General features: G+C 49.3%; 54 protein-coding genes, 1 tRNA gene and 1 pseudogene (2 of these 56 running past the window's edge). 31 read left to right on the forward strand and 25 right to left on the reverse strand.

Annotated elements, in window-relative coordinates; all coding sequences use genetic code 11:
* The 3 genes from yagF to AAER43_RS02440 form a co-directional block, all read left to right on the forward strand.
* Positions 1-1190 carry the 3' portion of a xylonate dehydratase YagF gene (yagF, locus tag AAER43_RS02430; RefSeq protein WP_014882315.1) on the forward strand. 778 nt of this gene lie to the left of the window's left edge, so 1190 of the gene's 1968 nt are visible here — the last part of the coding sequence; its start codon lies beyond the left edge, outside the window; the stop codon is at positions 1188-1190.
* A gap of 224 nt (positions 1191-1414) precedes the next feature.
* Positions 1415-2797 (forward strand): MFS transporter, encoded by a 1383-nt coding sequence (locus AAER43_RS02435; RefSeq protein WP_050862206.1) that lies wholly within the window; start codon positions 1415-1417, stop codon positions 2795-2797.
* An 11-nt stretch (positions 2798-2808) separates the two neighbouring features.
* Positions 2809-4419, forward strand: a complete 1611-nt coding sequence (locus AAER43_RS02440; RefSeq protein ID WP_057057883.1) for a glycoside hydrolase family 43 protein — start codon at positions 2809-2811, stop codon at positions 4417-4419.
* Positions 4420-4423: 4 nt separating this feature from the next.
* Here the strand turns inward: AAER43_RS02440 and xynR are convergent, their stop codons facing one another.
* From xynR to AAER43_RS02455, 3 genes are all read right to left on the reverse strand, one after another.
* A complete protein-coding gene (gene xynR / locus AAER43_RS02445) occupies positions 4424-5182 on the reverse strand; it encodes a DNA-binding transcriptional repressor XynR (RefSeq protein ID WP_050862204.1) in 759 nt (252 codons plus the stop codon).
* A gap of 185 nt (positions 5183-5367) precedes the next feature.
* On the reverse strand, positions 5368-6372 hold the full coding sequence (gene argF, locus AAER43_RS02450; RefSeq protein WP_023331910.1) for an ornithine carbamoyltransferase: 1005 nt from the start codon (positions 6370-6372) through the stop codon (positions 5368-5370).
* Positions 6342-6437 carry a hypothetical protein gene (locus AAER43_RS02455; RefSeq protein ID WP_213014371.1) on the reverse strand — a complete coding sequence of 32 codons (96 nt, stop codon included), beginning with the start codon at positions 6435-6437 and terminating at the stop codon, positions 6342-6344. The genes argF and AAER43_RS02455 overlap by 31 nt, the downstream gene beginning before the upstream one ends.
* A 99-nt stretch (positions 6438-6536) precedes the next feature.
* On the opposite strand from AAER43_RS02455, the gene rraB reads away from it, so the two are divergent.
* From rraB to AAER43_RS02530, 15 genes are all read left to right on the forward strand, one after another.
* On the forward strand, positions 6537-6962 hold the full coding sequence (gene rraB / locus AAER43_RS02460) for a ribonuclease E inhibitor RraB (protein WP_014882320.1): 426 nt from the start codon (positions 6537-6539) through the stop codon (positions 6960-6962).
* Between the two features lie 46 nt (positions 6963-7008).
* Entirely contained in the window at positions 7009-7767 is a 759-nt protein-coding gene (gene miaE / locus AAER43_RS02465) for a tRNA isopentenyl-2-thiomethyl-A-37 hydroxylase MiaE (RefSeq protein WP_057058091.1), read from the forward strand.
* A gap of 30 nt (positions 7768-7797) precedes the next feature.
* The gene (locus AAER43_RS02470; RefSeq protein WP_050862202.1) at positions 7798-8520 is read left to right on the forward strand and encodes a hypothetical protein; all 723 of its coding nucleotides are present in this window, start codon (positions 7798-7800) and stop codon (positions 8518-8520) included.
* 106 nt (positions 8521-8626) lie between these two features.
* A tRNA-Leu gene (locus AAER43_RS02475) sits at positions 8627-8711 on the forward strand.
* Between the two features lie 189 nt (positions 8712-8900).
* The gene (locus tag AAER43_RS02480) at positions 8901-10151 is read left to right on the forward strand and encodes an integrase arm-type DNA-binding domain-containing protein (RefSeq protein WP_023316351.1); all 1251 of its coding nucleotides are present in this window, start codon (positions 8901-8903) and stop codon (positions 10149-10151) included.
* Between the two features lie 111 nt (positions 10152-10262).
* Positions 10263-11072 (forward strand): DUF6387 family protein, encoded by an 810-nt coding sequence (locus tag AAER43_RS02485; RefSeq protein WP_023316352.1) that lies wholly within the window; start codon positions 10263-10265, stop codon positions 11070-11072.
* A 166-nt stretch (positions 11073-11238) separates the two neighbouring features.
* The gene (locus AAER43_RS02490; RefSeq protein WP_023316353.1) at positions 11239-11445 is read left to right on the forward strand and encodes an AlpA family transcriptional regulator; all 207 of its coding nucleotides are present in this window, start codon (positions 11239-11241) and stop codon (positions 11443-11445) included.
* Between the two features lie 20 nt (positions 11446-11465).
* Positions 11466-11765 (forward strand): hypothetical protein, encoded by a 300-nt coding sequence (locus tag AAER43_RS02495; RefSeq protein ID WP_023316354.1) that lies wholly within the window; start codon positions 11466-11468, stop codon positions 11763-11765.
* A 295-nt stretch (positions 11766-12060) separates the two neighbouring features.
* Positions 12061-13263 (forward strand): tyrosine-type recombinase/integrase, encoded by a 1203-nt coding sequence (locus AAER43_RS02500; RefSeq protein ID WP_316534389.1) that lies wholly within the window; start codon positions 12061-12063, stop codon positions 13261-13263.
* A complete protein-coding gene (locus AAER43_RS02505; RefSeq protein ID WP_342701811.1) occupies positions 13256-14560 on the forward strand; it encodes a tyrosine-type recombinase/integrase in 1305 nt (434 codons plus the stop codon). The genes AAER43_RS02500 and AAER43_RS02505 overlap by 8 nt, the downstream gene beginning before the upstream one ends.
* The gene (locus tag AAER43_RS02510; RefSeq protein ID WP_316534385.1) at positions 14557-16431 is read left to right on the forward strand and encodes a DNA-binding protein; all 1875 of its coding nucleotides are present in this window, start codon (positions 14557-14559) and stop codon (positions 16429-16431) included. Before AAER43_RS02505 ends, AAER43_RS02510 begins: the two co-directional genes overlap by 4 nt.
* Before the next feature lie 14 nt (positions 16432-16445).
* Entirely contained in the window at positions 16446-16832 is a 387-nt protein-coding gene (locus tag AAER43_RS02515; RefSeq protein ID WP_001062149.1) for a hypothetical protein, read from the forward strand.
* 95 nt (positions 16833-16927) lie between these two features.
* Positions 16928-17356 (forward strand): hypothetical protein, encoded by a 429-nt coding sequence (locus tag AAER43_RS02520; RefSeq protein ID WP_001549555.1) that lies wholly within the window; start codon positions 16928-16930, stop codon positions 17354-17356.
* Between the two features lie 90 nt (positions 17357-17446).
* Positions 17447-18148 (forward strand): ankyrin repeat domain-containing protein, encoded by a 702-nt coding sequence (locus AAER43_RS02525; protein ID WP_001549554.1) that lies wholly within the window; start codon positions 17447-17449, stop codon positions 18146-18148.
* Between the two features lie 74 nt (positions 18149-18222).
* Positions 18223-18453: a hypothetical protein gene (locus tag AAER43_RS02530; RefSeq protein ID WP_001549553.1), complete on the forward strand. Its 231-nt coding sequence runs from the start codon at positions 18223-18225 to the stop codon at positions 18451-18453.
* 54 nt (positions 18454-18507) lie between these two features.
* Here AAER43_RS02530 and AAER43_RS02535 read toward each other — a convergent pair whose 3' ends face one another.
* The 8 genes from AAER43_RS02535 to AAER43_RS02570 all read right to left on the reverse strand — a co-directional run bounded on the left by AAER43_RS02535 (position 18508) and on the right by AAER43_RS02570 (position 25641).
* Entirely contained in the window at positions 18508-18825 is a 318-nt protein-coding gene (locus AAER43_RS02535) for a hypothetical protein (protein WP_001549552.1), read from the reverse strand.
* 19 nt (positions 18826-18844) lie between these two features.
* A complete protein-coding gene (locus tag AAER43_RS02540) occupies positions 18845-19231 on the reverse strand; it encodes a hypothetical protein (protein ID WP_001549551.1) in 387 nt (128 codons plus the stop codon).
* Positions 19232-19761: 530 nt separating this feature from the next.
* Positions 19762-20937 (reverse strand): relaxase/mobilization nuclease domain-containing protein, encoded by a 1176-nt coding sequence (locus AAER43_RS02545; RefSeq protein WP_248105060.1) that lies wholly within the window; start codon positions 20935-20937, stop codon positions 19762-19764.
* On the reverse strand, positions 20906-21343 hold the full coding sequence (locus AAER43_RS02550; RefSeq protein WP_049012890.1) for a hypothetical protein: 438 nt from the start codon (positions 21341-21343) through the stop codon (positions 20906-20908). The genes AAER43_RS02545 and AAER43_RS02550 overlap by 32 nt, the downstream gene beginning before the upstream one ends.
* A 184-nt stretch (positions 21344-21527) precedes the next feature.
* Positions 21528-22232 carry an ankyrin repeat domain-containing protein gene (locus tag AAER43_RS02555; RefSeq protein WP_049001628.1) on the reverse strand — a complete coding sequence of 235 codons (705 nt, stop codon included), beginning with the start codon at positions 22230-22232 and terminating at the stop codon, positions 21528-21530.
* A gap of 71 nt (positions 22233-22303) precedes the next feature.
* Entirely contained in the window at positions 22304-22903 is a 600-nt protein-coding gene (locus AAER43_RS02560) for a hypothetical protein (RefSeq protein WP_049001625.1), read from the reverse strand.
* Between the two features lie 147 nt (positions 22904-23050).
* A complete protein-coding gene (locus AAER43_RS02565; RefSeq protein ID WP_342701812.1) occupies positions 23051-24490 on the reverse strand; it encodes a hypothetical protein in 1440 nt (479 codons plus the stop codon).
* 30 nt (positions 24491-24520) lie between these two features.
* A protein-coding gene (locus tag AAER43_RS02570) for an IS3-like element ISSen4 family transposase (RefSeq protein WP_087451024.1) occupies positions 24521-25641 on the reverse strand; the annotation gives its coding sequence in 2 pieces (ribosomal slippage) (positions 24521-25383 and positions 25383-25641; 1122 coding nt in all).
* Positions 25642-25711: 70 nt separating this feature from the next.
* On the opposite strand from AAER43_RS02570, the pseudogene AAER43_RS02575 reads away from it, so the two are divergent.
* The 4 genes and pseudogenes from AAER43_RS02575 to AAER43_RS02590 form a co-directional block, all read left to right on the forward strand.
* Positions 25712-26998 (forward strand): annotated as a pseudogene (locus AAER43_RS02575) (N-6 DNA methylase); the annotation flags it as partial.
* Positions 26991-28151 (forward strand): restriction endonuclease subunit S, encoded by a 1161-nt coding sequence (locus tag AAER43_RS02580; RefSeq protein WP_342701813.1) that lies wholly within the window; start codon positions 26991-26993, stop codon positions 28149-28151. The pseudogene AAER43_RS02575 and the gene AAER43_RS02580, both read left to right, overlap by 8 nt.
* A gap of 4 nt (positions 28152-28155) precedes the next feature.
* Positions 28156-31218 (forward strand): HsdR family type I site-specific deoxyribonuclease, encoded by a 3063-nt coding sequence (locus AAER43_RS02585; protein WP_050863173.1) that lies wholly within the window; start codon positions 28156-28158, stop codon positions 31216-31218.
* A 345-nt stretch (positions 31219-31563) separates the two neighbouring features.
* Entirely contained in the window at positions 31564-32604 is a 1041-nt protein-coding gene (locus AAER43_RS02590; protein WP_050863174.1) for a DUF4917 family protein, read from the forward strand.
* 38 nt (positions 32605-32642) lie between these two features.
* On the opposite strand, the gene AAER43_RS02595 is transcribed toward AAER43_RS02590, so the two are convergent.
* Both AAER43_RS02595 and AAER43_RS02600 read right to left on the reverse strand, forming a co-directional pair.
* Positions 32643-33593 (reverse strand): HNH endonuclease, encoded by a 951-nt coding sequence (locus AAER43_RS02595; protein WP_050863175.1) that lies wholly within the window; start codon positions 33591-33593, stop codon positions 32643-32645.
* Positions 33594-33910: 317 nt separating this feature from the next.
* Positions 33911-35062 (reverse strand): IS30-like element IS30 family transposase, encoded by a 1152-nt coding sequence (locus tag AAER43_RS02600; RefSeq protein ID WP_001254932.1) that lies wholly within the window; start codon positions 35060-35062, stop codon positions 33911-33913.
* A gap of 122 nt (positions 35063-35184) precedes the next feature.
* Here AAER43_RS02600 and AAER43_RS02605 point away from each other — a divergent pair, with 122 nt between their 5' ends.
* Positions 35185-35592: a SymE family type I addiction module toxin gene (locus AAER43_RS02605; protein WP_342701814.1), complete on the forward strand. Its 408-nt coding sequence runs from the start codon at positions 35185-35187 to the stop codon at positions 35590-35592.
* 74 nt (positions 35593-35666) lie between these two features.
* Here AAER43_RS02605 and AAER43_RS02610 read toward each other — a convergent pair whose 3' ends face one another.
* The 5 genes from AAER43_RS02610 to trpS all read right to left on the reverse strand — a co-directional run bounded on the left by AAER43_RS02610 (position 35667) and on the right by trpS (position 38836).
* On the reverse strand, positions 35667-36038 hold the full coding sequence (locus AAER43_RS02610) for a hypothetical protein (protein WP_045348371.1): 372 nt from the start codon (positions 36036-36038) through the stop codon (positions 35667-35669).
* 115 nt (positions 36039-36153) lie between these two features.
* Entirely contained in the window at positions 36154-36633 is a 480-nt protein-coding gene (locus AAER43_RS02615) for a type VI secretion system tube protein Hcp (protein ID WP_039271858.1), read from the reverse strand.
* Between the two features lie 2 nt (positions 36634-36635).
* Positions 36636-36983 carry a hypothetical protein gene (locus tag AAER43_RS02620; protein ID WP_050863176.1) on the reverse strand — a complete coding sequence of 116 codons (348 nt, stop codon included), beginning with the start codon at positions 36981-36983 and terminating at the stop codon, positions 36636-36638.
* Positions 36976-37659, reverse strand: coding sequence for a hypothetical protein (locus AAER43_RS02625; protein WP_050863177.1), 684 nt, complete (start codon positions 37657-37659; stop codon positions 36976-36978). Before AAER43_RS02625 ends, AAER43_RS02620 begins: the two co-directional genes overlap by 8 nt.
* 172 nt (positions 37660-37831) lie before the next feature.
* Entirely contained in the window at positions 37832-38836 is a 1005-nt protein-coding gene (gene trpS, locus AAER43_RS02630; RefSeq protein ID WP_050863178.1) for a tryptophan--tRNA ligase, read from the reverse strand.
* Between the two features lie 199 nt (positions 38837-39035).
* Between trpS and fosA the strand changes: the two genes are divergently transcribed.
* The gene (gene fosA / locus AAER43_RS02635) at positions 39036-39461 is read left to right on the forward strand and encodes a FosA/FosA2 family fosfomycin resistance glutathione transferase (RefSeq protein WP_045134374.1); all 426 of its coding nucleotides are present in this window, start codon (positions 39036-39038) and stop codon (positions 39459-39461) included.
* On the opposite strand, the gene AAER43_RS02640 is transcribed toward fosA, so the two are convergent.
* A complete protein-coding gene (locus tag AAER43_RS02640) occupies positions 39447-40454 on the reverse strand; it encodes a LacI family DNA-binding transcriptional regulator (RefSeq protein WP_050863179.1) in 1008 nt (335 codons plus the stop codon). The genes fosA and AAER43_RS02640 overlap by 15 nt on opposite strands.
* A 185-nt stretch (positions 40455-40639) precedes the next feature.
* Here AAER43_RS02640 and AAER43_RS02645 point away from each other — a divergent pair, with 185 nt between their 5' ends.
* Both AAER43_RS02645 and AAER43_RS02650 read left to right on the forward strand, forming a co-directional pair.
* Positions 40640-41728 (forward strand): cellulase family glycosylhydrolase, encoded by a 1089-nt coding sequence (locus tag AAER43_RS02645; protein ID WP_050863180.1) that lies wholly within the window; start codon positions 40640-40642, stop codon positions 41726-41728.
* A 50-nt stretch (positions 41729-41778) separates the two neighbouring features.
* The gene (locus AAER43_RS02650) at positions 41779-43173 is read left to right on the forward strand and encodes an MFS transporter (RefSeq protein ID WP_050863181.1); all 1395 of its coding nucleotides are present in this window, start codon (positions 41779-41781) and stop codon (positions 43171-43173) included.
* 40 nt (positions 43174-43213) lie between these two features.
* Here the strand turns inward: AAER43_RS02650 and mcrC are convergent, their stop codons facing one another.
* The 6 genes from mcrC to AAER43_RS02680 all read right to left on the reverse strand — a co-directional run bounded on the left by mcrC (position 43214) and on the right by AAER43_RS02680 (position 51174).
* Entirely contained in the window at positions 43214-44347 is a 1134-nt protein-coding gene (gene mcrC / locus AAER43_RS02655; RefSeq protein WP_050863182.1) for a 5-methylcytosine-specific restriction endonuclease system specificity protein McrC, read from the reverse strand.
* On the reverse strand, positions 44344-46296 hold the full coding sequence (locus AAER43_RS02660) for an AAA family ATPase (protein ID WP_342701815.1): 1953 nt from the start codon (positions 46294-46296) through the stop codon (positions 44344-44346). The genes mcrC and AAER43_RS02660 overlap by 4 nt, the downstream gene beginning before the upstream one ends.
* A 131-nt stretch (positions 46297-46427) precedes the next feature.
* Positions 46428-47249 (reverse strand): alpha/beta hydrolase, encoded by an 822-nt coding sequence (locus tag AAER43_RS02665; RefSeq protein WP_342701816.1) that lies wholly within the window; start codon positions 47247-47249, stop codon positions 46428-46430.
* A gap of 30 nt (positions 47250-47279) precedes the next feature.
* Complete coding sequence (locus AAER43_RS02670; protein ID WP_023331926.1) at positions 47280-48899, reverse strand: MFS transporter; 1620 nt, start codon at positions 48897-48899, stop codon at positions 47280-47282.
* Positions 48896-49303: a DoxX family protein gene (locus AAER43_RS02675; RefSeq protein WP_014882379.1), complete on the reverse strand. Its 408-nt coding sequence runs from the start codon at positions 49301-49303 to the stop codon at positions 48896-48898. The genes AAER43_RS02670 and AAER43_RS02675 overlap by 4 nt, the downstream gene beginning before the upstream one ends.
* A complete protein-coding gene (locus tag AAER43_RS02680) occupies positions 49303-51174 on the reverse strand; it encodes an amidohydrolase (RefSeq protein WP_050863186.1) in 1872 nt (623 codons plus the stop codon). Before AAER43_RS02680 ends, AAER43_RS02675 begins: the two co-directional genes overlap by 1 nt.
* Positions 51175-51390: 216 nt before the next feature.
* On the opposite strand from AAER43_RS02680, the gene AAER43_RS02685 reads away from it, so the two are divergent.
* The 5 genes from AAER43_RS02685 to AAER43_RS02705 form a co-directional block, all read left to right on the forward strand.
* Entirely contained in the window at positions 51391-52077 is a 687-nt protein-coding gene (locus tag AAER43_RS02685) for a hydrolase (protein WP_023331928.1), read from the forward strand.
* A 61-nt stretch (positions 52078-52138) separates the two neighbouring features.
* Positions 52139-52354 carry a DUF1427 family protein gene (locus AAER43_RS02690; RefSeq protein ID WP_014882382.1) on the forward strand — a complete coding sequence of 72 codons (216 nt, stop codon included), beginning with the start codon at positions 52139-52141 and terminating at the stop codon, positions 52352-52354.
* A complete protein-coding gene (locus AAER43_RS02695; RefSeq protein ID WP_014882383.1) occupies positions 52351-52611 on the forward strand; it encodes a XapX domain-containing protein in 261 nt (86 codons plus the stop codon). Before AAER43_RS02690 ends, AAER43_RS02695 begins: the two co-directional genes overlap by 4 nt.
* 23 nt (positions 52612-52634) lie before the next feature.
* Positions 52635-53015 (forward strand): response regulator, encoded by a 381-nt coding sequence (locus AAER43_RS02700; protein ID WP_014882384.1) that lies wholly within the window; start codon positions 52635-52637, stop codon positions 53013-53015.
* 9 nt (positions 53016-53024) lie between these two features.
* Positions 53025-57671: the 5' portion of an ATP-binding protein gene (locus AAER43_RS02705; RefSeq protein ID WP_050863187.1), read on the forward strand. It continues 939 nt past the right edge of the window; 4647 of the gene's 5586 nt are visible here — the first part of the coding sequence; the start codon lies at positions 53025-53027; its stop codon lies off the right edge, out of view.

Consider the following 57671-nt stretch of genomic DNA (forward strand, 5'->3'; position numbering starts at 1 on the left):
CGTCCGGGCAGGCGGTGTGGCTGGAGATCGCTCGCCAGTCGGCGCGGGCGGTGAGCGAGCTGGATAACCGCGGCATCACCACGCGCGATATCCTCACCGATAAGGCCATCGAAAACGCCATGGTGCTCCACGCGGCGTTCGGCGGTTCCACCAATTTACTGCTGCACATACCGGCCATCGCCCACGCGGCGGGCTGCACCCTTCCTGACGTCGCGCACTGGACGCGCATCAACCGTAAAGTTCCGCGCCTGGTGAGCGTCCTGCCCAACGGCCCGGACTACCATCCGACCGTGCGCGCGTTCCTGGCAGGCGGCGTGCCGGAGGTGATGCTCCACCTGCGCGATCTCGGCCTGCTGCATCTGGATGCCATGACCGTGACCGGCCAGACGGTGGGCGAGAACCTCGACTGGTGGCAGGCCTCGGAACGTCGGGCGCGCTTCCGTCAGTGCCTGCGCGAGCAGGACGGCGTGGATCCGGATGACGTGATCCTGCCGCCCGAGAAGGCCAAAGCGAAAGGGCTGACCTCAACGGTCTGCTTCCCGACGGGCAACATTGCGCCGGAAGGATCGGTGATCAAGGCCACGGCGATCGACCCGTCGGTGGTCGGTGACGATGGCGTTTACCGCCACACCGGCCGGGCGCGGGTGTTTGTCTCAGAAGCGCAGGCGATTAAGGCCATCAAGCGGGAAGAGATTCAGCAGGGCGATATCATGGTGGTGATCGGCGGCGGGCCGTCCGGCACCGGCATGGAAGAGACCTACCAGCTCACCTCCGCGCTGAAGCATATTTCGTGGGGCAAGACGGTGTCGCTGATTACCGATGCGCGCTTCTCGGGCGTGTCGACGGGCGCCTGCTTCGGGCACGTGTCGCCGGAGGCGCTGGCGGGCGGGCCGATCGGCAAATTGCGCGATAACGACATCATTGAGATTGCCGTGGATCGTATGACCCTGACGGGCAGCGTGAACTTTATCGGCACGGCGGACACCCCGCTGACGCCGGAAGAGGGCGCGCGCGAGCTGGCACGGCGGCAGACGCATCCGGACCTGCACGCCCACGACTTTTTGCCGGACGATACCCGGCTATGGGCAGCATTGCAGTCGGTGAGCGGCGGCACCTGGAAAGGCTGTATTTATGACACCGATAAAATTATTGAGGTAATTAACGCCGGTAAAAAAGCGCTCGGTATTTAATTATTTCCAGGAAAAAACGTCTGCGGAAAATATTCCGCGGACGGCTTTTTCATTTCTGTAATTTATCAATTTAAACAATCAGTTGTGATATATCGTTGGCGTCACAAAAGCAAAATAACATAATTCAGAAATAAGATATGACCATTGCTGGTTAATTGAACAGCTCATTACACTCCATTAACACGATGTTGTTATTCAGCACACGACATAAGGGTGTAATTCTGATGACGCAATTAACCATGAAAGACAAAATTGGCTACGGGCTGGGTGACACCGCCTGCGGCTTCGTCTGGCAGGCCACGATGTTTCTGCTGGCCTATTTCTATACCGACGTCTTCGGCCTGTCGGCGGGCATTATGGGCACGCTGTTTTTGGTCTCCCGCGTGCTCGACGCCGTCACCGACCCGCTGATGGGGCTGCTGGTTGACCGTACCCGCACGCGGCACGGCCAGTTCCGCCCGTTCCTGCTGTGGGGCGCGATTCCGTTCGGCATCGTCTGCGTACTGACCTTCTACACGCCGGACTTCTCGGCGCAGGGCAAAATCATCTACGCCTGCGTGACCTACATTCTCCTGACTCTGGTCTACACCTTCGTTAACGTGCCGTACTGCGCCATGCCGGGCGTCATCACCGCTGACCCGAAAGAGCGTCACGCCCTGCAATCCTGGCGTTTCTTCCTGGCGGCGGCGGGGTCGCTCGCCATCAGCGGCATTGCCCTGCCGCTGGTGAGCATCATCGGCAAAGGGGACGAGCAGGTGGGCTATTTCGGCGCCATGTGCGTGCTGGGGCTGAGCGGCGTGGTGCTGCTCTACGTCTGCTTCTTTACCACCAAAGAGCGTTACACCTTTGAGGTGCAGCCGGGCTCGTCGGTGGCAAAAGATCTCAGGCTGCTGCTCGGCAACGGCCAGTGGCGCATTATGTGTGCCTTCAAGATGATGGCGACCTGTTCCAACGTGGTGCGCGGCGGGGCGACCCTCTACTTCGTCAAATACGTGATGGATCACCCGGAGCTGGCGACCCAGTTTTTACTCTATGGCAGCCTCGCCACCATGTTCGGCTCGCTCTGCTCCTCCCGCCTGCTGGGCCGCTTTGACCGCGTCACCGCCTTCAAGTGGATCATCGTCGCCTACTCGCTGATCAGCCTGCTGATTTTCGTCACCCCGGCGGAGCATATCGCCCTGATTTTCGCCCTCAACATTCTGTTCCTGTTCGTCTTTAACACCACCACGCCGCTCCAGTGGCTCATGGCCTCTGACGTGGTGGATTACGAGGAGAGCCGCAGCGGGCGCCGCCTCGACGGGCTGGTGTTCTCCACCTACCTGTTCAGCCTGAAGATTGGCCTGGCGATTGGCGGGGCGGTAGTGGGCTGGATCCTCGCGTACGTCAACTACTCCGCCAGCAGCAGCGTGCAGCCGGTTGAGGTGCTGACCACCATCAAAATTCTGTTCTGCGTGGTGCCGGTAGTGCTCTACGCGGGCATGTTCATCATGCTGTCGTTCTACAAACTCACCGACGCCCGCGTGGAGGCCATCAGCCAGCAGCTGATCAAGCACCGCGCGGCCCAGGGTGAAGCCGTTCCCGACGCCGCGACAGCCGCATCCCATTAACCGGAGGCACTATGGAAATCACTAACCCGATACTCACCGGCTTCAACCCGGACCCGTCCCTCTGCCGCCAGGGCGAGGACTACTACATCGCCACCTCGACCTTCGAGTGGTTCCCGGGCGTGCGCATCTACCACTCCTGCGACCTGAAAAACTGGTCGCTGGTCAGCACCCCGCTGGACCGCGTGTCGATGCTGGACATGAAGGGCAACCCGGACTCCGGCGGCATCTGGGCGCCGTGCCTGAGCTACGCCGACGGCAAATTCTGGCTGCTCTATACCGACGTGAAAATTGTCGACTCGCCGTGGAAAAACGGCCGCAATTTCCTCGTCACCGCGCCGTCCATTGAGGGGCCGTGGAGTGAGCCGATCCCGATGGGCAACGGCGGGTTCGACCCGTCCCTGTTTCACGACGACGATGGCCGCAAATATTACCTTTACCGCCCGTGGGGGCCGCGCCACCACAGCAACCCTCACAACACCATCGTGATGCAGGAGTTCGATCCGCAGACCGGCACCCTCTCGCCGGAGCGTAAGACGCTGTTTACCGGCACGCCGCTCTGCTACACCGAAGGCGCGCACCTCTATCGCCACGCAGGATGGTACTACCTGATGGTTGCCGAAGGCGGCACCAGCTACGAACACGCCGTCGTGGTGCTGCGTTCAAAAACGATCGACGGGCCGTACGAGCTGCACCCGGACGTGACGATGATGACCAGCTGGCACCTGCCGGAGAACCCGCTGCAGAAGAGCGGCCACGGTTCGCTGCTGCAGACCCACACGGGGGAATGGTATATGGCCTACCTCACCAGCCGCCCGCTGCGCCTGCCCGACGTGCCGCTGCTGGCCTCCGGCGGGCGCGGCTACTGCCCGCTGGGGCGCGAGACCGGCATCGCCCGTATTGAGTGGCGCGACGGCTGGCCGTATGTCGAAGGTGGTAAGCACGCGCAGCTGACCGTGAAAGGCCCGCAGGTGGCCGAGCAGCCTGCAGCCGTTCAGCACAGCTGGCGGGACGATTTCGACGCCAGTTCGCTTGACCCGGAGCTGCAGACCCTGCGCATTCCGTTCGACGACACCCTCGGCTCGCTCACCGCGCGCCCCGGCTATTTACGGCTCTACGGCAACGACTCGCTTAACTCGACCTTCACCCAGTCGACCGTGGCGCGCCGCTGGCAGCACTTTACCTTCCGGGCGGAGACGCGGATGCAGTTCTCGCCGATCCACTTCCAGCAGAGCGCGGGGCTGACCTGCTACTACAACAGCAAAAACTGGAGCTACTGCTTTGTGGACTACGAGGAAGGGCAGGGGAGAACGATCAAGGTGATCCAGCTCGACCACAACGTGCCGTCATGGCCGCTGCACGAGCAGCCGATTCCGGTGCCGGAGAGTGCGCAGAGCGTCTGGCTGCGCGTCGATGTGGATACGCTGGTCTATCGCTACAGCTACTCGTTCGACGGCGAGACGTGGCACACCGTGCCGGTAACCTATGAGGCGTGGAAGCTATCGGACGACTACATCGGCGGGCGCGGCTTCTTCACCGGCGCGTTTGTGGGGCTGCACTGCGAGGATATCAGCGGTGACGGCTGCCATGCGGACTTCGACTACTTCACCTACGAGCCGCTATAGCGGCTCAGGCCGGGTAGCCCAGCGCGCGTGAGAGCTGGAGCCCGGCCTGCTGAAGCTGCTCGCGGAAATTAGCCAGCTCGGCGTCGTCCACGCGCGAGGTCAGCGTCGACAGGCTCAGGGCGGCAATCACGCGTGACTCGTGGTTCCACACCGGCACCGCCACGCAGCGCACGCCCTGCTCGTTCTCTTCGATGTCCAGGGCGTAGCCTTGTTCGCGGGTTTTTTTCAGCGCATCCACCAACGCTTCGCGGGTGGCAAGAGTGGAAGGGGTAAAGGTAGTGTACTGATAGCCCTCCAGCAGGGCGTTCAGCTCCGCCTCGCCCAGCCAGGCAATCAACACCTTGCCGATGGCGGTGGCATGAACCGGCAGGCGACGGCCAATGCGCGAATAGGCGATGGCGGCCAGCTTGCCTTCAATCTTCTCGATATAGACCCCTTCACGCCCGTCCAGGATCCCCAGATGGGTGGTCTGCCCGGTCCGCCGGGAAAGATCCGTCAGCCAGCCTTTTGCCTTCTGACGAATATCCATTGAGCCCACGACGAAATGGCCGCGCTCGACCAGCTTCATGCCGAGGCGATATTTACCGTTCTCTGGGTTCTGATCGATATAGCCGTGAAGCTGAAGGGTTTTCAGCAGCGAATGGAGGGTACTTTTGCTCAGCCCCATCAGTTTGCTGATGTCGGTGATCTTAAGCTCGATGGCCTGCTCGTTGAACAGGTCGAGGATCTGCAACGCACGTTCAACAGACTGAATAATCGGCATAATGCTGGCATGTCCACGCTGGAATTAAGGCGAAAACGTACCTTTTTTGGGGTGAAAAATCAATTGAGCAGGCCTGATTTGCCCGGCGGCGCTTCGCTTGCACGGGCCTACGGGTTTTGTAGGCCGGGTAAGCGGAGCGACACCCGGCAAGAAGAGCGCACCGAATAAAAATGTGGGAGAGAGGATCACTCCCCAAGCGTCGCCACCATCACCGCCTTAATCGTATGCATCCGGTTTTCCGCCTGGTCGAAAACGATGCTCGCCGCCGACTCAAACACCTCGTCCGTCACCTCCATCCCGCCGTGCAGATCGAACTCCTTCGCCATCTGCTTGCCGAGCGTGGTCTGGTCGTCATGGAACGCCGGCAGACAGTGCAGGAACTTGACGTTCGGGTTGCCGGTCAGCGCCATCATCTGCGCGTTCACCTGATACCCGCGCAGCAGCGCAATCCGCTCCGCCCACTTCTCTTTGGCTTCGCCCATCGACACCCACACGTCGGTATAGATAAAGTCCGCGCCCTTCACGCCGGCCGCCACGTCTTCCGTCAGGGTGATTTTGCCGCCGTGCTTCTCTGCCAGCGCGCTGCACTCCGCTACCAGGCTCTCTTCCGGCCAGCAGGCTTTCGGGGCCACCAGACGCAGATCCAGCCCGGTCAGCGCCGCCGCTTCCAGCATCGAGTTGCCCATGTTGTTGCGCGCATCGCCCGCGTAGACCAGCGTCATCTCGTTAAACGCTTTGCCCGGCAGGTGCTCCTGCATGGTCAGCAGGTCCGCCAGCAGCTGCGTCGGGTGAAACTCGTTGGTCAGGCCGTTCCACACCGGCACGCCCGCATATTGTGCCAGCGTTTCGACCACGTCCTGGCCGTGGCCGCGATACTGAATGCCGTCGTACATCCGCCCGAGCACCCGTGCGGTGTCCTTAATTGACTCTTTATGCCCAATCTGGCTGCCGCTCGGCCCTAAATAAGTGACGCGTGCGCCCTGGTCAAATGCGGCAACTTCGAAAGAGCATCGTGTACGGGTCGAGTCTTTTTCGAAGATGAGCGCGATGTTTTTACCGGTAAGCTTTTGTACTTCCTTGCCCTTTTTTTTATCGGCTTTGAGCTGTGCGGCAAGAGTCAGCAGAGAAGTGAACTGTGCAGGGGTAAAGTCGAGCAATTTCAGAAAGTGTTTCTTGTACAAATCGGACATTTTATCCTCGCCTGGCGAACGCCACTTATTGAATTAAAATTCACTTTATATGTGTAATTATTCATTTGCAACCCCGTTTCACAATTCTTTCTTACAAAGGTGGAGGCAAACCCGTCCGTGTGTGAAAATAGAAGTATCTGCCGCACTTTAAAGAGGATTGAGCCATGGCAAACCCGGAACACCTGGAAGAGCAACGCGAAGAGACGCGTCTGATTATTGAAGAGCTGCTGGAAGACGGTAGCGATCCGGACGCGCTGTACACCATCGAGCACCATTTCTCTGCGGATGATTTCGACGCGCTGGAAAAAATGGCGGTGGAAGCCTTCAAGCTGGGTTACGAAGTGACCGAGCCGGAAGAGCTTGAAGTGGAAGAGGGCGACACCGTCATCTGCTGCGACATCCTGAGCGAAGGCGCGCTGAAGGCGGAGCTGATTGACGCGCAGGTAGAACAGCTGATGAACCTGGCCGAGAAGTTTGAGGTGGAGTACGACGGCTGGGGAACCTACTTCGAAGATCCGAACGGTGAAGACGGCGAAGAAGGCGACGACGAAGATTACGTCGACGAAGACGACGACGGCGTGCGTCACTAAGCGTTTCAGGCGGTGGCCCTCGCCACCGCTTGTTCAAGGCAGAACCATGGATTACCCGCAGATACTCGCCCCCGTACTCAACTTCCTCCCGTGCCCGACCCCGCAAGCATGGATTGATAAAGCCCGCGACCCGGCAAACCTGCCGCTGCTGCTCACCGACCACATGGTGTGCGAGCTCAAGGCCGCCCAGACCGCGCTATTACTGGTGCGTAAATACGTCGCCGACGAAAGCGGTGCCGACGCGCTGCTCGACTGGCTCAAACCCTACGAACAGTTCACCTTCCGCGAAGGCCCGGAGCCGGACTTCATCGCCCTGCACAAGCAGATTGGCAAAAGCGTGATGCCCAAAACCGACGACCGGTGGGGACAGGCGCTCATCGACAGCATGGTGCTGCTGATTAAAGAGGAGCTGCACCACTTCTGGCAGGTGCGCGAGGCGATGCTGGCCCGCGACATTCCGTACGTCAAAATCACCGCCAGCCGCTACGCCAAAGGGATGCTTAAAGAAGTGCTCACCCACGAACCGCTGACGCTGATCGACAAACTCATCTGCGGCGCCTACATCGAAGCCCGCTCCTGCGAACGCTTCGCCGCGCTGGCCCCGTTCCTCGAGGACGACCTGCAGAAGTTTTATCTCTCGCTGCTGCGCTCGGAAGCGCGCCACTATCAGGACTACCTGACGCTGGCCCAACAGGTGAGCGACGACGATATCTCACCGCGCATACAGCATTTTGGCGAAATTGAAGCCACACTTATCTCGACACCGGACAACGAGTTTCGCTTCCACAGCGGCGTGCCGGTGTAAACCGGCATAACGCAAGGATAAGGATGCGAGATGAATAAAACGTGGACCCGTATTGTGATTGTCGTCGTCGCGGCCGCCGCCGTGGCGTTCTGGGTGTTCTTCGACAGGCAGCGCGCGCCGGAACAGCAGATGGATGCTGCCCTTAACGCGATGCCCGCCTGGCAGGTGATTAAGGAGCAGGAGCCTGCGCTGCATCAGCGCATTCTCGACCAGATGGCCGCCCTGCAAAAAGCGGGCGAGCCGGAGCAGCAGATTATCGACACCATCCAGCCGCAGATCCTGCATCTGCAGATGTCGCGCCTGCAAAACGCCCCGGACGCCAACGTGGTGAACTACATGACCATCAACATGGAGCAGACCGCCGCCATCCAGAAGGTGAGCGACGACGCCTGCTTCCGCTTCCTCTACCCGGCGGTGAAGGGCGGCGTGAACCCGATGCGCATGCTGGATAAAGACCTGATGGCGCGGCGCATGCAGGCCGACGCCGACATGATGCGCGCGGCCTACGGCAAAAACCGCCACACCGTGACCAAGGCCGAACGCGAGGCGGCCGTCGAGGATGTGCGGCCGATTATGAAGCAACTTGCCGATAAGTACGGCGAGGACATCCAGCTGCTGCAGATGCCGGAGAAGGCGGCGGGCAAAGAGAAGCTCTCCTGCGATATGGTGCAGGAGATGTGGGCGAAGGTGCTGGCGCTGCCGGAGCAGAAGGCGGCAGGGGTGATTCGGCTGGCGGTGTCTGAGCTGGAATGACGAAGGGCGCTGGTTTTTTGGGCACTTAGCGCGGGTTTCGCGCGTCGTCGCTTGCATGGCGGCGCGCGACAGGTATAATCCACAACGTTTCCGCATCCCCTTCAGGGCCGAAGTGGCGAAATCGGTAGACGCAGTTGATTCAAAATCAACCGTAGAAATACGTGCCGGTTCGAGTCCGGCCTTCGGCACCATACAAAGCTTTTTTCAAGTCTATCAACGTCTATTTTAGTCCATAAAAACAGTAAGTTAAGCAGGTTTCTGGCTTTTCTTAGTCTGTCCACGTCTACTCAATTCCTTGAACATATACCAACTGATGATGGTATAACTGATGGTATTCCCGGTTCGATTGATTTTGGTACCAACACTGGAGGTATCAACTGATGGCTCTCACCGATATCAAAGTTAGGACTACCAAGCCCTCCGACAAACCCTTCAAACTCACCGATGGGCAGGGTATGCACCTGCTAATCAATCCCAATGGTTCAAAATACTGGCGACTCCAATACCGTTTCGATGGCAAACAGAAAGTTTTAGCATTGGGTGTTTATCCAATGGTCTCTCTTGGTGAAGCTCGCAGGAAGCGAGATGAAGCCAAAAAGTTGGTATCTGATGGTATCGATCCTTCCGAGAAGAAAAAAGCAGACAAAATCGAGCAGAGCGAAGCCCTGACATTCGAAGCTGTTGCAAGGGATTGGCATACTGCCTGTAAAAGGAAATGGTCAGAATCTCATAGTGAAAGGGTTTTAAAGAGCCTTGAAGATAACCTTTTCTCTTCCATAGGAAAGAGAAAAATAGCCGAGCTTAAAACCAAGGATCTTCTCGTTCCAGTCAAAATTGTTGAGACTTCTGGACGACTAGAAGTAGCTGCTCGTTTGCAACAACGAACCACAGCAATAATGCGATATGCTGTCCAGAACGGGCTGATAGATTACAACCCTGCCCAGGAGATGGCAGGAGCTATTGCGGTAGCTAAAAGAGTCCACAGGCCAGCCTTGCCATTCGAACGATTCTCAGAACTTTTAGAACGAATTGATAGTTTCAAGGGTAGAAAACTCACGAAGTTAGCCGTAAAGCTGACATTGCTCATTTTCATTCGTTCCAGTGAACTCAGATTTGCAAGATGGTCGGAAATCGATTTCGAGAATGCTATGTGGACTATTCCCGCTGAACGAGAACCATTACCAGGAGTGAAACATTCGCACCGTGGTTCGAAAATGCGAACTCCACACCTTGTTCCTTTGAGTTGTCAGGCATTGGCTGTGTTGACGGAAATTAAAGAGATCAGCGGTGATCATGAACTCGTGTTCATTGGCGACCATAATTTCAGAAAGCCTATGAGTGAAAATACGGTAAACAAGGCTTTGAGGTCTATGGGCTATGACACAACCGTGGAGGTCTGTGGACATGGATTCAGGGCTATGGCTTGTAGTGCCTTGATTGAATCCGGCTTGTGGTCGAAAGATGCTGTTGAACGGCAAATGAGCCATCAGGAGCGGAACTCAGTTCGTGCTGCCTACATACATAAAGCAGAGCACCTTGATGAGAGAAAGCTTATGTTGCAGTGGTGGGCCGATTACCTTGACCTCCTTAGAATACGACAAGTTTCACCATTTGATTTTAAAAAGACTTAACTATGAATAAGTAGTTAATTAATCGTTCTCCCTTATCAACCTTGTTAAGGGAGAAGTAATTCAAATAAGCAGTGTTAACTCATTCAAGCTTTGAATACAGTGGAGGGATTAATGAAAGTAGTAAGCCCTTATGAAGAATTAAAAAGCTGGTTTAGTCTCGAAAACTATGAGCAGTTAAAATCACTTACAATCAAAGAACTGCATACAGAGCTTGCCTTTAGAGAAGCGATTTTCGACAGTGTAAATTTTGGTTGGGAAGATGATAATCAAAATTTAAGGTCTATCCTTGAAGGTAATCCTATTTTAAGCATACAAGATAATAATCATGGTCATTTTGGCAAGGGCCAAAGACATGTTGCGCAGGTTAGCTTTGGTGATATAAAAAAATTAGAGAACAAGTTAATAATGTTTAGCATGGATTTTTTTGAAGAAAATGGCGATTTCAAAAAAGAGTTGAAAAAGAAACCAATAACAAAAACTATGAGAGACTTTTTTCTTAACCAAAATAGCAGCAAAATATATGTTTCATTTGATTTAGGAATGTCCAGCGATGAAGAAATTATAACAGCCTTACAAACGATGCTACCCATTCTCAGGAAAGAATATGAAATTGAGCCAGTAAAAACAGAAAAAATTGGACTGGCAAAGATAAGAAAACTTGTCGATTACAATATTATCCCAATGATGGATCTATTGATTTGGGCAAAATTTAAAAAAGTAAAAATCTCAAATATGGTCTTGTCTCGTGTCTTGTATCCCGACTTTACAAGTGAGATCAGAGGAGAAGATCACATTAAAGATACAGACAGGCCTGTTGCAGAGAAGTCATTGAATGGAGAAACAACCCGTAGTCTCGAATACTTTATCAGCAAAAACAGCCATCTCCTCAACATACCGATTTCTGAACTCGGCTCTTTCTAGTTGTAAATCATCATGTTAATTGTCAAGGGGAGGGCGTAAATATTTTCCTTCCCCGGAATTTCCTTTCATTCTTCCCTCATCTAACTTTTCAGTTATCAGCATTCCCTTCATAGATACAAATCTGTGTGGCTAATATCTTCGTAACGGAAGCGGAGGAGACAGCCAAATGACTACAACTAATCAAAGCTTAATTCGTTTACCAGAAGTCTTGAAACGAACTGGTTTCGGCAAAGCCTGGATCTATCGTCTGATCAAAGATGGTAAGTTTCCTGCCCCTGTCAAAATTGGAACTCGTGCCGTAGCTTTCGTCGAAAGTGAGATAGATGCCTGGATTCAGTCTGTTATCGAAACAAGTCGAAATAATGTTGCTTAATTGATTTGGGGAGACATTTTATGAATATCGAAGAATTTGTGAATGAAGATAACCATATGTGCAATTTATGCGGAGATCTTTTTTACAAGATCTTTGACCCAGAAGTGATTTACGACTTACCCAATAACGAGTTTAATAAACAAATCATTTACTGGCTCAGTCAGTACCTTGTAGGAAATTTGAGAGAACCCTTAGACTCGATCTCTGAGCTTAATGCTTCCAAACAGATATATGTTTACGAGACTTGGTTCTCGCTAATTAAATGTCCTGATGAAACGAAACTCCTAGCGAAGCAGATAATTTTATATCTATTGGACTAAGAGCTTTTTATGAAAATGTAAAGTTTGGCTCCATATTTTGGCTTAAAACCTTACAGAATAACTTACATTATTTTTATGACCGTTTATTTGTAAGGCAGTGAGATAGTTTTCGAAGTATTAGGTGTACATAATATAAACTAGATCTACCAGATGATAATTTGACAGGAATAATCGTCTATCTCACTGTTATAATTTAACTAAATGGCTTAATTGATTCAAATAAATTTGTAAATCTACGAAATGCTTATTATTAATATATTGGAATTATACTTTTTGTAAAGTTTAGGAGGAAAATATGCGTAGTATTTGTGTGGATTCTTTTATGTTAGAAAATGGTGAGAGATATTGTCATATTGTAAATAAAAATACTGGTGAACCATTGTATTATCCTAACTTGTATATAACAACACAGGTCAGGAATCGGTCAGAGTCTATATCAACAATGAAGGTTATTGCCGGTAGCATTTCATTGTTATATCGATTCTTTATGAGGAAAGAGATCAATATTGATGAAAGAATTCAGAAAAAGATATTTCTGGCTCCTCATGAAATTGAAGATTTGATTGAATTCACTTCATTCAATTTCCGAGATGGCGAGGATGATAACTTTAGAAGTTCAAATGTCAAAAAACCAACTAAGTACTTTCGGATTACAACCATAGCTAACTATCTGGAATGGCTGTGCAAAATACATCTTTCTCATACAGGACAGAAGGATACTCTCAAATATATTTTAGATTTCATTAACAACATAAAAAGAAAGAAACCGAGAAACAATGATAAATATAATATGGATATAGAAAAAAGCTTAGATAAAGAACAATTGGATTCTTTGTTTAGCACTCTTGCACCGGGTAGTAAATTAAATCCTTTTTCAGAAAAAGTGCAAAAAAGAAACAATCTAATATTCTTGCTATTATACTGCTTTGGCCTGAGAGCAGGTGAACTTTTGAATCTGCGAATTGGTGATATAGATTTTGCAGAATCGACAATTGCAATAAGAAGAAGAGCAAATGATAAAACAGATCCGCGAGTGTATCAGCCATTAGTTAAAACTTGTGAGAGGAAATTAATTGCTGATACAAAGCTCATGTTTGAAATTTCAGATTATATTATGAATGATCGAAGAAAGATAAAAAATTCTAACAAACATGACTTCCTGTTTATTACTTATAAGGAAGGAAAAACTCAAGGGCAACCTATTTCATTTTCTTCATATCACAAAGTGGTGAGTGTTGTTCGTCAATCCTCCTCACTTCTAGGGGGATTGACAGGCCACAAACTCAGACATACATGGAATTATGAGTTTTCGAAAGCAATAGACAAGAATCAGGACATATCCGATGAAAAAGAGCAACAAATCCGTTCTTATCTCATGGGATGGCGACCGGGTTCAGAAACTTCAATAATTTATAATCGCAGGCATATTTTTGAGCTATCGAAAAAAACTGCACTTGAGCAACAAGAGCAACTATTCAAAGGAGAATTTGATGAATAATTTAATTAAATACAACTCGGATAAAATGTCTTTGCATGAACATAAAATCGTCAGTTCGATTGAAAATAACGGAATCAATCTTACAAACTTAATATTTGCTATGAACGAAAATTTGGTTTGTGGGTTTGTATATACAGTACAATATTATTTTAATAGCAACAGCTATTTGTATGTGAAAAATATTGTTAGAAATATGGAGAGTCTTATCCGTAAACTATCTCCTACTCATATTGATGATAAGGTTCTAATTGAATATCAAAATAAGAAATTATCAAAAGCCCCAGCATCATTTCGCGTTTTACGACCATTTTTGATTAAATGGTTTGAGTTAGGATATACGGGAATAGATGAAAGTGCTGTAGAACTGTTAAAGCATTTGGACCTAAAAATAAAAAAATCTGGTCAGTCTGTGCTTCAAGATGATCCAACAGAGGGACCATTAAATAAAGAAGAACATACTTCTTTGATTAAGGCTATGAATCATGCATATAGAAAAGGTGAACTGTCACTGCCACATTATGCAATATCACTATTGATCAGTCTTACAGGTAGAAGACCTCAGCAGTTAGTTATGTTGAAATATAAAGACCTTCTTCAAAAGAACTTAGATAATGGCAAAGTAGAATATGTAATTTCAGTGCCACGAGTAAAACAACGGGGTAAAGAACTACGATATCGAGAACTTGCAATAATATCAGAGGTTGCATCAATTGTTCAATTGCAAGCTAATCAATCAGTGAAACTTGTTGAGCAAGCTCTTGGAAAAACTCTTGATGATTATTCTAAACGAGAAGTTCCTGTTTTCTTAAATGAGGAAAAACTCTCAGATTTATCCATAACAGGTTCAATTCTTCTGGAATATAATAAATTATATGCGAAGCCTATAATTGCTAATGTAGCATTGAAAAGTATTGTTAATAATGGGAATGTAATATCCAACCGTACCGGTTCGATACTAAATATTACTCCTCGTAGGCTTCGTTATACAATAGCAACTATGCTGGCTAAGAATGGGCATAATGTTAATACTATAGCTGAATTATTGGATCATTCATCTACTTCAAGTGCGGGGATTTATATTAAAAATCATGCTGACAGTGTTGAAAGGATTGATTCCGCTGTTTCAGAACAATTGTCATTTGTCGCTGATATTTTTATGAACGGAATCAAATCGAAAAAGAGTAGTCATTTCAAATTTTTTTCTTCAAGTAGATGCCAGAGTCAGAATTCAGGATTTCCTTGCAATCAATGTATGTTTTTTATTCCGATTGATCGCAGTGAGGTGAATCAACTATGAATAATATTATTTTGTTCAAATCAAAAAAACATATTCTTGTAGAAGAAAATTATAATGAGTTCATAAAATTTTGTCGCTATCAACTGTCCGGACTAAACCAAACTCAGGATTGGGAGAAGTATGCCTGGAAAGGATATGTCACATTTAGAAAAATAGGGATTGGAAATAAAATCTTTGATTCCATTGATGCAATGCACGAAGATTATATCAATTTTGCGAAAGCATATATCAGATATCAACACACATTGAAACCATTGAAAAATTATGGGGTTATTATGATGGCCTTGCGATGTCTCGAACAGGCCCTTTTGCAGGTTCAGAACACTGGTCTCATTTATAATGTTACAGCCGTTGTTTTCGATGAGGCAATGCAGATCGGGAGTAAATATTTTGAAGGTAACGTTTTGGCTAAATGTGGAATACAGCTTGAAAAAATATCAAAGTTTCTGTGTGAACATAATCTTGTGAAGTCAGGATATATCTCATGGAAAAACCATGTAAAACAGAAAGTCAAAAACAATTATCTTCCTGAGATTGAGGATTATCACCGAAGCGATAAGTTACCAGATGAAGAAGCATTGCTCGCTATTGCTGATATTTTTTCTCAAAATGATGAGTTACTGAGTCCAAGGGATAAGTTCACCAGTTCAGTATTTGCACTTCTACTTTGTTGTCCGAGCAGAATTTCTGAAATTTTAGCCTTACCTGCTGATTGTGAGATTACACAAATAGATGGCAAGGGTATCGAAAGATATGGTTTGAGATTTTATTCGGTAAAAGGGTATGGCCCTAATATCAAATGGATTCCACGGGTTATGATACCAGTTGCAAAGAAAGCGATTAGAAGATTACTTTCCTTATCACAAAATGCAAGAGCACTTGCTCACTGGTGCGAAAAGTACCCGGATAAATTTTACCGACATGAGCTTTGCCCAACAGTTGATGAAAAAGCTAAATTGACCGTTGTACAAGTTTGCCATGCACTGGGGTATAATTTATTTGATCATAAATCATGTGTTTTAAAAATTAAAAGAACGAGTTTGGATGGTGGGAAAAGTTTCTTAAACCACAATGATTACAACTATTCATTGAGTAATTTGTGGGAAATTATTAGTTCTAATTTTAGCAGAGATTTTCCATGGTATGATAAAGAAAAATCCATAAAATTTAGTAATGCTTTATGCTTGCTCAATACTGATCAATTTTCTTTATCAAGAATGACTTCAATTTTCACATTTTACAAACCTACTAAAAGTTTCTTTTTCAGTGACATACAAAGAAAAAAAAGCTATGAGATGAATTATAAAAATATATTTTCCCGATATGGGTATTATGATGATGAAGGTAAACCACTACTTATTCGCTCACACCAGCCACGGCACCTTTTAAACACAATAGCCCATTATGGTGAAATGTCTGAACTGGATATAGCTAAATGGTCTGGTCGTATCAATGCGAATCAGAACAGAGTTTATAACCATGTGTCAGAAGAAGATATGTTAGATAAAATCAAAGCTATTAAATTGAATAGGAGTAATTACTGTCAAAGGGAGTCAATACCCACAAATGAATTGACAATTGATTTTGATAACCTTAATCAAGGTGCAATACACTTAACTGAATTTGGTTACTGTGTACATAACTATTTAATCAAGCCTTGTACAAAAATTAATCATCTTATTGAATGTGATAATGAAACACCGGACATTAACTCAGTAGATAGAATTAGACTGCAATCTGTCCGAGAGAAAGTAATGCAATTAAAGAGAATAACTCAGATCGCTTATGAAAATGGTGATTATGGTGCAGACAAATGGTTGCAACACCATGAAAAAAATTTGGAAAGAATTAATAAGCTTTTGAATAATTAAAACAGGAGATACTTATGGCAAAACATTTGAACAGGAGTGAAATAAAAGCAATTAAACACATTATACTGACTTGGGACGGTAAAATCACATGGAGTGATTTATGTGAATCAGTGTATAAGAATCTAAACAGAACTATCACAAGGCAATCTTTAAGTGCTCATGATGAAGTTGTTGAAGCATATAGAATAAAGAAAAGTTTGTCCAATTTGAAAAAATCTGGTCTAAAGAAACCAGCTAACTTAACTATTGCGGCACAACAAATAATAAACCTTAAAGCCGAAAACGAAATGTTGAAAAAACAGAACAATAGATACAAAGAGCAATTTAGCTATTGGCAGTATAATGCTTACAGACATGGTCTCACTATGGAACAATTGAATAGACCATTTAATAAAAAATAATAGTTGATAGGTTACACCTATTGACAAGTTAAATAAATGAGATAAATATAAACATATGGTCAGGAAGACTATTTCATTATGCAAGGATGCATTTTATGGACAAAAACATCATCAATCTAGAGTTTACTCTAGAAGAGCAACTTATCATTATTGTCGATAAGTATATCTCAAAAAGATACCAGCCAGGCGATAAAAGTTTCTCATACCAGCTATACCTGCTTTTTGTTGGCTATCATTTAAAGTATTTCTACCCAAGACAGCTATACATTCGCTCTAATCGTAACATAGACAACATTATGACGATGTTCAGTTCTGTATACAAATGCCTTACAAGTACTTTGTTGCAGCGATTGAACAATAAGGAGGCTGTTATCAGAGAGCTAAACTCTCTCGTGAACTATATTGACAACAATCAAGAAAAAGCAGAAGAAATCTATACAATTTTTAAAGCTCAGTATGAAATGAGAGTTATAGAGAAAGAAATTACTCACGAAGTTGTAAAAGTTAGAAATTTGCGGCTTTAATTATTATAAATATAAATCTGTAATTTATTTGAATATTATCTTTTTTCGCGCTAAATAAAAGAAAACGATAATATTTTTGCAGGATTAATTATGATAAGAACAGAATGGTTAGAGTTAGAGCCAGAGGTTTTACCACTTTCTACACATAGGGGGATGCTTGACCAGACTCTTTTATTTGAAGCTACAAGCGTTGATGAAGTGAACTGGTTGATTAAAAATGGTGTTGATATCAACCACCGAAATTTCGTTGGTAAAACCGCACTGTGGAAATCGGGTTATTATGATTATGAAATTGAAATAATAGATCGATTGTTTGAAGCAGGTATTAATCCAGATCTTTTAAATTTTGAAGGTGAGCATGTTTTATCGGGAATGGGTTATTTTGGACATCCTGAAATATTTATGAAGCACAGGGGCAAAATAAAGTCTACTGACATTCATATCAGGGATATACATTTATCCCACATTGATAAAATGAAACGAGGTATTGAAATACTTCTGGGAAATGGCTTTCAGGTGCATTATCCCCGCTATATGAATATTGAGGACATTACTCTCTGGGATGAAGAGCAGGCATGGTATCGAACAGAGCAAGAGAATATTAACATGAAAATATACTATATGAAAAAACGAAATGATTACATCAAATTTTTAGAGTATCTGGACAAACAAAAAAGAGCTATAAGATTAGTTAGTGTCAGAGCGAATAGCAAGGACATTACTCTCTTTGATATTAAGGAAATGATTGAAAGACTTCGATTAATGAAACCAGAATTGTATATTGTTAAGTAATCTAATTTTTGTTTGATTTTCCCAACGGATAGCATCATACTTATAGCTCATTTGGTTTATAAGAGAACAACCTCATGGCTTATGGAAAAAATCCCTTCTCAAAATCACCACTCCCAACAGGTGATTTTAAAACCTCTCAAAAAAGACTTACCGCAGAGATAAAAGAAGTCGAAGGTAAAAAAGTCATTTTTATCTACTATGAAGGGACTAATGATGTTTATGATGGTCCAGAAGCGACTCAATACACTACACTTGAAGATGCACAAGGTTTCTGTAACAATTATAATAAACAGCTAAATATTTAATGAATATTCAAATAAAAGCCCCTACTATTAGGGGCTTTAAAGCAATATGGCTTTCTATTGTTGTATTTCTTTCCAGATACCATCAGCTTTCACAAGCTTAACAGGCTTTGTCTGTTTCATATTGCTAATCGAGGCATCGACAATGCAGTTATAAACATTGTTTGCTTCTTCTGTGCAACTTACTTTCTTCACATAATCGATTCTTAAAAGATCTTTTTCGGGAATACTTGAGTTCAGAGCTTTCATACTTGCATTTGACCTGTCTACAACACTTTTAAAAACATTAAATATATCTTTTTCAGAAGGTTCTGAATTACAGGCTGTTAATAGAAAAGTAGAAAGGATAACTGCGAGAATTGAGTATGTTTTCATTTTCTTGTCCAGGAAACGATTAATTAAGAATGCCAGATTTTGTATTGTTATTATCAGTAGAGAATGTCCATTTGCTTACGGTTTCTCCATTGAAGTCGATTTCGAGAGTTTTAGACTGAGTCTGGGAACCGCCAGTTAGCAAACCAACAACAGGGATAAAAGTCGAGGCATTGAACTGATTGTTATACATGAAATATCTCCATTGCTCGTTGCCATCGTCAAGAGTCGTTCTGGTATCAGGCTCACCAAGTTGAGCAACTAGCTCTGCCTTAGTTGTTTTGTTTTTAATTATTTTTGATTGTAGACTCTGTGCCGTTTCATTTTTGATTTTTTGGTTGCCGGATGTAGAACAGCCAGAAATTGAAAATATTGCAATAAAAAATGATGTAACAATAAATTTATTCATTTTATCTTCCTTATTATATTTGGACAGGGTTAGCTTTTATGTGTGAAAACGGCTCTGTGTGCAAATTTCTTACGTAAAAAAAATCTTAAAGAAATTGCTGACGCAAAATAGATAACGACAGTTAATATAAAATTTTGACTGATAGCGAATATAAGAAAAGCAATCGCTAACAGCACAATTCCTATTAGTAAAGCTAACCAGGCTGAAACGGCTCCATATCTAATAGTTGAATGACAGCCAGTGCAGACACGGACACCAAACGGACTCTCCTGAAAGCAGAACGGGCACTTAATTGTTTCGTTTTTCATAGCAACCCCAGGGTGGAAGATTTACTGCTGTTTGTAGGGATTCTCGATGACCGACTCGCTTTAGTAAAATTGCTTGTACCGATCGATGATTGTTACTTGATAGTTATTGTCTATCATAACTAGATTATCGATCTGTAATAACGATCAATATTTTCTTGACTAAACACAAATTTATTACTAAGCAATTGAGTTAGGTTACGAAAGGTGTTTACAACTAGCTGTCTATAAACGAATTTTTCTTGTAGGTTTCAGATGATGTGTTGAATAGACTTCTGAGAAGTTTGTAGGAACCTTGTGGAGGATGCTCTTTCCATATTTTCTGAGAAGCTCTATGAGCCGTTGTAAAAAGGGAATCCAGCCGGTGAGCCTGAGATGCTTTTGCTGTTTGGCTGCATTCTTTTGAAGGATCTTTTCTACGATTTCGTTCCGTTTGTCTTCTCTGAGCCGTAGTTCCAGTTCTGCAATTTTTTTACCGATACTTTCCTTTCTCTCAGCGGTTTTCAAAACTATTGCAGGAGCAGGAGCAGGAGCAGGAGCAGGAGCAGGAGCAGGAGCAGGAGCAGGAGCAGGAGCAGGGATAGCCTTCTTGGTCGCTCGTATAGCTTCTAAGTGGTCAGGATTGTAGTTAAGTTGCTTTTGAAGATTAGCCCAAGAGTAACCCTTACCTAACTGCGAAGCCTTGAAAGCTATATCGCGGTAAGAGAATGAGAACCCGTTCATTTTCCCGGTTGAAGCGACATTCGCCGTCCAGCCGACTTCTGCTTCTTCCAGTCGTTTTGTGAAAGTTAGAAGGTCCGGCTTATCAGATAAACTTTTATCAAGTATCTGCTGGAGAGCTTCCTTAGGGGAGGGAACACCAGTCCGGGCCGATAGCATTTGTTCGTTGCGAGAGATTCTTTTTCGCTTCGGTTGCTTTGGTGCAATCGCAGGAGCAGTCTTGGTAACTGTCAGGTTATGATCGATTTCAATTTCACTGATAATCCGGGTGCTGATGAGGTTTTCATTCCTACCTAAGTAAAGCTTCCCATCGGCCATGTCGATTCTGCTGGCGATAATGTGTATGTGCTGACCGTCGTCGTCATGTAAGACATAGCAACGGAGATGGGTATCACTGAACCCCATTCGTTCCATATAGTCATCTGCGATACTCGACCACTGTTCATTCGTTAGTGATTCACCGTTGGGTAAGCGAAGCGAGTTGTGCCAAACCGGTTTCTGAACATCTGGCCGAAGCTGTTTTGTGCCATTGAATTCGGAAATCAGTTCAAGAGCAAAGCCACTTAACATGTTCCCGCCAATAACGATTGGATCACTTTTATGATGTGAACCTGGCTTCAATGCATATTGGACCACACCAGCAAAGTTCTTACCCCTGCGAATTTTTCGCATACCCTTCATTCGGGAGGCTCCATATACTGTCACTTAAAAGATTCGTGCGAAGCTCTTCCAGTTGTCGCTTCACAGCGAAAAGCTCTGTATGAGTAAGGTGACTATCTTTACTCTTACCATCTATGTGGGCCGCAATGCGATTTAGTTTTTGTGATATTTCAGTTAAAGCTTTCCAGGCTTTGGTATTAATCGCTGGTATAGCCGGAGGTAACCTTTGAAGGGAAGCCATTCGAAGCCACTCTCCCTTTTTATAAGAGCCTCGCTTAATATTCAGGAGTTGCAGTTCTTCAACATTCAAACGGACACTGACACAATAGCTTCTTACTGATTCTGAAGGTAATTTACTTTTATCAAAACTACCACGGCGGGAAATTTTGGATAGATCTATATCATCTGTATAATTTATCTTATGCATATAAACTCCATTTTATATGATATTAATTGGTAAGCATAATCCATATGCTTTATATATCACTTATATAATGAATGAGTTTTTTGTCAATCTATAGGCTTGATTGTTTTGATTTTCTTTTATTGTCTGACTGAAAGGAAGCAAGAAAAGCAAGAGCTTTATAGAACGGTGCAACCGCTTCTATAAATTAGCTCTTGCTTATCTTCTTCTCTAATTGATGAAGTGTGTATAAATTACATATTTTATTTTCATCAGAGTAGAATGTAAACTTTGTATCTGGGGATGCTTCTATTTCTTTCAGTAAGCCAAGAGTTTTTTGAAATGGTACTGGATTTGAAAGAGGATCAAAATTGATATGAACTTTCTTGGAAAGAAAAAATTTGATTTCTTTTTCATTAAGTAGTTTTAAGCAATTATGCGTGTTGGTGAACACTTGGAAAATTTCTATATTTGTTTTTTCAGTAGATTTTAGCTGTGATGAAAATACATCTGGTATCGTATGAAACAACTCATGAGATAAAAAACAATGATTTTTGATATCAGTTAAATTTTTATTTATATCTAACTTCAACATCAACTCAACATTTTCAGGCTCATTAACATAAAACAATAGGTTCTTCCCCTCGTTATCCACATGATTAATATTAGCCCCAAAAAGTATAAGTAATCTGAATTGAATTTTATCCTTACAATAAAAAATAGGGGTTTTACCAAAGTTATCAGTGCTATTTATATTGAATCCGTTTTTTGTTAATGATTCTAAGTCACTCATATTCCATGTGTAATCTTTAAATATAAGATTTTGTCCTTTTTCATTTTTATTACTTGGGTTGCTATATTGTCTAATCAACTCTGAGAAAACGGATTGTATTGAATCGTAATGTGCGGCCACTATTGAAATCTCCTTTTTTATAAATTAATAAAACAAAAAAAGGAGAAGTCAATAGTAATTATAAATAAAAATTATGAACTTAGTTTTGATGGTTTTATCAATTTGATTGATTCATCATCTACTTCATTTTCTTGAATTAGAAATGGGAAATAATTAGCAAGTTCCTTTTCTTCAAATTTATCAGAAAGAGCATTTTTCAAAGTTTCAACAGTACTACCTTTAGCATATTTCCTTTCAATCAATGTAGAAAGAAATTGCTTGTGCAATATCTTGATATCTTCATTATCGAATATAACTGTAAAATTTTTATTTAGTAAAGTAGGCATAGTAGAGAATAATTTATATTTTTCAGTAAATAGAAATTCTTTTTCCTTATTTTCTTCTATGTAAAGCAGAGATGTGGTTATTTCCTCAATACATACTAATTCGTCAAGTTCTTTATTATTTTGCTTTTTAATTTCATCTGAAACTTGTACTATTTGTTGTTCAAGCTTAAAGTGTGAACTGTCTTCATAAATTTCTTCTAGATACCTTAAATAGATATTTATCAAACCATATGCTAAATCGATGTTATTGAAATATCCAAGGCAAGTATTAAATGAATCGAAAACAAAATAATGGTTACGATTTTTTTCATCGGTTTTTTCAAAAATATTGAATGTATATTCCATCTTTTTCCTCAGCATAATTATTAAAAAATATGATAAAGCTATGTGTTCATAATTTTAAATACACGGCATAACAGAAATTTATACTTTTGAAAAAAAAAGTGTTAGATGAATTGCCTAAACTTGTCATCTAACACAATTTTAATTTCACTATAAAACAAGCAAATCTTTAACTAGTTCTTTTGACGTCGGGTATGATTTAGCTCTGATAGATGAGTTCTTTTTATAAATTAAAGTACAACCATTTTTACTCTGAAGTTGGGGCCGATTATTGATACCAAGCATATATTCGCCTTCTAATACAAATCCAACCTTTAATCTCAATCTTTTATCATTGATATCTGATACAGCCATAAGCTTTAGAAAAATCGCATCATTAATTAAATGTGAACCTTTTGGATCTAAAGCCCATACTTGGTTTTTACCCCATAATAAAAAATCAGGAAAGAAATTAGAAGTCCCTTGACCAATTTCAGGAATAGGAATGTTATAACCTGTTTTTGATGGGTTTCTGCACCAATCAACTCCTAATGAATCAATAGATTCTGCAATTTCTAACTCAAATTTATTCAGGCCATTATATTCTGAATGCAAGGCATTTTTAAAGGAGTTAACTTTGTATCTGTTTCTTTTATTTAAGTCTTCATATTGATAGTCTGGTGAAACTAAATTAAATGATTTTACCGCATATATGTCATCGTATTCATATTCGAGATGAAACTCATTATTAAGCAGACGAATAATATTTGATAAATTATTGTTGATTTGCAACATTGCATCTGAGCCAAATTGCATTCGCTGTTTCATCTTAGGATCATTTTTTACAAAAGGAGTAAAACATGTCCCTGATTTTCGGGCTATACGGTTATCATAAGTTCCTAATCGTGAGACTAAATATTCCCACACAGAAATATCAGCATTGTCATCCTTTGTTTCTTCTTTATTAAGATCCAAATCTTCACAACTGTTAGCTAAATCTAAAACTCTTGTATGCATTTTTCCTTTTGAACGAAGGCTCTCATCAGAAAAAAGAGGCACATTTGAAAGTAGTATTTGGTCTAGTATTTCAAGGTCTTCACCGAAAGTTTCTGCGACTTTAGAAACAAACACTTCCTTTTTAACAGGCACTTCTCTCGACGTTTGTGGTCTCGGACTATTACTTTCTATTGAGACTATTTCATAGCCTGAATCACTTAGGTCATTTTGTGTAGTTTTAACAAGTTCTGAAAAATCTTTATCAGGAACATTAAAATAAAAGTATGCTGAATTTAAGTCTCCATCATCAAAAGGAGTAGCATTAGGTTGTCTCAAAAAACGACCAATTTTTTGTGAGATATCAGTAGTAGATTTACCTAACCCATCAAGGTAAGCTACATACGCCCATGGTTCATCCCAACCTTCTCTTAATGATAAGTTCCAGATGATATGTGAATAACCTTCATCATGTAAATCTTCAGGGCTTTTCTTAGCTTTATGAGTATCGACTAATAAGTTCCACGGTGCATTAGGATTAACATTGGCTAAATTGGAATTTACATTTGCTAAATGAACTGCAATTCTTTTTGGATCAACTTTTAACTGAGTGACCAATTGACCTGCCCCCACGATTAGATACAACACTCAGTTAGTAACGTCGGAATCTTCATTCTCAGAATGACCCTTTCTCCAGCCCGCTGCAAATTCAGACGGTGTCTGATAATTCAGCGTGGAGTGCGGGCGGCATTCGTTATAATCCTGCCGCCAGTCATTAATAATTTTCCTGGCATGAACGATATCGCTGAACCAGTGCTCATTCAAACATTCATCGCGAAATCGTCCGTTAAAGCTCTCAATAAATCCGTTCTGCGTTGGCTTGCCCGGCTGGATTAAGCGCAACTCAACACCATGCTCAAAGGCCCATTGATCCAGTGCACGGCAAGTGAACTCCGGCCCCTGGTCAGTTCTTATCGTCGCCGGATAGCCTCGAAACAGTGCAATGCTGTCCAGAATACGCGTGACCTGAACGCCTGAAATCCCAAAGGCAACAGTGACCGTCAGGCATTCCTTTGTGAAATCATCGACGCAGGTAAGACACTTGATCCTGCGACCGGTGGAAAGTGCGTCCATGACGAAATCCATCGACCAGGTCAGATTGGGCGCCGCCGGACGGAGCAGCGGCAGACGTTCTGTTGCCAGCCCTTTACGACGTCTTCTGCGTTTTACGCCCAGGCCACTGAGGTGATAAAGCCGGTACACGCGCTTATGATTAACATGAAGCCCTTCACGGCGCAGCAACTGCCAAATACGACGGTAGCCAAAACGCCTGCGCTCCAGTGCCAGCTCAGTGATGCGCCCTGATAAATGCGCATCAGCAGCCGGACGGTGAGCCTCATAGCGGCAAGTCGACAGGGATAAACCTGTAAGCCTGCAGGCACGACGTTGCGACAGACCGGTCGCATCACACATCAACATCACGGCTTCCCGCTTCTGGTCTGTCGTCAGTACTTTCGCCCCAGAGCCACCTGAAGCGCCTCTTTATCCAGCATGGCTTCGGCAAGCAGCTTCTTGAGTCTGGCGTTCTCTTCCTCAAGCGACTTCAGGCGCTTAACTTCAGGCACCTCCATACCGCCATACTTCTTACGCCAGGTGTAAAACGTGGCATCGGAAATGGCATGCTTGCGGCAGAGTTCACGGGCGGGTACCCCAGCTTCGGCTTCGCGGAGAATACTGATGATCTGTTCGTCGGAAAAACGCTTCTTCATGGGGATGTCCTCATGTGGCTTATGAAGACATTACTAACATCGGGGTGTACTAATCAACGGGGAGCAGGTCAACCGTTTCAACATTCCCTCTGAGGCAGCTTGGGAAAAGGTCCGTAATACCAGTAAAAACATTGGTGAAGCGATTCAGAATGCACTTCGATTAATTGAAGCTAATAACCCGCGTTTACATGGTGTCTTCGGTGATGCACAGTGGACCAATAAAGAGCGCCTGCCCGATCATCTGCTGGCTGATCTGATTGAACATTTCAGTAAAATTCCGCTCGGCATTAAATCTGTTGCCCAGGATGATCTTGGTGAAGCCTACGAATATCTGATTAAAAAGTTCGCTGATGATTCCGGCCATACGGCTGCAGAGTTTTACACCAACCGAACAGTCGTGCATTTAATGACGCGCATTATGCGTTTAAAACCGGGTGAAACTGCCTATGATCCAACGTGTGGTACTGGCGGGATGTTGCTAAATGCAGTGATGGATCTTCGTGCAAGAGGGGAAGAGTGGCGCTCTGTGCACCTTTATGGTCAGGAAGTGAACCTGCTGACTTCCGCTATCGCTCGTATGAATATGTTTCTGCACGATATCGAAGAATTTGATGTGCTACGTGGTGACACTCTGGCTGAGCCTAAGTTTATTGAAAACGATCGGCTCAAGCAGTTTGATGTAATTTTTGCCAACCCACCATATTCCATCAAGAAGTGGAACCGGGACAAGTTTGCAGCCGATCCTTATGGACGTAATCTCTATGGCGTACCGCCCCAAGGATGCGCTGATTATGCTTTTTACACCCATATCATCAAAAGTTTGAAACCCAATACCGGTCGCGCTGCCATGCTCTGGCCGCACGGTGTTCTGTTTCGCGATTCTGAACAAGCCATTCGTAAACAGGTGATTGAATCCGACATAATCGAAGCGGTGATTGGGTTGGGGCCGAACCTGTTTTACAACTCGCCGATGGAGTCTTGCGTGGTGGTGCTTAACAGCAATAAGCCAGCTGAACGCAAAAACAAAGTTTTGTTTATCAACGGGGTTGAGCATGTCACCCGTGAACGTGCTCATAGTCGCCTATCCGATGAGGATTTGGAGGTATTATGCGAGGCTTATTTTAATCCGGAGAAAAAAAGCGATATAACCGCTTTAGTGGATATCGAAGCTATTAAAGAAAACCTTTATAACCTGTCAATTCCACTGTATGTGCAAGCAAAAAATAACGGCGAAGTACATGATATTGAACAGGTTATCGAGACATGGAAGGTTAGTCGTTTACAGTTGAAAAAACATGTAAATAAATTATTTGATAACCTCGTGCAGTTAGGTTATGAGGTGAAGAAGAGTGGCTAATAAAAATATAGTTAGATTTGGTGATATTTGTCGAGAGGTGAAGCTCTCTTCTAAGTGCCCAATCGCTGATGGTTACGAGCGTTATGTTGGTTTGGAGCATTTGGATTCAGGTTCCTTAAATATAAAGCGTTGGGGGATTATTGAGGATGATAATCCTAGCTTTACACGCGTCTTTAAAAAAGGACATATCCTTTTAGGAAAGCGCCGTCCATATTTACGAAAGGCGGCTATCGCGGATTTTGATGGCATTTGTTCCGGGGACATTATTGTCTTAACTGGAAAAGATTGTGTTTCGAATGAGTTTTTAGCAAGATTAATTCATACTGATAACTTTTGGAGTTGGGCTGTTCAAACTTCTTCTGGATCTCTTTCCCCACGAACTAAATTCAGCGCTCTGACCAGCTTATCTTTATCTGTTCCGGAATTAAATAAGCAAATTACTTCAAATAATATTCTAAAAAAGTTAGATTTATATTTAGATCGGAAGGAAGAATTATTACTTAGTGCGCAGCAATTATTAAAAGCTTTACTCACTCGTGAAATATGGGAGAAACGAGGGGTTGTAGGTTGGAAAGAGTATAGCATTTCAGAATTAGGGGATGTTAAATTAGGTCGACAAAGAACACCTAAATATACTACAGGAAATTACACAAAACCTTACCTTAGGGTTGTTAATGTCTTAGATGGTGAACTTGATTTATCTGATGTGGAAGAAATGGATTTTAACGACAGAGATTTTCAGTTGCACAAATTATCTGTTAATGATGTTCTAATTACTGAGGGGGATATTACAAGTGTATTTAATGTTGGTAGAGTAGCAATTTATAAAGGGGAGATAGATGGTTGTTGCATTCAAAATACTTTAATTAGATTTAGAGCTGGCAAAAATATTAATCCTTATTTTGCGTTCTTTTTATTTAGGGCTGCATATTATAATGGTATTTTTGCTTATCATGCAAATATGACTACAGTAGCACATTTAGGTGCTGAGAGATTTAGTAAGATAAGGGTGTTTGTTCCCGATTTAAAAACTCAAGAATATATAATTGAGAAGATAAACGGAGTTGATTGTTTAATATCCATTCTTCAGCAGGAAATTAAATTTATTAAAAACAATCTTCGCTCAGCCATAACAAAGAAATTCATAGGGTGATAAAATGTTTAACGAACAAAACGTCACGGAAAATGGAATTATCGATCGTTTAATAGGTTTAAGCGAGGTCAAGTGGACATACTGCCATGGCGAAAACTTGCCCAAACAAGCGCAGGATATCTTTGTTGATGAGTGGCTAAAAGACGCGCTTTGTTCGTTGAACCCTGATATCGGCAGACAACCTGACTATGCCGATGAGGTCATTTACAAACTGCGAGGAGTGGTTTTAGAAGCCCGACATACCGGTTTGGTAAAGGCCAATGAAAACTTCCAGGAATGGTTGATGGCTGAGAAAACCTTGCCTTTTGGCGAGAATGGCGACCATATCACCATCAATCTGATTGATTTTGACAATATAGAGAACAACCACTTTGTGGTGGCACAGCAGGTCCACTATGTCGCGGCCACTGAAGTCTATTTTGATATTGTCCTTTATGTGAACGGTATACCACTGGTAGTAGGCGAAGTTAAAACCGCCACACGCCCTAGCGTGACCTGGCAAGACGGCGCCGCCGATTTCATGGGCGGCAAAAAGTATTACTGGAAAAACGTTGAATCTTTCTTTGTACCTAACTTGATGTGTTTTGCCAGCGAAGGTAAAACCTTTGCCTATGGTGCCATTAATGCCCGAGTTAAAGACTGGGGGCCTTGGCATAATACTGAGCTTCGTGATGAGATTCTGCCGGGATTGGCCTCGGTACTCAACAGCTGCGAGAGTTTGTTAAATCCACAGACCTTATTGCAGCTGCTGGAATCTTTTGCATTATTTTCAACCGTCAAAACGGGCAAAAATACTCCGCCTAAACGCGTTAAAATCCTGCCGCGTTACCCGCAATTTGAAGCAGCAAAACAAATCGTTGAGCGTGTTCGGAGAGGCTATCCAAAAAAAGGTCTGATTTGGCATTTCCAGGGATCGGGTAAATCCTTGTTGATGCTTTACGCCGCTAAAATGCTGCGTGCCGACAATGCGTTGAAAAACCCAACAGTACTCATCGTAGTGGACCGGCGAGATCTGGACAGCCAAATTAATGAAACCTTTGGTGGCGCCGACGTTAAGAATCTGATTAAAGTGCAAAGCTGCAAAAAATTGGGTGAATACATTGAGCAGGATAGCCGTGGCATTTTAATCACCACCATCTTTAAATTTAAAGATATCGAAATTGACGATAACAACCCTAATGGCCTGAATAACCGTGACAATATCATTGTGTTGGTTGACGAAGCCCACCGTACCCAGGAAGGTGGATTAGGCGAGAAAATGCGCTGGGCATTACCCAATGCCCACTTCTATGGCCTGACTGGTACTCCGATTTCTGGCATTGATCGTAATACATTCAAGTTGTTCGGTGCCGAAGAAGATCCGGGTCGCTATATGAGCCGCTATAGCTATAAGCAGTCGATCCGGGATGGCGCAACTAACCCGGTGAAGTTCGAACCTCGGCTGGCAGAACTCCGAGTGGATCGTGATGCTATCAACGAAGAATTCGAGCAATTGGCTACCGAAAACAACCTGGATGAAGAAGAAAAAGCAGCATTGTCCAGGCGTGCAGGCAAGCTGGCTATCATGCTGAAATCCCCCAGACGCATGGCTGCAGTAAGTAATGATATTGTTGAGCATTTTACCAGCCATGTTATGCCGAAAAAGATGAAAGGCATGGTGGTAGTATATGATCGCGAAGCCTGCGTACAGATGTATTACCTGCTCGGGGAAAAGCTTGGTTTTGATGCGGTTGAAGTGGTTATGAACGTTGACCAGGCTCCGGTTAAAGCTGAAGAGGGTGGTAAAAAAGATAAGCTCAACAAGGATTGGCTCAAATGGCATGACGAATTGGAGCTACCTGTTAAACAAGCCGATTTCGAACGCTGGCAGCACATCGATGCGGAAGAGCAGGTACAGAAGGATCTGATTGAATGCTTTAAAGATCCTGAGCATCCATTACAGCTTATTATTGTTACCGCCAAGCTGCTTACGGGCTTTGATGCACCAATTTGCTACTGCATGTACCTCGATAAGCCTTTACGTGATCATACCCTTCTGCAGGCTATGTGCCGAACCAACCGGTTGTACGAAACCGATGCTGTACGCAAGGACATGGGATTAATTATCGACTACCTCGGCGTTTTCGAAAATCTGCGTACCGCTCTGGCCTACAATCCTGAAGAAATTGAAGGGGTTGTAGAGGGAATCGAGGCATTTAAAGAGCTATTGCCGTTACAACTGAATAAATGTCTGGCCTTCTTCCCTGGTGTGGATCGTTCCATAGAAGGTTTTGAAGGTATTATGGCTGCGCAAGAATGTCTGCCAACTAACGAGAAGCGTGATGAATTCGCTGCCAGCTTTGGAGTGTTATCCAAGTTATGGTCAGCTATCAATCCAGATCCTTTTTTGACCCCTTATCGTCAGGACTATAAATGGCTGGCGCAAATTTATGAATCGGTGCGTCCTGTGGGGCAGACCGGTGCGCTTGTTTGGGCTGCCCTTGGCCCCGAAACAATTAAGATGATCCATGAGCATACCGATATTAATCGTATTCGCGATGATATTGATGAGTTGATCATGGACGAGCACGCTATTTTTACCCTGACCACTAAAGAACAGGAACAACGCGCCAAACGCCTGGAGATTGATCTTATGGGGCGTTTACGCGGTAGCCATGATCCTAAATTTGTGGCATTGGGTGAGCGTCTGGAAAAACTGCGTCAGGATTATGAAGCTGGTGTTATCAAGGCTATCGACTGGTTGAAAGGTCTATTGGATGCTGCGAAAGATACCGTACAAGCCGAGCGCGAAACGGGTGAGCGTCCTGTAACTGAAGCTGATAATAAACAGGCGTTGACCAAGCTTTTCCTGGAAACACGTCCGGAAACTACCCCTAAGTTAATCGGTGATGTTGTAGAGCAAATTGATAAAATCGTGAAAGCTACCCGCTTTGATGGCTGGCAAAATTCCAACAGTGGCCCGCGTGAAATACAAAAAGCGTTAATGCTCACTTTGGCACAGTTCGGTTTAGGAAAAGATGGTGAGTTATTTCAAAAAGCTTATGGGTATATTGAAGAGCATTACTGATTTTATTGTTGAGAAATAAGTTATTCAGCCAGAGAGACCATTATTGGTCTCTCAATTTCACCTGTTAAATTAATTAGTATTTTCTTTATTATAAAACGACTCACTTAATTTAATAGTTAGTGATTTGAGTATTTTGGCAATCTCCATTGATTTATAATTGCTGCCATTTTAATTTTTTCCATGAATATTTTATTGAGGGGTTATTCATACAGTCAATTTGTTACTTTGCTTTGCCATTTATAGTTTCTTATATCTGTGATATGGATTGCATTTATATTTTTATTTTTTATATAACATTAACAGGTGAAAAAGCAGTGATATTTAACTCTGACTGGAAATAATGCTATGGAACTTATGAAGTTTGATGAGGTAATCAAACATTTAATTAAACAAAAAAGAACGTTCTCTTTATTAATGGGGAATGGTTTTAGTATGGCATATGATAGCGAAATATTTTCTTATAATGCACTTAGTAGATTTTTGTCATCAAGGGATGATCCATTAATTAATAAATTATTTGATGTTATAAAGACTAAAAATTTCGAAGTCGTTATGCAACAGCTAGATACAACGCTTGCATTGCTCGAAGCCTTTGACTCCAGTAAAGCTCTTCAAGAAAGCATTAGAAATGCGAGCGAAAAACTAAAAGCAGGATTGCTTAGCTCAATACATCAACTGCATCCTGAGCATGTTTTTAAAATACCAGAGCACAAGGCTGAAGCATGTGCTAATTTTTTAAAGTTGTTTGTTAATAGTGGTGGCCATATATTTTCAACTAATTATGATATGCTTCTTTATTGGGTTTTAATGCGTCAACATATTGAGAATGCAACTGATGGATTTGGACGAGAACTTGAAAATACTGAAGAGGTGCTTCGTGGTGCAGATGCTGAGTATGGTGATTTAATTTGGGGTCCTAATAAAGATCATCAGAACATCCATTATTTACACGGTGCGTTACATATTTTTGATGTAGGGGTTAATATTGAAAAAGAACAGTATAGTAATGATGGGTTTCTAATAGAAAAAGTAAAGAAACGCCTTGAGGTTGGTGACTATCCAATATTCGTAACTGCTGGTAATGGAGACGAAAAACTTAATCATATCCGTCATAACAGATATCTATCACATTGTTTTGAACAGTTGTCAAATTTGAACGGCTCATTGATAACTTTTGGTTTTAATTTCGGTGAATATGATGAACATATTATTGATGCGATAAATAAAGCAGTTCATGCTCCTTCAAAAAGAGAACCTAAATTGTGGAGTATATACATTGGTGTTTACTCTGAAGCAGATGCTAAACATATTTTAAGCATAAAAGAAAAATTTCATGCGAAAGTTACTCTATTTGATGCCAAAACCGCTTGTTTTTGGGGGGGATAAAAATATTTTGTCTATTGATATAGTAAGAAAGGGCTGTCTCAGCCCTTGAAAATATATTCCCTATGCCATTGTAAATAGCTGTATGAAGGTTTAGGTAATGCAATGATCCTCTCTGGTAAATTCAGTTTATCGCATGTTACAAAATCAAGGTGATTGCTTATCAGAACGTCACCTTCATTAGCGAATGAAATCCAGCCAGAGTCAAATAAAGTATCAATATGAGCTGCCAGCATGAGACCGTTATGCGGATCTAATCTTTCTTTCGCAGTTTGGCATGCGGACCAAGGCTTGATATGGCTCGCCCTCAGTAATGGCTGAAAGGTAATACCTGTTACAGGACAGGCGGGATACAGTCTCAGGCATTCTGCCCGGAAATTACCCTGTCCGATTCTGGCCTCAATCAATGCTGTTCGGGTTGTTTCGTCTATCGAGAGATCCTGAGTGATAATTTCGATGTCTGGTTGAACGAGAGCTATACGGTCGTTCGGGCTTTCATTTACCTCAAATGGCCCAGGTGTTTCAAACTCCAGTTCCTTGAACAACGCAGAGTGAAATTCTATAGGTAAGTATTGTTCAACAACCTGTTTTGCCAGTGAATCTATCAAGGATTTCTGATTTTGTACCAGCGAAAAGGAAGTAATATCAAAGCCACCGTGCACGTTGTTATCTAAGACCATCTGCAGCCTCGGTTCCTCAGGGCTTCTAAGTAAAGCAGGGTCTGTTCCTTCCAGTGCCCAGAAGCCATCATGCTTTAAGCGCCAGAATGGCATAAGAACTTCATAGTTGCTGCGTTTTGGCCCGTAGCGTTTTAGCAAATCTCGTAGTTGATCTTGTATTTCATCCTGAAACTGGAATAGTCGCTCATGGCCTTTCTTGTACTGGGAAAGAACGTACAGAACAAGTAAGGGTTTATTCAACGCTGGTGCTTTGTTGTACCAGGCTGTTTTCATCCCGGCAATTTTTTGACTAAGAGATTTTGCGATGGTCATAGTTCGGTTACAGGAGCCAGTAGTTTTGCGATGATGCTCGCAAAACCCAGACCAATCAACCCGTAATCAACAAAAACATGACCTTACCGCACATAACCCTATTTCCTGAATCCCCCTCGCAAATTCCAAATTTCCCCCACCCAAAACCGCTGTATTTATATTCAGCCCTGTATAATGAGCACCAGAAATTACGCCGAATGGCAAAGGAAGCATCAAAGAAAATTTAACGAGAGAATTCGCGATATGAAGGTGCTGCAACACCCCCATACCGCTAACCACCAGCAACTGAAAAGGAGTTGAAAATGGCTGCTGTAGATTCAATCTGTCAATGCAACACCCCTTTCAATTATCTCTTTCGGTGTTTTGAACTTCAGTGTCTTTCTCGGTCTGTTGTTTAGCTGAGCAGCAACCAGATCTAGTTCATGTTGAGTATATTGGGCAAGACATGTCTTTTTAGGAAAGTACTGCCGAATTAGCCCATTTGTGTTCTCATTTGTTCCCCGCTGCCAAGGACTCTGAGGATCGCAGAAGTAAACTTTAACGCCGGTGCTGACAGTAAATTCTAGATGTCTGGCCAGTTCCATTCCTCTGTCCCATGTCAGTGATTTTCTGAGTTCTGACGGTAAACTCAGGAATTTGTCGGTAAGAGCCTGATTTACTGAGACAGAATCTTTGCCCCTGAGTCTAAGGATGATCGTATAACGTGATTTTCGGTCTACAAGTGTGGCTATATGAGAGTTTTTTGTACCTGAGACTAAATCGCCCTCCCAATGCCCCAGAGAGCGTCTGTTATCGATATTTCGGGAACGTTCGTGAATTGGTGTTCCGTTCACTATGTTAATCGTACCTCTTTCGCCTTTGCGGGTATGACGCCTGCCATGGCGAAGGCTATGCGACCGTCGCAGATGCTGTATATTCAGGTGGTGTAGCGCTTCACGGCTACGAAAGTACAGCGTTTTATAAATTGTCTCAGGTGATATTCGCAGCGTTTTTTGACGTGGTTTTGTTCGCCTTAACCATCCTGATATTTGCTCTGGAGACCATTTCATCTCCAGCTTTTCCAGAACAAGCTTTCGCAATGGTAAATTTTGATCCAGTAAGCACGGTTTTGGCCTTTTCGCCATTCTGTTGGCTCGGTTATTAGCATCAACAGCTTTGTAATAGCGTCTGCCCCGATTACGCTGAACTTCACGTGAGATCGTCGAAGGACTGCGATTCAGCGCAGTAGCTATCGCACGAATGCTCATTTTGGCTGACAAACCAGCTCGTATCTCCTCGCGCTCAGACAGTGTCAGGTGAGCTACAGCCCGCTTACGCTCATGGGGTTTTATGCCGCCAGTATCCCTTAACATAGTGAAGATCGTTCCGGGTTTTGAACCCAGGATATTCGCTATTTCACTGAAGCCTGTTCCGTTCTTCCATAGTTCAAAAACAGAGGCTTTTTCCTCTGCTGTAAATGTTCGTCTCATTCAAAAAACCTCCGCAACCCCATGTTTTCACATAACTGTTGCGTTGACCAATTGAATCTACAGCGACGAATTTTAAGCCAGAGTTTACTGTTTGCAAAACAGAATCAGACGCTTTCACCGGCATGATTGAAAACCGCGAGCTGGTACGCAAAAACAGCGCCCGCCGTTTACACGGCAACCAGCTCAACGCGGCCCCCGTCCATCCCCGCGCGGAGACGCCGCAGGACAGTGCCGCCTGCTGCGAACTTTATTCCCGCATAGATATGAAATACCTTCTGCTGGGCGGCGAGTGGTTAACCCGTGCAGGCTTTATCAACGGTATGCCGGTGAAAATCCGCGCCATGAAAGACTGCATTGTGATTACGCCGCAGCATACAAGAGAATTATGGGGATGCCTGGAAGGTATGAGTGTGGTGAATATAAATAAGCAGAAAGTCGCGCAGTGGTTGAAGACGTTTCCGGGAGCGCTGAATGATACAGGCGATATACCGGCTGTTAAGCGTGGAACAGGGCAGGCGATGTCGGAGTAACTGTGCTTCCCATCTAATGTAACGCTTGAAGCAATAAAACGGGCATGTCATCTCATGCCCGTTTTAAGTAAAAATCAATCACGCTTAACCTGCTCTTTCACAGCCTTAACCAGCGCAGCGTGAAGTTTGCCGACGGTTAAATCACATATAACAGGTTCGGGTATGCCACGTATCCAGCGGATAAACCGACAGATGCCAAAAAAGTCTATGCCTTCACCCGTAAACAAATACTCATTCTCTGCGAGAGAGAACGTTTTCCTGTAGCCATCTTCTTCAGTGGCAAGCTGAACGCCAAACGCTTCTTCGCAGTCTTCCAGTAGGTCTTCGCCGTCGATACCGCAAATATGCAAATCGGCCTCAATCAACGTATTGCTATCGATAGGTTTACGATGCTCACCTGAGGAGTTTCGAACAACCTCAATGACTTGAGAGAGTGTGGGTTCCATAATGATGCTCTCCTTTAAGGCGGTAGAAATAATCGCCAGCGCTTCCCGGCGGCGCTCCGCTTGGTCGGACCGACAAGCACAACGTTACCTCGGCCCGAGAAATGTTAAAGTCGGTTCAGGCTATCGCCATATGATTCCAGGCATCTCTGTAAACTATATTCCCGTCACAGTGTTTCCAGGTGATTGCTTCATATCTTAGCTCGATCGTCTCTGTATGCGTTCCTGTTCCAGAACCCGGGAACAGATTTGGCGTGATACCCGTGATTTTTACATTCTCCAGGATAATGTTGAAATATTCTCTCTCGATTCCTGCATCATCAATTTGATACATTTTGATCGTAGCCGATTTTAGTGTTTGGTTTTCACACAGCGCCCTGAAGAGTACGGGTGTCGTTTTATCAAACTCTTTCTGAACGGCAATCGGTGTATGTACACGGGTACCTGTTAGTCGGCCTGTATTTCCACTAACAGGAATGGTGAGGTGATGAGCGACCGCCTTTAATTCAATAGCGCCTAACCTGCCGGACACCATAGAACCTCCTACGACGGGTGAGCCATTAGCATCGGTTAACCAAAGATATGCTGGATTTGACATGATTATTCCTCATCTATTTTTACAAAAGAAGGTAGGTGCAACATCGCCACGACCCATATGAACAAGCCAATAATTTTCAGCGGCCATGGTTCAAGGACAGCTATACAAGCAAATGCACCGATGATCAGTAAGGGGCCCGATAACACATTCAGGATCCCGCCAAAAATATGTATCTTGCCTGGTAGTAATTTATTCATTACTAATGAAATAATGTAGGCGCTTAGGGTAATGATGCAAAAGGCGATTGTTTTATCATGCCAGGTTTCGAATTCAACCCAGCAAACGATATAGGCTAAAAATAAATACGAGCAAAGGAGCAGGTTTATAACTGGGATAATCAACTTACTCATACGTTCCTGCCGGAGTGTGTGCAGTTAGTTTTTCATTAACTTTCTTCATGATCTGAATAAATACAGGCATACCTTCTGAATAACCTGCATGGAGAGCATCTACGAAAGGCTGAACGGCATCAGCGAAAAGAAAATAAAGTAGGTCGTAGTCTCTGGGTCTCAGAAGTTGATATACCTCTGGGGCTTCTGCTTTGAGTCTGTCAGATATTCTGATTGAGCGTTCAGCCATTCCCCCAAACAAAAGAAGTGTACTCAGCGCCGTGATTGGATTACCTTTCCCTTTAAAAACAACAAACGTGAATGACGTTCTTTCAATAACGTGCTTCGCGATAGTTGATGCAATAATATTTGTTGATATTCTACCTGCAATAGAAGTCATTACAGATCTGTATATTTTATCCTGTTCCGCTTCCGTTAAATATCTGTTGAACGCTTTGAATATGACTTTGACTGCATTGACAATGTTCTCGTAATTCAAAATGTCGTTTTTTATGGCAGTGACTATTCGTATGCGTTGAGTTTCATGCGCATACCTGGTATCTGTGTCAAAGATACCATAAGCCAGATATCCATAATCTAGCGGTACAGATAGTCCTCCATTTATAAGCCCAGTAACTGTATCAGGAGAAACTATTATGTTGCATAATCTCCGGGCTATATCTTCTACATCAGCCATAAGAATCCTTTAAATGCGCAATAAAGGATTTATCAATGTAATATTAATGTGATTGAAGCAATTTATATTATCTAAATAAGAAATTAAGAATTGTTAGAAGTGTCAATTTTATCTTTAATGAGATAATCAGCGGCTTCGTGCCTATACCACGCACTCCACCGCTATATCGACTTTAATTAAACACCGGCACCCCCAGCCCAACCTTCACCTCCCTCAACGCCACTTGCGTCACCCCCTGCGCCCGTTCGGTCCCGCGCTTCAGCATCGCCATCAGTTCCCCCTTATCCTGCATATACCTCGCCCTCCGCTCCCGCATCGGCGCAATCAGCTCCTGCAAACACCCCTCCAGCTCGTTCTTGCACGCCCGGTCACCCAGCCCGCCCGCCTGATAGTGCGCCTTCATCGCCGCCACTTTCGCCTTGTCCGGATGAAACGCGTCGAGGTACGTAAACACCACGTTCCCCTCAATCTGCCCCGGGTCGCTCACCTTCAGGTGGTTCGGGTCGGTGTACATGGCGCTGACCGCACGATGAATGGTCTCTTCGCTGGCCGAAAGGTGCAGCGTGTTGCCCAGCGATTTCGACATCTTGGCGCTGCCGTCGATGCCGGGCAGGCGGCTGGTGTCGCTCAGCATAGCCTTGCAGTGGCGCAGCACCGGGGCGGGCAGCAGGCTGTTCATCTTGTGCACAATCTCGTTGGTCTGCTCAATCATCGGCAGCTGGTCGTCGCCGACGGGCACGCACTCGGCCTTAAACGCCGTGATGTCCGCCGCCTGGCTGATGGGGTAGGCCATAAACCCGACCGGCAGCGAGCGGGCAAAGCCCTTCTGTACAATCTCGTTTTTCACCGTCGGGTTACGCTCCACGCGGGCGACGGTGACGATGTTCATATACAGCATCGTCAGCTCGGCGAGGGCGGGCAGGGCGGACTGCAGGCAGATCGTGGTCAGGTTCGGGTCGATGCCCGCGGCGAGGTAGTCGGCCAGCACTTCGGGGATGTTGTCGCGGATTTTTTGCGGGTTGCTGCCGTTGTCGGTCAGCCCCTGCAGGTCGGCAATCAGCACAAACTGACTGTGCGTCTGCTGGAGCGCCACACGCTGGCGCAGCGATCCGACGAAGTGGCCGAGGTGCAGCGGGCCGGTTGGGCGGTCGCCGGTGAGGATGGTGGGTGCGTTCATAAAGACTCCTGAATGTGCAGTTGCCGAAAGGGGTCTTAGATGTGAGAAAGCCGCCTTTCGGCGGCTATCTGAAAATGGGGAAAACAACTCCGAGCCGCCTTTAAGAAGGCAGCCACCAGCAGTTTACGGTGAGCACGGCGTGGTTTATGGTCATCTCTTTACCGTATCACGTCCGGCGCGAAAAACAAAAGGGCACGTTATGCTGCAATCACTCAACCACCTGACCCTCGCGGTCAGCGACCTGCAAAAAAGCATCACCTTCTGGCACGAGCTGCTGGGGCTGACGCTCCACGCCCGCTGGAATACCGGGGCCTATCTCACCTGCGGCGATCTGTGGGTCTGCCTGTCGTACGACGAGGCGCGCCAGTATGTGCCGCCGCAGGAGAGCGACTACACCCACTACGCGTTTACCGTCGCAGAAGCGGATTTTGAACCGTTCTCGCACAGGCTGGAGCAGGCGGGCGTCACCGTCTGGAAGCAGAACAAAAGCGAGGGGGCGTCGTTCTATTTTCTCGACCCGGACGGGCACAAGCTGGAGCTGCACGTGGGCAGCCTCGCCGCGCGGCTGGCGGCGTGTCGCGAGAAGCCCTATGCGGGCATGGTGTTTACCTCAGACGAGGCTTGAGGCGCGCACCTTCAGCCTGCCCGCCAGCGTCACGTGCGTGGCGGCATCTTCCTGATTGCACAGGTACTCCACCGCCAGCCGTCCCAGTTCGCTGTAGGGCAGCTGGATACTGGTCAGCGGCGGGGTGAGCTGCTCGGAGATCTTCTGGTCGTCGTAGCCCGCCAGCAGCATGTCCTGCGGGATGCGCACGCCGTTCACCGCCAGCGCCTGATAGCAGCCAATCGCCAGCCAGTCGCTGGCGCAGAAGATGGCGTCCGGGCGCTCGGCCAGTTCCAGCAGGGACGTGGTGGCGGTAAAGGACTCGCTGAACTGCCAGTTGGTCTGGCGCACCAGGCCGTCGTCACACGCGAGTCCGGCCTGTTCCAGCGCCGCCTGGTAGCCCGCCAGACGCTGGCGGGAGGCCTCCATCCAGCTCTCCCCGGTAATGTGGGCGATGCGCGTCGCACCGCAGGCAATCAGGTGTTTAGTGACCTGAAAAGCATTGGCGTAGTCATCCGGAATAAATGACGGCAGCAGCGGCGAGCCGGGGTCGCGCTGGTTGAGCAGCACCAGCGGGATGCGGGTGCAGTCCTGGAAAGCCGTCATGTCCACCAGCGTGGTGACCGGGGAGGCGAGAATAATCCCGATGCAGTTGCGCTTCTCCAGCTGGCGGATGATGTTCAGCGCCAGCTCGATGTCGTCGCCGTAGTCGTAGACGGTGAGCAGGGTCTCGTTGCGCCACGCCGCTTCCCGCGCCTGGCTGATGGCGTCGATAAACGGGTCGAAGCTCTGAACGGAGCTGACCAGCAGGGCGATCTCTTCCTGGTTGCGCGGGGCGTGAACGGCGGGGAGGCGGTCGTAGCCGAGCTCGGTGGCGACGTTGATCACCCGCTGGCGGGTGTCGTCGCTGAGCTTGATGTTGCGGGACTGGTTAAGCACCAGCGATACCGTCGCCTGCGACACCCCTGCCGCCCGCGCAATATCGTTCATCGTCACTTTCGGTTTTCGCTTCATCCGTCCTCTCCCTTTCGCGAATTCGCATCATACCCTAACCGCGCGCTTACGCGCCGTCGATCACGTTTCTCATTCATCGAAGCGCGAACTTTGTGAAGGCCGTCGCTTTTCGGCGTGCCGTGATTTGCGCATTTATCCCGCAGCTAATATTTATTAGCTAAATATTATCAGTAAGAGGACGCGTAATGAAAGAGCAGTGGAGCAGGGAGCAGGCACAGGCGTGGTACGAACAAAAGGGCTGGCTGTGCGGGTTTAACTATTTGCCGTCGACGGCGGTGAACTGGACCGATATCTGGCAGGAAGAGACCTTCGATGCCGAGACCATCGACCGCGAACTGGGCTGGGCGGCGGAGGCGGGCTACAACACCCTGCGCATCAACCTGCCGTTTATCGTCTGGGAGCATGACCGCGACGGGCTGATGGCGCGCATCGACCGGTTTTTGACCATAGCCGACGGCCGCGGGTTCAGCACCATGCTGACCCTGATGGACGACTGTGGCTTCTCCGGCGACGAGCCGTACCTCGGCCCGCAAAAGCCGCCCGTACCGGGCAAGCACAACAGCCAGGCGGCGGCGAGCCCGGGGCGGGATAAGGTGTGCGATCCCGACTGCTGGCCGCAGATTGAACGCTATATCCGCGACGTTGTCCGCCAGTTCCGCGAGGATAAGCGCGTGCTGCTGTGGGATCTCTACAACGAGCCGGGTAACCGCGGCATTTTCGCGACGGGCACGCAGGAGGTGCAGTACGACGCGAAGCTGGAGACCTGCGCCCATGAACTGATGAAGCTTGCGTTCCGGTGGGTGCGTGAAGAGAAACCGATCCAGCCGCTCACCGTCTGCGCCTGGCGTCTGCCGCCGGAAGAGGAGGGCGAGACGTTCTTCCGGCATCCGCTGGACCAGACCGCGCTGGCGCTCTCTGACGTGGTGAGCTTCCACGCCTACACCCATACCGGGCGCATGACGGCGATTATCCAGCAACTGCAAACGCTCGGTCGTCCGCTGTTCTGCACCGAATGGCTGGCGCGCCACGTGGGTAGCACCATCGAAGAGCAGCTCCCGCTGATGTATGCGGCGAAGGTCGCGCCCTACCAGTGGGGGCTGGTGCGCGGCAAAACCCAGACGTGGCTGCCGTGGCCGGTGGTGATGAAGGAGTCCACGGACTACTGCCGCCTCTGGTTCCACGACGTGTTTGAGGAGAACGGGATCCCGTTCTCACGCCATGAAATCGCATTAATGCAGCAGCTGCGCAAGATCGCCCCGCAGGCGCAGGACTAATAATATCGACCCGGCGGTCCACCGCCGGGCAACCAGGCAGGCATATAACAATGGCAATGACAATGAAAATACCGTCTCGCGAGTTGTGGTCTTATTTTGGTTATGGTTTAGGTCAGTGTTTTAGCTTTGGTTTAGTGGGTTCGTTTATTAACTATTTTTACACCGACGTGCTGGGCATTTCGGCGCTGGCGGCGAGTACCATTTTCCTGATTGCCCGCGCGTGGGACGCTGTTCACGATCCGCTGTTTGCCAGCATTATGGACACCATTAACAGCCGGTTCGGCAAGTTTCGCCACTTTTTGCTGATCGCACCTTTGTTGATCACCGGCGTCACGCTGCTGTCGTTCTATAAAATTGAAGCGGACATGACCACCAAAATCCTCTACGCTGGGGTGACCTACATCCTGTGGGGGACGCTGTATGCCATCTCCGATATTCCGTTCTGGTCGATGTCGTCGGTAATGACCAACGACTCCGCCCAGCGCACCCGCGCGGTGACGGCGGCGATGCTCGGGGTGAACGCCGGGATTGCCTGCGCCAATATCTTCTTCCCGAAGCTGGCGGCGTTTTTCGCCCAGTACAGTAACGACAAAGGTTACTTTATGGCGGCGCTGGTGATGATGCTGGTGGGGCTGCCGCTGATGCTTAACGGCTTTATGCAGATCAAAGAGCGCGTGCCGCCGAGCCCGGAAAAGGTGACCATCCGCGATACCTTCCACAACCTGCGTCAGAACAAGCCGCTGTTTATCGTCCTGCTGTCGTTCTTCTTCTGCGTGTTCCATAACGTGGCGGGCGGGCTGTATATCTACTTCTTTATCAACAACCTGGGCGACGGCAGCCTGCAGATGGCGATTGGCGTGATGGGGATTGTCGCGGCAGTGCTGTGCCTGGTCGCCCCGATGCTGACGCGCCGGATGCAGAAGCGGAAGCTGTTTATGATCCTCTGCGGGCTGGACGTGGCGGTGCGCGTGGTGATGTGGTTTGTCGGGTATCAGCAGGTGACGATGCTGTTTATCCTGCTCGGCCTGAGTACCCTGTTTGTGATGATGACCAACATCCTCACCTCGTCGATGATTGCCGACACCATCGAGTACGCGGAGTACCACACCCACAAGCGCTGCGCGGCGATCACCTTCTCCGGGCAGACCTTTACCGGTAAGATGTCGGTGGCGGTGGGCGGCGGGTTGATCGGCGTGTTTCTGACGATGATAGGCTACGTGCCGCAGGCGCAGATCCAGAGTGAAGGCGTGCTGGAGGGGCTGTTCTTTGGGATTTGCCTGCTGCCGGCGATGGGGTCAGCGATCCGAATGGGCTTTATGTCGCGCTTTACCTTTACCGAGGAGAAGCATGCGGAGATTTGTCGGCTGCTGGCAGAGCGTCGGCATCATTTAAAAAATAGCCGTGCGGAAAATGAGCGGCTGGAGCGCCCGGCACCGGCGAACTAATCCAGGTGGGCGCCTGTCATGCAGGCGTCCACTTTAGAACTTAATTCACGTCAGCTATCCCACAGCAATCATGGGCTAATTTCAATAATTGCTGAGTCATTGTGACGGCATCTGCTGCTAAATCAACGGTGGCAAAGTGGATTTTATGCCCCTGTACCTCAACGAATTCGGAGAGCATTACGTCGACGGCTGGATGAAGTAATAATCCAGCCGAACGGAGAGATAGCGGGTCTGTTCGATTCTCCTGCGTGCGCAGATAGGTATACATCTGGTAGATATAACCGCTGCGCAAGCTCCGATCACGATACCAGCCTTTAATCAGAATGTTATTGAATTTAGTGTCGATGATGATGCGCTGTGCAGGTTGCCTGTGCTCAAGAATGATGTCTGAGTTCATGGTTGGGAAAATACTTTCGCTCCCTGCACTTTGAGACGTTAATCTCCATTTCAACTCTTTTCCGGCAGCGACTGTCCAGTCTTTTTTGGGAAGATGGACGTGATAGAAACCCGCCATACTTTTCTCGAACAGCTTACGCATCCAGTAAGGGTCATCAGACGGCGTTGGCAACAGTTTTTGCCCCGCAGTTTGGGTTGGTAGCCATAATTCAAATGCCAGCTGCGCGGCATCTACCATGGCTTTATCCGCCGCATCATGGCGACCAAAGCGCGCGATTGATGGCAGTTCACCTTTGCTCGGCATACCGCCTTCGATACCTCGACGACGCAAATTGATTGCCATTGCGCGACATTGCGCAGCCAGCGCGCCGTCGCTGAGTAGCGGGACAAGGTGCTCTAACGCAGAACGAACATAGCGATTACGGGGAGTATCCAGCGTCATTTCCTGAAACTGACAGGCTACCTGTGCCCGCTCAAGCAATTGTCGACTGGTTGTGCGCAGAACATCAATGCGTCCCCTTACCCTGTTTAGCGTGGCGCGGCGAGTTTGGTATCCCATACTTAAATGCCTTAACAGCCGCTGCTCTACTTCGTGAAGCAGGATCCTGGCCACCAGCGCCGGGATTTCCTCCGGGTTGTTTTCAGCGGCAACCATGCTGCGCCCGTAATGGCGAAACAGACTAGAGGCATACAGCATCAATAGCCAGATATTGCGCAAAGGAATGCGCAATACGGCTGCCCGAGCCTGCGTATCGCTACGTTCATCAAGATCGGTCATACGCTGAGGAGTTCCTTTCTGGCATCCAGGACTTTCTCCGGCGCATCGAACCAGTATTCGGCAAGCAAAGGACAGATTTCGGTTTCGACAACCTGCTTGTACCAGGCCATACCGTCGTCAATCTTCAACCCCGCTGGTGGGGTAACGTAGCTATGCCCGATACAAAACTGTGGTCCCAGGGCCGCATCCCTGGACAATTTTTCATTTAACGCAGTTATTTGGGATTCGATTAGGGCTAATGTTTCCACGCTCACATTAAACCGTTGGTTAACCCATTTTTTCCACGCGTCGTTAAACTCGGGCTTAAGATCAATAAACGCAAAGCGGCGCCGTAATGCCAGGTCGAGCAGGGCAAGCGAGCGGTCAGCGATATTCATCGTCCCGATGATGTACAGATTCTCAGGAATGTAGGTTTTTTCATCCATATCAGATCGGTATGAGAGCTCAAGCGCCTCATTCGGCGTGCGTTTATCCGCCTCCATCAGCGTCAGCGTCTCGCCAAAAATTTGCGCAGGATTACCCCGGTTAATTTCCTCAATAATGACCACGTACTTAGTTGTCGGATCGTTTACTGCTTTGTCGATCGCATGGAGAAAAGGCCCGTCTACCAATGCCAAACGTCCTTCATTGTTAGGACGCCAGCCGCGAATAAAGTCTTCGTAGGAGAGGGTGGGGTGGAACTGCACCGCGCTGATGCGCTTAGAGGTTTCCTCGCCCATAAGGCAATACGCCAGGCGGCGGGCAAGCCAGGTTTTACCGGTTCCCGGCGGGCCCTGCAGGATAAGGTTTTTTTTGGCCTGTAACCGCTGAAGGATGAGTTGGATTTTTTCCTCTTCTAAAAAGCAGCCCTCATCGATCAAATTGCTTATCGCGTAAGGCTTATGGGGGATTTCCGCTGGCACGTTCTCTTCAACCGTTTCCTCGGTGATGCTCTGGAATTCACCTTTATCGAAGTTGAGGTATTCATAGTTGCCGGGGGTCTGAAACTCCAGTTCATCATCATCACGTAGTTTTTGCAGATAATATGAAATGGACGATTCAACCGTATTGTTATTGGGATAATCCGCCTTAATCTCATCCAGATAAGCCTCTTTTAACTCCCTCAAGGAGAAATATGGGCTGTCTTTTTTCAGGCACAGTAGTTTGATTTTATTAAGCAAATACGCTTTCCATGTCAGCCGCTCGACTTCATCATTTGACTGATGTAAATCGATATTCCATGCCGCCAGGGAGAGTTCAGGGAAGGAGTGAACCGGATAGTTTGGCTGGGTAAAGGCCTTTTTGAGCGCCAGCGCTACGGTCTGATAGTTGTGTCCGCTGCAGCGCCCTTTGGCACCTTTTTTAATGATTTTAATATTCAGGACTTTCTGGATGTAGTACTGAGACTGGCTATCCAGCGTAGGGTAGAACCAGGGGCGTAGCCAGTACAATCCCATCGTCAGGTTCCAGCCAACATTGCGCACGTTAGATGCGGCGTCATAAGAAAACAGGAAGTCCGTGGGATCGGCGTTTGGGGTGTCGGCGAAGGAGATTGCCTGAGAAAACATTTCCCACAGCGTATCGATGTCTTCAGGCTTACGTGATTTCTCATAGCCAAAGAACCATGACTTCTGATTGTTCAGAAGCGGAATACCGTCGAACGACTCAGGAATCGGTTCGCGAACGCCTATCAGTTTTGCCAGGCTGGCTGCGGTATTTCTTCGGTTGGTAACGGTAAGCGAGCGATTAAATAAACCCATAGTGGTGAAAGGACAAATGTCTTTCAAAGGATGGGGAGCGCCATTAGCGGGCTTGTCCTGCAGGTGTGCCATACTGCCAATCTCAGCAGCAATGCGGTGAATACCCGCCACCAGCTCCTCTCTTCGATTTCGCCAGGTCAGTAGCTGAGAGGCAAATGCCTGATAGAAGTCTGCCCATGCGAATCTGACGTCTTGCTCAACTGCGTCCATATGCTCTCCAGTAAAATTTCAGGCTTCAGTAACCTGGCGACTGAATTTTACGGGATTGTAAGCCTTAGTGAATAACTACCTAAAACAGTGATCTATAAGGGCATGCCGGAACGACATGCCCTCATATGACATTACAGCGACTTCACAAACGCCTGCAGATCTTCGTTGAGCTGGTCCTGGTGGGTCAGCGCAAAGCCGTGCGGCGCGTTGTCGTACACCTTCAGCGTGGCGTTTTTGATCATCTCTGCCGCCAGCTTGCCGGTGCTTTCAAACGGCACGATCTGGTCGTTGCTGCCGTGAATCACCAGCGTCGGCACGTCGATTTTCGCCATATCCGGGCGGAAGTCGGTTGTGCCGAACGCGGTCACGCAGTCGATGGTGCCTTTCAGCGATGCCAGCAGGGCAATGTTCAGCGTCTGGGTCAGGGCACCGGCAGAAACGGTTTGTCCGGCGTTGATACCGTAGAACGGGGTGGCGAAGTCGCTGATGAACTGGGCGCGATCTTTACGCAGTCCGTCGCGAATGCCGTCGAATACGCTTTGATCTACACCCTGCGGGAAGGAGTCGGATTTACCGAAGATCGGCGTGACCGCGCCCAGCAGCGCCAGACCGGCGACGCGCGCGCTGCCGTAGTTATTGATGTAACGGGTCACGTCGCCGCCGCCCATGGAGAAGCCCACCAGCGTCACGTCGCGCAGATCCAGGGTGGTGATCAGGTCATTGATGTCGGACGCAAAGGTGTCGTAGTCGTAACCGTTCCACGGCTGATCCGAGCGGCCAAACCCGCGACGGTCAAAGGCGATGGCACGGAAGCCGCGCTCGGCCAGGTAGTTCAGCTGGCTGTCCCACATGTCGCCGTCCAGCGGCCAGCCGTGGCTGAAGAGAACCGGTTTACCCGCGCCACAGTCTTTGTAGTAAATCTGCGTGCCGTCTTTTGCCTTAAACGTTGCCATAGTGTGTTCCTGTACAGGTGATGGTTATGGTTATACCGGCGCGACCAGGTAGCGAATAGCCGGTGAGGTTGTGCCCTGATGAAAAGCCAGAACGCGGCTCTGCAGCAGGAGGTCATTCATGGTGTGGCGCTCCTGCTGGCGCAGATGCTCAATCCACGAGCCCATCAGGAAGGTCTCGATAAACAGACCGGGGCGCTCGATATCTTCATACACCGCCCAGCTCATCGCCCCGGCGCGGCGGCGCACCCGGCGCAGCTCGTGGACCGCCTCCAGGAAGGCTTTGGCGTGTTGCGGGTCGATGAGGTACTCGTGCGAGACCAGCACCGGGCCGCGTTCGTTTGGCAGGTCAATCTCCACGCCGTCCAGCGGCTGACCGCTCAGGTCGAGGTTCAGGTCCGGATCTTTCTCCAGCTTCCAGCGGAACACCGTCGCGCTCGCCAGCACCATCCCCAGCGTGGCGACAACCAGCGAGGTTGGGGTACCGAACCGGGAGGCGATCTGCCCCCAGAGGGCGCTGCCTGCGGTCATCGAGCCGAAGAACACCGTCAGATACACCGCCAGCGCGCGGGCCTTCACCCAGCGGGCGGCGCTGCGCTGCGCGCCGAGATTGAGGGTGGAGAGCACCGCAATCCACGCGAAGCCAGTGAAAAACTCAAACAGGTTAAGCAGCCAGACGTGGCGCACAAACGCCAGCGCCAGCATGGTGAGGGCAAAGGTCAGGCTGGCGGCCACCATCAGGCGGTCGGCATTCAGCCGCTGGCGCAGGCGCGGCAGCAGAATCGCACCGGCAATCGCCCCCAGGCCAATGCACGCCAGCATTACGCCGTAGCCCGCCGGGCCTAAGCCCAGCTCGCGGCGCGCCACCAGCGGCAGTAACGCCCAGCCCGCGCTGCCGAAAACGAAGAAGGCCACGGTGCGCACCAGCACGTTGCGCAGCACCGGCGCGGCGTGCACGTAGCGAATGCCGGATCGCACCGCCGAGAAGAAATGCTCCGGCGGCAGACGCTGCACGGTCGGGGCCTGACGCCAGCGCCACAGTACCCACGCCACGCCGACCACGGACAGCGCGTTCAGGGCAAACACCATCCACGGCCCGGCGAGCGACAGCAGAAAACCACCCAGCGCGGGGCCAATCGCCCGGCTGATGTTTACCCCGAGCGAGTTCAGCGCCACGGCGGCACCCAGCTCGGGCTTGCTCACCAGGTCCGGCACCACGGCCTGAAACGGCGGCGAGCTCATCGCCGCGCCGACGCTCAGCAGAAACGTCGCCACCAGCAGAACGGCGGGGGTGACGTGTCCGGTGAAGGAGAGCACCGTCAGCCCGGCGGCGGCGATAAACACCCACAGCTGGGAGAAGAGCAGGTATTTACGCCGGTCGACGATGTCCGCCATCACCCCGGACGGCAGGGCGAAGAGGAACATCGGCAGGCTGCTGGCCGCCTGCACCAGCGCGATGTCCAGCGGATCGGCGCTCAGGGTCAGCATGCTCCAGTTGATGCCGACGTCGCTCATCCATGAGCCGACGTTAGAGACCACCGTGGCGATCCACAGCATCCTGAACACCGGCTGGCTTAGCGGCTGCCAGGGCGAAACCGTTGATGTGTGCGTCGTCTCGACGTGTGCGTCGCGAACGTCGTTAACCTGGGTCATGCGAACCTCTCCGCTGCCTTACGCTGCAATCGCCACTGGCCCGGGCCGGTGAGGGCAAGGGTGGTAAAGATAATCAGCAACAGCCAGCCAAACTGCCCTTCGGCAATCGACCAGTTCGGGTGCACCGCCAGCATCGCCACCAGCAGCACGGCGATAATCGGCAGGCACGCCAGGCGGGTATACACGCCCGCAATGATAAACAGCGGGCAAATTACCTCGGCGACGATGGCCGGAATCAGGCTGGCATAGGGCCCGAAGCCGAACGGATCTTCAATGCGCGTCAGCTCTTCACTGAAGTGCAGTACCTTTGGCAGGCCGTGCACGTACAGCAGCAGCAGGCTGCCGGTCAGCCGCAGGAAGAACAGCCCCAGGTCAACCCGGGGCGGAGCAAGCGTGTTTTTCATCAGAATGCAAAGCAGCTGCAGCCCAGCGCCCCCCAGAAAGCGTTATCGTCGGACACCGGCATTTCTGACGTGCGGGCAAAATCATGCTGGTGGCTGTGAACCCCGCACGGGCCGCTGCAGTGGTGAACGGCGCTCATGCCCACGCGTGCGGCCCGCGGCGGCGCGCTGCGGTAGTGGCCCGGTACTTTCACGACCGGGGACCAGTCGGGCAGAACCGGAATGGCGGGCGGCGCGAGCGGGCCAAAGGTGCCTGCCGCGTAGACGATATCGCCGTTGACCACCGTCAGGACGGACTCGATGCCCTTGATCTCCTCTTCCGGCACGCGGAAGTAGTCTTTGCTGAGTACGGCCAGGTCGGCGAGCTGGCCGACCTTGATCTGCCCCTTCTGATTCTGCTCGCTGGAGAACCACGCGCTGCCCTGGGTCCAGAGCATCAGGGCGGTATCGCGATCCAGACGGGCGCTGTGGTCGTACATCTGCATCCCGCCGACGGTACGGCCGGAGACCAGCCAGTAGAGCGCGGTCCACGGGTTGTAGCTCGCCACGCGGGTGGCGTCCGTACCTAAGCCCACCGGTACGCCGGTCTCCAGCATTTTCGCCACCGGCGGTGTATGGCGGGTCGCTTCGATGCCGTAACGTTCGGCAAAGTACTCGCCCTGGAAGGCCATACGGTGCTGGACGGCAATGCCGCCCCCGAGCGCTTTGATGCGGTCGATGTTGGCCTGGGTGACGGTTTCCGCGTGGTCAAAGAACCAGTGCAGGCCGTTGAACGGAATGTCGCGGTTCACCTTCTCGAAGACGTCCAGCATGCGGCTGATGGATTCGTTATAGGTGGCGTGCAGGCGGAACGGCCAGCGGTGTTCCACCAGATGGCGCACCACGCGCTCCAGCTCGTCCTCCATGCCCGGCGCGAGATCCGGGCGGGGTTCGAGGAAATCTTCAAAATCGGCGGCGGAGAAGACCAGCATCTCGCCCGCGCCGTTATGGCGGAAGAAGTCGCTGCCCTGGCCCGGCGTGAGCATGTCGGTCCATTTCTCAAAGTCCTCCAGCTCGTGGCCCGGACGCTGGGTAAACAGGTTGTAGGCGATGCGGATGGTCATCTGCTTTTTCTCGTGCAGCTCGGCAATCACCTCGTAATCTTCCGGGTAGTTCTGGAAGCCGCCGCCCGCGTCGATGGCGCTGGTCAGCCCCAGACGGTTCAGCTCGCGCATGAACTGACGGGTGGAGTTAACCTGCTGCTCCAGCGGCAGCTTCGGTCCTTTGGCCAGCGTGGCGTAGAGGATCATGGCGTTCGGGCGCGCAATCAGCATCCCGGTTGGGTTGCCGTTGGCGTCGCGCTGGATCTCGCCGCCCGGCGGGTTCGGCGTGTCTTTGGTGTAGCCGACCACCTTCAGCGCGGCGCGGTTGAGCAGGGCGCGGTCGTAGAGGTGCAGGATGAAAACCGGGGTGTCCGGCGCGGCGGCGTTGATCTCGTCCAGCGTCGGCATGCGGCGTTCGGCAAACTGGAACTCGGTCCAGCCGCCCACCACGCGTACCCACTGCGGCGACGGCGTGCGCAGAGCCTGCTCTTTCAGCATCCGCAGGGCATCGGCCAGCGACGGCACGCCTTCCCAGCGCAGCTCGAGGTTGTAGTTCAGCCCGCCGCGAATGAGGTGCAGGTGCGAATCGTTCAGCCCGGGGATGGCGGTGTGGCCTTTCAAATCGACCACTTTCGTACCGTCGCAGTGATGTTGCATCACCTCGGCGACGGTACCCACTTCCAGAAATTTTCCATCGCGCACGGCAACGGCTTCCGCGATGGGGTTCTCGCGATCGACGGTATGAAACTGGCCATTAACCAGAATGAGATCGGCTTTACCGAGGGTAACCATAACTGCTCCTGACTGAGAGGGGAATGGTCAGGATTATGGGAACCGGTTTCGGCAAAGATCCAGTTATACAATAGGATAGGTATACCAAAGTATAACTATACCTAAGGTTAACTATACGAAGAGATAATTACGCCCAGGGGCGATAAACCGCAGGATGAGCGTGACTTTATCGCCGTGCGCTCACGGCGATTTCACCCTTAACCACTGGAAAATGCTATGACCTCTTCAAAGCTCGAAGTGTTAACCCCTGCGAACTGCCAGATTATCTTTATCGATCATCAGCCTCAGATGGCGTTTGGCGTGCAGTCTATTGACCGCCAGGTGCTGAAAAATAACACCGTGGCGCTGGCGAAAGCGGCGAAAGTCTTCAATATCCCGACCATCATCACCACCGTAGAGACCGAAAGCTTCTCCGGTAACACCTATCCGGAACTGCTGGACGTGTTCCCGGGCCAGGACATTCTGGAGCGTACCTCCATGAACTCCTGGGACGACCAGAAAGTGCGTGACGCGCTGAAGGCCAACGGCAAGAAGAAAGTCGTGGTAGCAGGTCTGTGGACCGAAGTGTGCAACAACAGCTTTGCCCTGTGCGCGATGCTGGAAGGCGATTATGAAATTTACATGGTGGCGGATGCCTCCGGCGGCACGTCAAAAGAAGCTCATGACTTCGCGATGCAGCGCATGATCCAGGCGGGCGTGATCCCGGTGACCTGGCAGCAGGTCATGCTGGAGTGGCAGCGCGACTGGGCGCGTAAAGAGACCTACACCGCGGTAATGGATATCGTGCGCGAGCACTCCGGCGCGTACGGCATGGGCGTCGATTACGCCTACACCATGGTGCACAAAGCGCCATCTCGCCAGAAGAGCGAGCACCGCACCTTAGCGCCGGTCCCGGCTCGCTAAGCCCTGTCGGCGGGCTGGTCCCTCATCCGGCTCGCCGCTGCTTTTTTCTCTGGAGTTCACAATGAGTACTGGGCTGATATCCCTTGCGGCAGGCGTGTTGATTGGCCTGATGTATGCCGTGCTGAAGGTGCGCTCCCCCGCGCCGCCCGCGCTGGCGTTGATTGGCCTGCTGGGGATGCTGGCGGGTGAACAGGCGACGCGGCATCTGTTATCCCGCGACAGTGCGCCTGCACAGGTCACCGTTCCGGCAGCACCGCAGACAGGAGCATCGTCATGAAAGCATGGATTATTTCGCTGGTGTGCGGCGTGGTAGCTGGGGTAATTTACGCTCTGCTCGACGTCCATTCGCCGGCACCGCCGGTTGTCGCCCTGCTTGGCCTGTTTGGCATGCTGGTGGGGGAGCAGCTCATCCCGGTGGGACGGCGCTTAATGAGTCGCGAACCGCTGACCCTCGCCTGGTTTCGTCACGAATGCGTACCGAAAATCAGCGGCACGGCGCCCCCGGCGCCCGCGAAGGACACGCGCGACGTTTAATGATTTGTGAGAGGAAAGACCGCATGACGCTGCCGTGGCGCATTGCCATCATTGATGACGAACGTTCCGTCCGCAGCGGGTTGAGTAATCTCCTGGAGTCGGAAGGGTATTCGACCGATACGTTTGATTCGGCTGAGGGGTTCCTGAGCCATCCTCTCGCGCTGTCCGGCGCGGCGCTGGTGATCACCGATATCAAGCTGCGAGGCATGAGCGGCCTTGAGCTGTTCGACAAGCTGCGGCTGCTGGCCGTACCGCCTCCTCCTGTACTCTTTATCTCCGGTCATGCTGATGAAAATATGCAGCGGTACGCCCTCAGTCTGGGCGCCGCTGCATTTTTGCGTAAGCCGATTAACATCGATATTCTGCTGGATCATATTCAGCGGGAGCTGGCCCGCCGACAATAAGGATCGCGGATGAACGAAAACGAGCAGCCTGCATTCTGGCCCGCCCAGGGAAATCTTCATCAGGGGCGGGTTTTTGTCCTTAAAGAGGATGTGATTTTTACCGTGCTGGCGCAGGAGGGCGGCATAGCCTGGATGAACGCACGTCATCCCCATTCTGGCGGCTCCTTCATCATTGCCACCGCGGTGAGTGACGAAGAGGAAGAGCGGGCCACCCGGCTGCTGAAAAACGAGTTTGCGCTGCGCGACGTGCTCCAGGACAGCTGGGCCATTCGCGCCGTCGCCTCTACCCAGTATCGGGGGCGTTTCGCGCTGGTTTACGCCCCGTTTTCGTTTGAGCTGCTGGCGCGACGCGCGGGCAGGGCGATCTCCGGGATTGCGCGCTTTATCGAGCTGGCGATCCAGATCTGCGTCCCCCTGCGCCAGATGCATCTGCAAAACCTGATCCACGGCGATATCAAACCCGGCAGTATTTTTGTTTATCACGATGCCACCTGCCGTCTGGGCAGCTTTGGTCTCTCCTGCCGTTTTTCCGATGCCTTCTCGCAGACCCGTCTTACCGTTTCAGGCGGTACTCCCGCCTGGATGTCGCCGGAACATACCACCCGCACCCGGCGCCCCGTCGACAGCCGCAGCGATCTCTACAGCCTCGGCATGGTGCTGTATGAACTTCTGACCGGACGCCTGCCGTTTGAACTGGGCGCGGACGATCAGACCAACTGGGCGCACTACCATATTGCCTCGGAGCCGCTGGCCCCGGACGTGATACGCCCGGACGTGCCGGGAATGCTCTCGACCATCCTCCTCAAGCTGCTGGAAAAGCATCCTGATAACCGTTATCAGACGGTGGACGGACTGATTGCCGACCTGCGACGCTGCCAGGCGACGTTGACCGGTGAGGGCGAGATCGCCCCCTTTACTCCCGGTCAGCAGGATCGCACCCCGGCGATCCATCTGGCGGATTCCCTGTTCGCGACGCATCCGCAGGCGAATGACGTCATTGCCGCGTTTGAGCGAGTCGGGCAGAGCCGGGTGCCAGAGCTGGTGACGATCGGCGGACCGTCAGGGATCGGGAAATCCTCGATCATCGCGACGGCGCTTAAAACGCTGCAGCAGCGTACGGTGCTGCTGGCGGTAGGTAAGGTGGATCAGTTTTCGCCGTCACTGCCTTACGGCGTGCTAAGTTCCGCGTTTCGCACCCTGACGTTGCACCTGCTGGGGCTGCCCGCAGACGACGTGGCGAAGTGGAAAATCCGCCTCTCGCGCGCCCTGGAGGGCCACGAGGCGCTCGCTGTCAGTCTTGTGCCTGAACTGGGGCTGCTGCTTGAGAGCAAACCGCGCTTCTCGCCGGATACGTTTTCCATTGATGCCCGGGCGCGCTTCAGCCATATGGTGCTGGCGCTGGTCAAAACCTTTGCCTCTCAGGGCTGCCCGCTGGTGCTGGTGCTTGACGATCTTCAGTGGAGCGACGCCGCCAGCCTGCATACGCTCAAATACCTGCTGGTGAACAGCGGGGCAATCCCGCTGCTGGTGGTTGTTGCTCACCGGGATATCTGTTCGTTATCCGATGCCACCTTACAAGCGCTGCTGACGAGTCTTCCGGAAGCGGCGCTAAACGCGAGCGAAATTGTCCCTCAGGCGCTGTCCGTGAAAGCGGTAGCGCGCTGGCTGGCGACGCTGTTTCGAACCCGCAGCACGGCGACGTCTGACCTCGCCACGCTGATCCATGAAAAAACCGGGGGCAACCCGCTCTTTGTGCATGAGTTTTTCCGCCGCATTGTCGATGACGGGCTGGTGGTGCATAACAAATATCAGGATAAGTGGCACTACGATCTGCAGGCGATCCGCGCCCGGCATTACACCGAAAACGTCGTCACCCTGGTGCTGGAGCAGCTCGAAGAGTTGCCCGACGAGACGCGTCGCCTGCTGGGGAGTTTTGCCTGCCTCGGCGGCAAGGGCGAGATGGAGATGATATGCCGCGTTGTCGGCATGTCGATGGCGGAAATGCGCTATGCGCTCCATCCGGCGGTCATGGCGCAGCTCATCGTGCTGACGGAAAAAGAGTACGCCTTCACCCACGACAGGGTGCAGGAAGCCGCCTTCGCGCTGCTGGATCCGCATGAGAAAAGCCACCTTCATCTGACCACCGCCAGCCTGCTGGCCGATGCCGCGCGGCAGGCTGCGGGAAACGAACTGCTTTTCCGCGCCGTTCACCATGTTACGGCCGCACTGGACAGTATCCAGCCCGCTCCGCAGCGGCAGATGTTCCGCGAGCTGAGCCTGCTGGCCGCGCGCCGGGCGAAACGCACGGGCGATTATCTTTCGGCACTGAGCTACATCCAGACGGCGAGAGCGCTGGGCAATGCCGGTGTGGTGTCAGACTTTGTGCTGGATATTGAAGAGGCGGGCTGCGAGTTTGCGCTCGGCCATCTGGAGCGGACCCGCGAGCTGTGCGATGCGATCCTGGGCTGCCCCGGCGGGCTGACCGAAAAAGCGCTGGCGGCCAACCTGCTGGTGGAAGTCTATATTCGCCAGTCGGATAGCCGTCTGGCGCTGGAGGCGGCGCTCTGCTGGCTGGGTATTTTTGGTATTCAGATTGGCCGCCATCCGGAAGATGCCGACTGCGATGCTGCCTGGAAAGACTTCTGTAACCGCACGGGCGACGCGCCGCAAAGTCGCTATGCCCAGCTCTCGCGGATGGAAAATCCGGAAACGGAAGCGGTAATGAACCTGCTCTACAGCGCCAGCATTTGCGCCAGCTTCATCTGTCCGCGTCTGCACTTTTTGCTGCTCTGCCGCATGATGCACCTGACCCTCGACCACGGCATCACCGGCGCCTCCACCACGGCGATGGCCTGGTTTGGCGTGTTGATCGGCCACCGCTACGCCGAGTATCGCCTCGGGTTCCAGTACGGCACGCTGGCCCGCGAGCTGGTCAATCGCCACGGCTATGATGCGTATGAAGCGAAAACCCTGCTGCCGCTCGATCAGCTCAGCGTCTGGACCCAGCCGCTGTCGTTCACCATCGAGTGCGCAAAAGCCTGCTTCACCGCGGCGGTGACCCACGGTGATATGACGATGGCCTGCTTCGCGGCCTGCCACCAGGCCATTAACTTCCTCTCTCGGGGCGATCATCTCGACGGGGTGCTGACCAGCATCGATCGCGGCCTGGCCTTTGTGCGGAAAACCCACTTCCAGGACGTTGAGACCATTTTGATGGTTCAGCGCGGCTACGTTGAGTTTTTACGCACGCCGGTGATCGGCACCTGGACCGCCTCGCAGGTGCTGCCGGAGGCGCTGCTGCCTGCTTCGCCAGAGCAGGCTCCGGAACAGACGTCGACCATGCTGTTCTGGTACTGGCTCTATCGCGGAATGGCGCACTTTACCTGCGGCGAATTTGCCGATGCGCAGGCGGATCTTGAGATGGCGGGCTGGTACGCGTGGTCTGCGCCTGGCCATATCCATCTGCTGGATTACCATCTCTACAGCGCCCTGGCGCTTTCCCGCCAGCTAACGCCGGAGACGTTCTCGGCGAATCATCGACGCAGTATTCACGCTCACTACGACAAAATTGCCCTCTGGGCGCGCATTAATCCGGGGACGTTTGCGGATAAAGAAGCGCTGATTTACGCCGAAATCGTGCGTCTGGACGGCATGAACAGCATTGCGCTTGAGCAGTATGAGAAAGCGGTCCGCCTGTCACGCGAGGGCGGCTTTAATCCGATTAACGCCCTGGCGCACGAGCTGGCGGGTCGCTTTGCGCTGTCCTGCGGTTACCCGACCGCGTCAGATGCACATTTTCGCGGCGCCATTGCCGCCTGGGGCCGTGCCGGGGCACAGGCTAAGGTGCGCCAGCTGGAGCAGGATTTCCCGCATCTGCTGGCCTCCGGACAGGCCAGCGCCTATGACACGGTGGCGTTTGCCCAGAATGAAGTGATCCGCGATCTGCAGAGCGTGATCAAAGCCTCACGCGCCCTGTCGGAAGAGATCAACCTTGAGCGGCTTATCGAAAACCTGATGACGCTGCTGCTCGAACGTGCCGGGGCGCAGCGCGGCCTGCTGCTTCGCGTGAGCGATAACCTGATTCCGGAGATCGAAGCCAGCGCGTGGACCAGCACCGAGGGCGTGCGGGTGCGGATCCTGAAGGACGTACCGGTAGCGACCGACATGCCGCTGTCGGTGCTGGCGGCGGTGATCCGCACCGGACAGGAGATCCGCACCGGTAAACCGGAGGAGTTCCATCCCTTCAGCCAGGATCCCTACCTGGTGACCTCGGGGGCGGCCGTGATGTGCGTTCCGATGTTCAAACAGGCGCGGCTGGTGGGGGTGCTCTATCTGGAAAACCGCCTGATGCCGGAGGTCTTCACCGCCGAGCACTCTCGCGTGGTGAGCCTGCTGGGGGCGCAGGCTGCGGTCTCTCTGGAGACGGCGCGGCTGTACGCCGAACTGCTGGCGGAGAACATCCAGCGCCGACGCGTGGAAAAAGAGCTGCGCGCCAGCCAGAACTCGCTGATGCTGGGTGAGCAGATCAGCCACACCGGTAGCTGGCGCTGGGAGCTGGAGCAGGATCTGATGTTTATGTCCGAAGAGTACGCCCGTATTCTCGGCCTGCCCGAGCAGCAAAAAATGATCTCCATGGCGGAGTTTTTGACCTTCGTC

This window comes from Enterobacter sp. FUJ80071, from assembly GCF_038739915.1.
In the GTDB taxonomy this organism is placed as follows: Bacteria; Pseudomonadota; Gammaproteobacteria; order Enterobacterales; family Enterobacteriaceae; genus Enterobacter; species Enterobacter kobei.

Coding starts and splice junctions, on each gene's coding strand:
- AAER43_RS02595 (WP_050863175.1), bottom strand. CDS start 33,593: ATGACCATCGCAAAATCTCTTAGTCAAAAAATTGCCGGGATGAAAACA.
- AAER43_RS02510 (WP_316534385.1), top strand. CDS start 14,557: ATGAATAATATTATTTTGTTCAAATCAAAAAAACATATTCTTGTAGAA.
- AAER43_RS02615 (WP_039271858.1), bottom strand. CDS start 36,633: ATGTCAAATCCAGCATATCTTTGGTTAACCGATGCTAATGGCTCACCC.
- AAER43_RS02435 (WP_050862206.1), top strand. CDS start 1,415: ATGACGCAATTAACCATGAAAGACAAAATTGGCTACGGGCTGGGTGAC.
- AAER43_RS02645 (WP_050863180.1), top strand. CDS start 40,640: ATGAAAGAGCAGTGGAGCAGGGAGCAGGCACAGGCGTGGTACGAACAA.
- AAER43_RS02695 (WP_014882383.1), top strand. CDS start 52,351: ATGAAAGCATGGATTATTTCGCTGGTGTGCGGCGTGGTAGCTGGGGTA.
- AAER43_RS02590 (WP_050863174.1), top strand. CDS start 31,564: ATGGAACTTATGAAGTTTGATGAGGTAATCAAACATTTAATTAAACAA.
- AAER43_RS02520 (WP_001549555.1), top strand. CDS start 16,928: ATGGACAAAAACATCATCAATCTAGAGTTTACTCTAGAAGAGCAACTT.
- AAER43_RS02495 (WP_023316354.1), top strand. CDS start 11,466: ATGAATATCGAAGAATTTGTGAATGAAGATAACCATATGTGCAATTTA.
- AAER43_RS02620 (WP_050863176.1), bottom strand. CDS start 36,983: ATGAGTAAGTTGATTATCCCAGTTATAAACCTGCTCCTTTGCTCGTAT.
- AAER43_RS02675 (WP_014882379.1), bottom strand. CDS start 49,303: ATGAAAAACACGCTTGCTCCGCCCCGGGTTGACCTGGGGCTGTTCTTC.
- AAER43_RS02560 (WP_049001625.1), bottom strand. CDS start 22,903: ATGGAATATACATTCAATATTTTTGAAAAAACCGATGAAAAAAATCGT.
- argF (WP_023331910.1), bottom strand. CDS start 6,372: ATGTCCGATTTGTACAAGAAACACTTTCTGAAATTGCTCGACTTTACC.
- AAER43_RS02480 (WP_023316351.1), top strand. CDS start 8,901: ATGGCTCTCACCGATATCAAAGTTAGGACTACCAAGCCCTCCGACAAA.
- AAER43_RS02690 (WP_014882382.1), top strand. CDS start 52,139: ATGAGTACTGGGCTGATATCCCTTGCGGCAGGCGTGTTGATTGGCCTG.
- AAER43_RS02640 (WP_050863179.1), bottom strand. CDS start 40,454: ATGAAGCGAAAACCGAAAGTGACGATGAACGATATTGCGCGGGCGGCA.
- AAER43_RS02600 (WP_001254932.1), bottom strand. CDS start 35,062: ATGAGACGAACATTTACAGCAGAGGAAAAAGCCTCTGTTTTTGAACTA.
- AAER43_RS02625 (WP_050863177.1), bottom strand. CDS start 37,659: ATGGCTGATGTAGAAGATATAGCCCGGAGATTATGCAACATAATAGTT.
- AAER43_RS02680 (WP_050863186.1), bottom strand. CDS start 51,174: ATGGTTACCCTCGGTAAAGCCGATCTCATTCTGGTTAATGGCCAGTTT.
- miaE (WP_057058091.1), top strand. CDS start 7,009: ATGGATTACCCGCAGATACTCGCCCCCGTACTCAACTTCCTCCCGTGC.
- AAER43_RS02530 (WP_001549553.1), top strand. CDS start 18,223: ATGGCTTATGGAAAAAATCCCTTCTCAAAATCACCACTCCCAACAGGT.
- AAER43_RS02545 (WP_248105060.1), bottom strand. CDS start 20,937: ATGAAGGGTATGCGAAAAATTCGCAGGGGTAAGAACTTTGCTGGTGTG.
- xynR (WP_050862204.1), bottom strand. CDS start 5,182: ATGCCGATTATTCAGTCTGTTGAACGTGCGTTGCAGATCCTCGACCTG.
- AAER43_RS02500 (WP_316534389.1), top strand. CDS start 12,061: ATGCGTAGTATTTGTGTGGATTCTTTTATGTTAGAAAATGGTGAGAGA.
- rraB (WP_014882320.1), top strand. CDS start 6,537: ATGGCAAACCCGGAACACCTGGAAGAGCAACGCGAAGAGACGCGTCTG.
- AAER43_RS02515 (WP_001062149.1), top strand. CDS start 16,446: ATGGCAAAACATTTGAACAGGAGTGAAATAAAAGCAATTAAACACATT.
- fosA (WP_045134374.1), top strand. CDS start 39,036: ATGCTGCAATCACTCAACCACCTGACCCTCGCGGTCAGCGACCTGCAA.
- AAER43_RS02665 (WP_342701816.1), bottom strand. CDS start 47,249: ATGGCAACGTTTAAGGCAAAAGACGGCACGCAGATTTACTACAAAGAC.
- AAER43_RS02610 (WP_045348371.1), bottom strand. CDS start 36,038: ATGGAACCCACACTCTCTCAAGTCATTGAGGTTGTTCGAAACTCCTCA.
- AAER43_RS02650 (WP_050863181.1), top strand. CDS start 41,779: ATGGCAATGACAATGAAAATACCGTCTCGCGAGTTGTGGTCTTATTTT.
- AAER43_RS02585 (WP_050863173.1), top strand. CDS start 28,156: ATGTTTAACGAACAAAACGTCACGGAAAATGGAATTATCGATCGTTTA.
- AAER43_RS02455 (WP_213014371.1), bottom strand. CDS start 6,437: ATGAATAATTACACATATAAAGTGAATTTTAATTCAATAAGTGGCGTT.
- AAER43_RS02485 (WP_023316352.1), top strand. CDS start 10,263: ATGAAAGTAGTAAGCCCTTATGAAGAATTAAAAAGCTGGTTTAGTCTC.
- AAER43_RS02540 (WP_001549551.1), bottom strand. CDS start 19,231: ATGAATAAATTTATTGTTACATCATTTTTTATTGCAATATTTTCAATT.
- AAER43_RS02605 (WP_342701814.1), top strand. CDS start 35,185: ATGATTGAAAACCGCGAGCTGGTACGCAAAAACAGCGCCCGCCGTTTA.
- AAER43_RS02685 (WP_023331928.1), top strand. CDS start 51,391: ATGACCTCTTCAAAGCTCGAAGTGTTAACCCCTGCGAACTGCCAGATT.
- AAER43_RS02660 (WP_342701815.1), bottom strand. CDS start 46,296: ATGGACGCAGTTGAGCAAGACGTCAGATTCGCATGGGCAGACTTCTAT.
- AAER43_RS02470 (WP_050862202.1), top strand. CDS start 7,798: ATGAATAAAACGTGGACCCGTATTGTGATTGTCGTCGTCGCGGCCGCC.
- AAER43_RS02670 (WP_023331926.1), bottom strand. CDS start 48,899: ATGACCCAGGTTAACGACGTTCGCGACGCACACGTCGAGACGACGCAC.
- AAER43_RS02525 (WP_001549554.1), top strand. CDS start 17,447: ATGATAAGAACAGAATGGTTAGAGTTAGAGCCAGAGGTTTTACCACTT.
- AAER43_RS02550 (WP_049012890.1), bottom strand. CDS start 21,343: ATGCATAAGATAAATTATACAGATGATATAGATCTATCCAAAATTTCC.
- AAER43_RS02535 (WP_001549552.1), bottom strand. CDS start 18,825: ATGAAAACATACTCAATTCTCGCAGTTATCCTTTCTACTTTTCTATTA.
- AAER43_RS02505 (WP_342701811.1), top strand. CDS start 13,256: ATGAATAATTTAATTAAATACAACTCGGATAAAATGTCTTTGCATGAA.
- AAER43_RS02440 (WP_057057883.1), top strand. CDS start 2,809: ATGGAAATCACTAACCCGATACTCACCGGCTTCAACCCGGACCCGTCC.
- trpS (WP_050863178.1), bottom strand. CDS start 38,836: ATGAACGCACCCACCATCCTCACCGGCGACCGCCCAACCGGCCCGCTG.
- AAER43_RS02700 (WP_014882384.1), top strand. CDS start 52,635: ATGACGCTGCCGTGGCGCATTGCCATCATTGATGACGAACGTTCCGTC.
- mcrC (WP_050863182.1), bottom strand. CDS start 44,347: ATGACCGATCTTGATGAACGTAGCGATACGCAGGCTCGGGCAGCCGTA.
- AAER43_RS02490 (WP_023316353.1), top strand. CDS start 11,239: ATGACTACAACTAATCAAAGCTTAATTCGTTTACCAGAAGTCTTGAAA.